Consider the following 57,090-nt stretch of genomic DNA (forward strand, 5'->3'; position numbering starts at 1 on the left):
ACGAACTGATCTCCGCACTGATCGAAAAGCGCTATGGGCGGCATATCGAGATCGTCGATCAGCAGGTCAAGGCCGTGCTGCTCGATGCCGAGCTGGCGAGCAGCCTGAATGCCGAAGTCGGTGCGCCGGGGCTGAAGATCGTCCGCCATTACCGCGACGAGCAGGGCGAACTGGTGGTGGTCTCGGAAACCGTGCACCCGGCTGACCGCTTCACACTGGTCATGCAGATGAAGCGTGAAAGGTCGCAGAGCTAGGGGCTGGCTGCACCCCTGCGGCAACGGTGCCACAATAGCCGTTCTGCCGTGACCCGAGCCCAGCCCCCCGTTCATGAAAATTCTCAGCCTGCGTCTGAAGAACCTCAACTCGCTCAAGGGCGAGTGGAAGATCGATTTCACCGCCGAGCCCTTCGCCAGCAATGGCCTGTTCGCCATCACCGGGCCGACCGGTGCGGGCAAGACCACCCTGCTCGATGCCATCTGCCTGGCGCTGTACCACCGCACGCCGCGCATGGAGCGGGTCGGCGGCGAAAACGAGCTGATGACCCGGCACACGGCCGAGTGCCTGGCCGAGGTCGAGTTCGAGGTCAAGGGGCAGGGCTATCGCGCGTTCTGGAGCCAGCGGCGCGCGCGGGACAAGTCCGACGGCGCGTTGCAGGGCGCCAAGGCCGAGCTGGCACGGCTGGATGGCGAGATCATCACCGACAAGCTCAGTGAGAAACCCCGCGAAGTGGAGCGCCTGACCGGCCTGGATTTTGGCCGTTTCACCAAATCGATGCTGCTGGCCCAGGGCGGTTTCGCCGCTTTTCTGGAGGCCTCCGCCAACCAGCGCGCCGAGTTGCTGGAAGAGCTGACCGGTACCGACATCTACGGGCTGATTTCCCAGCGGGTGTTCGAGCAGACCCGCGACGTGAAGACCCATCTCGATCAGTTGCGCGCCCGTGCCGAGGGCGTCGAGCTGCTTGGTGACGAGCAGCGCCAGGCCCTTGGTGACGAGGCGGCGCAACTGGCGGTAGAGGAAGGCGAAACGCAGAGCGCGTTCGCCGAAGCCGGCCGACAGCGGCAGTGGCTGACCGATCTGGCGCGCGCCGAGGCGCAGGTCACGGCGGCGGCCATTCAGGTCGAGGCCGCCAGCCAGGCCGAGCACGAGGCGGCCAGCGAACTCACGCGCCTGCACAAGAGCGAGCCCGCGCAGCGGCTACAGCCTGCGTATCAGGCCAGGCGCGAGGCTGCCAGGGCATTGGCGACCAGTGAAGATCAACAACGAGCGCATCGTCAGGAGCTTGCCGCAGTCGGTGAACGTCTGCAGGCGAGTCTCGAGCTGGCAGCGCGGGCCAGCGCTGCGATCGCCCTGGAAAGGCACGGGGCCTTGCAGCGCCTGGACGATGAGTGCCGCGCCCTCGATGTGCAGTTGCAGGCCTCTGCCGACCATGAACGATTGAGCACCCAGCTCAGCGGCTGGCAGCATGCCTTCGACGCACGCGATCAGGCGCAGCAGGCCATGGCCACGTTACAGGCCAGGCGGCGGGCTGGCGACGATCAGTTGCAGCAGTTTCAGCTCAGCCTCAGCGGGCTTGCCCAATCGGTGCAGGCTGCCGCCCAGACCAAGGCCAATGCCGAACAGCGTGTCGCCGAGGTGGAAGCGCGCTGGCAGAAGGCCCTGGCCGGGCGCAGCGAAACCGACTGGCGCAATCACTGGCAGCAGGTGCACGCCCGCGGCAGCGCACTGGAGCAACTGGGGCAACTGGCTGAGCGACGTAGCCAGCTCGGGCAGCAACAGCAGCGCGTTGCGGCCGGTCTTGCCCGACAGCAGCACGATCTGGCCGAGCGCGAGGGGCGGCGTTCGGCATTGCGCGAGCGCTATCGGGAGGTCAAGCAGCGGCTGACCGATCAGGACAAGCTCCTCGAGCAGGAGCAGCGCATTCAGGCGCTGGAGGCCTATCGCAGCCAACTTCAGGCGGGCGAGGCCTGCCCGTTGTGTGGTTCCACCGAGCACCCGGCCATCGCCGCCTATCAGGCACTGGACGTATCGGCGACCCAGCGTGAGCGCGATGAGGCGCGGCAGACGCTCGAGGCACTGACCGAGCAGGGGCAGGATCTCGGCAATCAGCTTGCCGCGCTGCAGGCCCAGGTGGCGCAGAGCAGGGAGCAGGAGCAGGAACTGCAGCGCCAGCTCGATGCGCTGGTCGCTGCCTGGCAGCGTCAGGGCGAGGTGCTCGACCCACTGCCCGATGACGAGCCAGCACTCGCCGCCGCGCAAACCCGGCAGATCGCCGAACGCGTCGAGGTCGACGCGACCCTCAAGCAGCTCGATGGCCTCAAGCAGGAACTCGAACGCACCCGCCAGGATGCCGGCATCAGCACCCAGAAACATCTGGCGGCCCAGCAGCAACTGAGCGCCATCGAGCGCGACCGCGATCTCGCCCAGGCGGCGGCGCAGGCGTTGAGCGAGCAGCTCGACGCACAGCGAGAGCACCACGGCCAGGTCGAGGCCGAACTGACGGCACAACTGGCCGCCTTCGGTCATTCACTACCCGCTGACGGAGCGGCCTGGCTGGCCGATCGCAAGGCCGACGCCGGGCGCTGGCAGGAGGCGCAGCAGCGGCGTCAGGTGCTGGCACAGCAGCAACCAGGCTTGCAGCACCAGGTCGCCGATGCGGATAAACAGGCACAACAGTGGCAGGCACGCTGGCAGGAGGCGGGCGGTGAACCGCTGGTCACCGGGTTGCTGGACCAGGCCGCTGCACGTCTCGAGTCGGCCGAGGCGGGGTGGCGGAGTGCGGAGCAGCGCGGCCTGGAACTGCGCGTCACGCTGGAGGGCTTCGCTCAGCGGCAGGTCGGTCTGAGCGAGGCCGAGCAGAGCGCTGCCGCTCATTGGCAGGCGGCACTGGAGGGCAGCCCGTTCGGCGATGAAGGCGAGTTCCTGGAAGCCCTGCTCGACGAGAGCCAGCGCGAGCAGTTGCTGGCGCTCAGGCAGCGCCTGGAGAAAGCCCAGACCGAAGCCCGAGCGCTGCATGCCTCGGCTCAAGCACAGTTGAGCACGCTGCATACGGACCCACAGACCGAGCACAGTGCCGAGCATCTGGACGAACAGCTGCAGGCCTTGCAGGCGGCCTTGAAGCAGCTGGGCCAGCGCCAGGGCGAAATTCGCGGGCAGTTGCAGGGCGACGCCCAGCGCCGTCTCAATCAGCAGGCGCTGTTCGAGGCCATCGAGGCACAGCGCCGCGAGTACGATAGCTGGCAACAGCTCAACAGCCTGATCGGCTCGGCCGACGGCGCCAAGTACCGGCGTTTCGCCCAGGGGCTGACCCTCGGCCATCTGGTGCACCTGGCCAATGGTCAACTGCAGCGCCTGCATGGTCGTTACCAGTTGGCGCGCAAGTCGCTGGGTGAGCTGGAACTGGAGGTGATCGATACCTGGCAGGGCGATGTGGCCAGGGACACGCGCACCTTGTCCGGCGGCGAAAGTTTTCTGGTCAGCCTGGCCCTGGCTCTGGCGCTGTCCGATCTGGTCAGCCACAAGACGCGCATCGACTCGCTGTTTCTCGATGAAGGCTTCGGTACCCTGGACGGGGAAACACTGGAGGTCGCCCTCGATGCATTGGACAACCTCAACGCCAGCGGCAAGATGATCGGTGTGATCAGCCACGTCGAGGCGCTCAAGGAGCGGGTCGCCGTGCAGCTCAAGGTCAGCAAGGGGGTTGGCATGGGTTACAGCACGTTGGAGAAACGTTATGCGGTCTAAAGTTCTTGTGCTGTGCCTACTGACCAGCCTTGCCCATGCCGAAGATGCCCAGGACGATCATGGCCTGCAGGTGATGGACGAGCGTGGTTGCGTGCTTGGCAATGCGAGCATGCAGGCACCGACCCTGACCCTGATGGCTGCCGCCTATGGTGAGTCGCCAGCGCGCAAGGACATGGCGCTGGCGCAGATGAAAGAGGCGCTGCAGGCCGGTTGCCCGGTCGACGAACCCGATCAGATGGGCCTCTCCGCCCTCAATGGCGCGATCCTCTATGACGAGCCGGAGCTGGTGAAGCTGCTGCTCGAAGGCGGCGCCGATCCGCGGCGCAAGATCGTCAGCCCGAAGACCACGCTCAATGGCCTCGATTCCTTCGCCTTTCTCGAACTGCTCGGCAAGCGCGATGGCAAGCGTGATCGCAAGGCCATCAGGGCGCTGCTGCAAGCGAAACGCTAGGCGTTTCGCCTGTCATCCTGCGGCCGCACACTGACGGTTGCAAATTCTCCGTGGAACCATGTGGCGGGTAGGGCTATCTGTTGTAGGTCTTTTTTATCGCCTTCGGGCAGATCCCAACCCATCAGGTACGCCCATGCAAAGACGTAACCTCCTGAAAGCTTCCATGTTGATGGCAGCTTGTGCCGGTCTTCCTGCCGGACTGTTCAGCCTGCGCAGCTTCGCCGAAACCGCCGACGGCAAGGCCGAACCCTTCGATTTCAAACAGCTGCAGTCGCGCGCCAAGAGCATGGCCGGCAGGGCCTACAAGAGCACCGCCGAGGTGTTGCCCAAGACCCTCGCCGAGCTGACGCCCCAGCAGTTCAATGCCATCCAGTACGACCCGGCGCACTCGCTGTGGAACGAACTGGACGGGCAGCTGGACGTGCAGTTCTTCCACGTCGGCATGGGCTTTCGTCAGCCCGTGCGCATGCATGCCGTCGATGCCAAGAGCCGGGTCGCCCGCGAAGTGCATTTCCGTCCCGAACTGTTCGAATACGGCAAGAGTGGCGTGGACGTTGCGCAGCTCAAGGGTGACCTGGGCTTCGCCGGTCTCAAGGTGTTCAAACAGCCGAACATCGCCAAGTACGACATCGTCTCCTTCCTCGGCGCCAGCTATTTCCGCGCGGTGGACAACACCGGCCAGTACGGCCTGTCGGCCCGCGGCCTGGCCGTCGATACCTTTACCGACACGCCTGAAGAATTCCCCGATTTCACCGAATTCTGGTTCGAAACGCCGGACAAGAACGCCACCCGTTTCGTCCTCTATGCGTTGCTCGATTCGCCGAGCGCCACCGGTGCCTTCCGCTTCGATATCGATTGCCTGGAAGACCGCGTGGTGATGGACATCGACGCCCACATCAATGCCCGCAAGACCATCAAGCAACTGGGCATCTCGCCGATGACCAGCATGTTTTCCTGCGGCGGGCACGAGCGGCGCATGTGTGATTTCGTCGCCACGGCGATTCACGACAGCGACCGCCTGTCCATGTGGCGCGGCAACGGCGAGTGGGTCTGCCGACCGCTGAACAATCCGGAGAAACTGCAGTTCAACGCCTTCGCCGATACCAACCCGAAAGGCTTCGGCCTGGTGCAGTTCGACCATGACTTCAAGTCGTATCAGGACACCGTGGTCTGGTACAGCCGCCGGCCGAGCCTGTGGGTCGAGCCGACCACCCCGTGGGGTGAAGGCAGCATCGATCTGCTGGAGATTCCTACCACCGGCGAAACCATGGACAACATCGTCTGCTTCTGGAACCCCAAGCAGGCCATCGAGCCCGGCACGTCGCTCAACTTCGGCTACAAACTGCACTGGGCAGCGCTGCCGCCGGTCAAGCCGACCCTGGCGCAGGTGCAGGCTACCCGCTCCGGCATGGGTGGTTTCACTCTTGGCTGGGCGCCGGGCGAGCACTGGCCAAAGCAGTGGGCACGTCGTTTCGCCATCGACTTCGGTGGCGGCCCGCTGGCCAAGATGGACGCCAAGGCCCAGGTCGAGGTGGTCGTCGAGGCTTCCCACGGTGAGGTCAAGGATTTCAGCATCCTTGCCCTGTACCCGGAAGTCGAAGGCTTCCGCGCACAGTTCGACTGGTTCCCGAGCAGCGACAGCGTCGAGCCTGTGAACATGCGTGCCTACCTGCGCCGCGTCGACAACAAGGAAGTGCTGAGCGAAACCTGGCTGTACCAGTACTTCCCGCCGGCGCCAGCAGAGCGTCGCTATCCGGACTGGAAAGCCGAGTCCTGACGAGGCAGGGCAGACGCCCCTTTGGGCGGCGCTCTGCCCACGCTTCCAGCTGGCCTGCTAGACTGGCGCACTTTTCCGAATTCCAAGAAGTGCGCCATGGCCCAGCCGTCCACGACCTACAAGATCGATCTCAACCTCACCGATATCGATCGCAGCATCTATGAGAGCCTGCGTTTCACCGTGGCCCGTCATCCCTCGGAAACCGAGGAGCGTCTGGCGGCGCGGCTGATCGCCTATGCCTTGTTCTATCAGGAGCATCTGGCCTTCGGCCGCGGCCTGTCCGATGTCGACGAGCCGGCGCTGTGGGAGAAGAGCCTTGACGGTCGTGTGCTGCACTGGATCGAAGTCGGCCAGCCGGACAGCGAGCGCATCACCTGGTGCTCGCGCCGTACCGAGAAATTCAGCCTGGTGGCCTACGGCAACCTGCGCGTGTGGCAGACCAAGTGCCTCGACCCGGTGCGCACCCTGAAGAACATCAACGTGGTCGCCCTGGGTCAGGAGGCACTGGCCGATCTGTCCCTGGATTTGCCCCGTTCCCTGAGCTGGAGCGTGATGATCAGCGATGGCGAGCTGTTCGTGACCGACGAGCGCGGCCAGCACGAAATTCCCGTGGAGTGGTTGGCTGGCGAGCGAACGCTGGGCAACTGATCCGACCCGCGCCACGCCTGCGGGCCTGGCGCGCCCCCTGTTTCACCGCACGAGTAGAATCCGACGTCCATGCGTATCGAGTCCCGCCCGCTTCCCGCTTCTCTGCCCGATCTGGGTAATCTGCCACCGTTGTTGACCCGCCTTTACGCGGCCCGTGGGGTGCTCTCGGCAGTGGAGCTGGAAAAGGGTCTGGCACGGCTGATTCCGTTCACCCAGCTCAAGGGCATCGAGGCGGCGGTGGCGCTGCTGGTCGAAGGGCTGCGTGAGCGCCAGCGCCTGCTGATCGTCGGCGATTTCGATGCCGATGGCGCCACCGCGAGCACCGTTGGCATGCTCGGTTTGCGCATGCTGGGCGCTGCCCATGTCGATTATCTGGTGCCGAACCGCTTCGAGTACGGCTATGGCCTGACGCCGGAAATCGTCGCCGTGGCGCTGACCCGCGAGCCGGAACTGCTGATCACCGTGGACAACGGCATCTCCAGCATCGAGGGCGTGGCGGCGGCCAAGGCGGCGGGGCTGAAGGTGCTGGTCACCGACCATCACCTGCCGGGCCACGAATTGCCTGACGCCGATGCCATCGTCAATCCCAATCAGCCGGGCTGCAGCTTCCCGAGCAAATCGCTGGCCGGCGTCGGGGTGATTTTCTACGTGCTGCTGGCGCTGCGTGCGCGACTGCGCGAGCTGGGCTGGTTCAGCGCCGAGCGTCCCGAGCCCAATCTGGGCGAGTTGCTCGACCTGGTGGCCCTGGGCAGTGTGGCCGACGTCGTGCCCCTGGACGCCAACAACCGCATTCTGGTCCACCAGGGCCTGGCGCGTATCCGTGCCGGGCGCGCGCGGCCGGGTTTGCGGGCGTTGCTGGAGGTCGCCGGCAAGCAGCATGGGCGCATCACCTCCACCGACCTGGGCTTCATTCTCGGCCCGCGCCTGAATGCCGCCGGGCGTCTCGACGACATGAGCCTGGGGATCGAATGCCTGCTCTGCGAGGACGAAGGCCTGGCCCGTGACATGGCCGTGCAGCTCGATCAGTTCAACCAGGACCGCAAGGCCATCGAGCAGGGCATGCAGCGCGAGGCGCTGGCTCAGCTCAAGGATCTGCCCCTGGAAAACCTGCCGTTCGGGCTGTGCCTGTTCGAGGCCGACTGGCACCAGGGAGTGATCGGCATCCTCGCCTCGCGCCTGAAGGAACGCTATCACCGTCCGACCATTGCCTTCGCCGACGCCGGGGAGGGTATGTTCAAGGGCTCCGCGCGCTCGGTGCCGGGCTTTCATATCCGCGACGCGCTGGATGCCGTGGCGTCGCGCCATCCGGGGCTGATCAGCAAGTTCGGCGGGCACGCCATGGCCGCCGGCCTGTCACTGCCGGCCGAGCACTTCGAGACCTTTGCCGCGGCGTTCGACGAAGAAGTTCGTCGTCAGCTCTGCGAGGACGACCTGACCGGGCGGCTGCTGTCCGACGGCGTGCTGAGCATCGACGAATTCAATCTGCCGCTGGCCCGCGAGCTGCGCAATGCCGGGCCCTGGGGGCAGCATTTTCCCGAGCCGCTGTTCCATGGCGCGTTCCAGCTGGTGCAGCAGCGCATCGTCGGTGAGCGCCACCTCAAGGTGGTGCTGAAGAGCGAGTGCGGCAGCCTGCAACTGGACGGCATCGCCTTTGGCGTCGACCGTGAGGTGTGGCCCAACCCGACGGTGCGCTGGGTCGAGCTGGCCTACAAGCTGGACGTCAACGAATTCCGTGGTCAGGAATCGGTGCAGTTGTTGATCTCTCACCTGGCGCCGCGTTGACGTTCAGTCACGGAGCCCCGACGCCATCTTGAACGTTGCCCACAGGCCGATTGTCTATCTGCCTGTGCGACGCGGCCGTACGCGCAATATCTTGATGCAATCTGTAACCAACGTCGGCCAGGCTTCGCAGTAGATTCGTCCGTTCCTGAACCATTGGAGATCTCCATGAATACGCGCGGCTTGCTCGACCAACTGCTGAAGTCCGGGCAGGAATTGCTGCAACAGAAAACCGCCGGCAAGTCCTCTTCGGGGCTGGGCGGAGCGCTGGGTGGATTGCTGGGCGGCGGCAGTGGTGGAGCCGGCAAGGCTGACAACGGTGGTATCGGCTCGATGCTCAAGGGCGCCGGTGGTGGTGCCGCGCTGGCCATGCTGCTGGGCAACAAGAGCGCCCGCAAGGTCGGTGGCAAGGTCATCACCTATGGTGGCCTCGCCGCGCTGGGCGTGATCGCCTACAAGGCCTATGGCAACTGGCAGGCCAAGCAGGCCGGTGCGCCACAGGGCGAGCCGCAGACCCTCGACCGTCTGCCTGCTCCCCAGGTGGAGCTGCACAGCCAGGGCATTCTCAAGGCACTGGTGGCTGCGGCCAAGGCCGACGGCCATGTCGACGAGCGCGAGCGCGAGCTGATCGAAGGCGAGTTGAGCAAACTGGCCAGCGACGCCGAAACCCAGCGCTGGCTGCAGGCCGAGCTGAACAAACCGCTGGACCCCGCGGATGTGGCACGTTCGGCCAGCACGCCGGAAATGGCTGCGGAAATGTACGTCGCCAGCGTGCTGATGGTCGATGAAGAGCACTTCATGGAACGCGCCTACCTGGAAGAGCTGGCCCGCCAGTTGAAGCTCGACCCGGCCCTCAAGGCCGAACTCGAAGCCCAGGTTCGCCAGGATCTGCAGTAACTCCGCCGCACCGGCTGCCGACGGCTCAGTGCCGCTCGGCAGCCTTATTTCTTCTTCCCCCCTGACACTCAAGCGCCTGTTGCTACAGTAAATAGGTCTGTCTCGCTTGCGCTGCAACCGCAACGCCCATAGAGTCCGGCGCATGACCTGCGGAGGCTACCCGCAGGCTTCATTTAGAGTCTCGGCAGATGGGGTTGAATGTGAAGAACTGGACTGTTCGCCAGCGTATCCAGGCAAGTTTCGCGATCATCATCGCGATCATGCTGTTGATGGCCGCGGCATCCTTCGAGCGCCTGCTCAAGGTCGAGGGTGGGGCTACCCGTCTGCTGGACGATGCCATGCCTGGCATGTTCCACATCACTCAGGTGCGCAGTGCCTGGACGGACCTGTTCCACCAGACCATCGTGCAGGTCAGTATCAAGGAGCAACACAGGCTCAGTGATGCCGACCGTCAACTGATCAAGGGCGCCAGCGACAAGCTGGTCGCGTCGCTTGCCGACTACCGGGCGACCATTCGCGATGACACTGACCGGAGTGCCCTGGAGGCCTTCGATCAGACCCGCGAGCTGTTCGCGCAGCAGCAGGCCAGCGTGCTGACGGTCTATGACGAAGGCCGCTCCGTCGAGGCGCGGGCCCAGCTGGCCGGGCAACTGACCGATACCTGGAACGTCGGGCGTACTCAGCTCACTTCGATGATCGAGCTTAATCGCGATGTGGCGTATTCCTCTGCCGGGGATATCGTTTCTGCGGTCAGCCGAGCCAAATTGAGCATGGTGGTATCTGTGCTGCTGGCAATCATCGCTGCTTTCGTATGCGGTTACTTCCTGATGCAGGCGATCACCCGCCCGGTGCAGCAGGTGGTACACACCCTGCAGGCACTGGCCAGTGGCGACCTGACCGTGCGCCTGAACCTCGGCCGTCGTGACGAGTTCGGTGCCATCGAAACCGGCTTCAACGGCATGGCCGAAGAGATCAAGACGCTGGTCGCCCAGGCGCAGCGTTCCGCCGTGCAGGTCACCACCTCGGTGACCGAGATCGCCGCCACCTCCAAGCAGCAGCAGGCCACCGCCACGGAAACCGCGGCTACCACCACCGAGATCGGTGCCACCTCCCGGGAAATCGCCGCCACGTCGCGGGATCTGGTGCGCACCATGACCGAGGTTTCCGGCGCCGCCGAGCAGACGTCGACCCTGGCCGGAGCAGGGCAGTTGGGCCTGGCGCGCATGGAAGACACCATGCATCAGGTGATGAGCGCCGCCGAGCTGGTCAACGCCAAGCTGGCGATCCTCAACGAGAAGGCCGGCAACATCAATCACGTGGTCACCACCATCGTCAAAGTCGCCGACCAGACCAACCTGCTGTCGCTCAACGCCGCCATCGAAGCGGAGAAGGCTGGCGAGTACGGCCGTGGCTTCGCGGTGGTCGCCACCGAAGTTCGCCGTCTGGCCGACCAGACCGCCGTGGCTACCTACGATATCGAACAGATGGTTCGCGAGATCCAGTCGGCGGTTTCCGCCGGCGTGATGGGCATGGACAAGTTCTCCGAGGAAGTGCGCCGCGGGATCGGCGAAGTCGGCCAGGTCGGCGAGCAGCTCGCGCAGATCATCCATCAGGTGCAGGCGCTGGCGCCCCGTGTCTTGATGGTCAATGAAGGCATGCAGGCGCAGTCCACCGGTGCCGAGCAGATCAATCAGGCGCTGGTGCAGCTCAGTGAAGCCTCGTCGCAGACCGTCGAGTCGCTACGCCAGGCCAGCGCATCGATCGACGACCTCAATCTGGTGGCGAACGGTTTGCGTACCGGCGTCAGCCGCTTCAAGGTCTGAGCCGGTGAGCGAAACAGGCAGGCCATCGCCGGGGCGGCGTAGCCCCGGTCAGCTGTTCCTGTTGTTCAGCATGGGCACGGATCGCTACGCCCTGGATGTTCGTGAAGTGGTCGAAGTGATGCCGTTGCGCAGCTTCAAGCAGATCCCGGCTGCCCCCGATTGGGTTGCTGGGCTGTTCGCCTATCGCGGCAAGCCGGTACCGGTGCTCGACCTGTCTTTCCAGGCCCTCGGTCAGCCAGCCACGGTGCGCACCAGCACGCGCCTGGTGATCGTCAACTACCAACCCCAGGCGAGCCAGCCTGCTCGCCTGCTGGGACTGATTCTGGAACAGGCCAGCGATACCCTGCGCAGCCCCGCCGAGGCATTCGTCGACGCCGGGGTGAGCGTGCCCAATGCCCGCTACCTGGGGCCGGTGCTCAAGGCCGAACAGGGGTTGGTGCAATGGGTCCGCGTGGCCGATCTGCTCGACGAAGCGGTGCGTGAGCTGCTGTTCGCGGCAACCCTGGAGGCCAGCGTATGAGCGGCCGTTTCGAGCGCCTGTTGCATGGCTTGATCGGACTCGATGCCGAGTCGGTAGGCCAGGTGGTGATCGAACGTGCGGTTCGCCAGCGCGTCGCGGCACTGGGCTGTGCCGACGAGGAGGCCTATTGGCTGCAACTGCAGGCCTCCGCCATCGAGCAGCAGGCACTGGTCGAGGCCGTGGTGGTACCGGAGACCTGGTTCTTTCGCTACCCGGAATCCTTCGTCGCGCTCGCGCAACTGGCCCGTGAGCGGGTCGCGCAGATCATGGGCGTTCGCCCGCTGCGCATACTCAGCCTGCCCTGTTCGAGTGGCGAAGAGCCGTATTCCATTGCCATGGCGCTGCTCGATGCCGGGCTGCCGGGCGAAACGTTTCGCATCGATGCCATGGACATCAGCGAGCTGATACTGGTTCGCGCACAGCGAGCGCTGTACGGGCGCAATTCGTTCCGTGGCGACAACCTGAGCTTTCGTGATCGGCACTTCGTCGAAACCCCGGAAGGCTTTCAGCTCCAGGACGAGGTGCGTCGCAAGGTCCGTCTGCTTGCCGGCAACCTGCTGGCCCCCGGTCTGCTGGCTGGCGAGGCGCCCTACGATTTCGTGTTCTGTCGCAACCTGCTGATCTACTTCGACCGACCGACCCAGCAATCCGTGGCGGCCGTGCTGCAACGGCTCATGCGTGACGACGGTGCACTGTTCATCGGGCCGGCCGAGGCCAGCCTGTTCAGCCAGGTTGGCATGCAGGCCTTGAACATCCCCCTGGCCTTCGTGTTTCGCCGAGCCAGTGACACGCCGCCGCGTCTCGCGGCCTCGCTGCGCCAGGTCGCCCCGGCCATACCCGCGCGGGCACGGGTCGCAGCACCTGTCGCTGCGCCAGACAAACCGCCGGTGCGCCGGGTGCCTGCCGCAGCGCCGCCGCCGGTGGCCGCAGGCGATGCCGCCCTGGATGAAATCGCCACGCTGGCCAACGCCGGGCGCAGCGACGAAGCCCGCATGGCTTGCGAACGCTATCTCGCCGCGCACGGCCCGACGGCTCAGGCGTTCTACTGGCTGGGCCTGCTCAGCGATGTGGCCGGGCGTAGCAGCGAGGCCCAGGATTATTACCGCAAAACCCTGTATCTGGCGCCCAGGCACGCCGAAGCGCTGGCTCACCTGTCGGCGCTGCTCGCTGCCCGTGGTGATCTGGCGGGCGCCAAGCGCCTGCAGCAACGTGCCGGGCGTGGAGTGAGCCGCGATGACCGATAGTCTTCTGCCGCTGAGCGATGTCGAACGGGCGGCCATCGACGATTGCTGGAACCGCATCGGCGTGCAGGGCGACAAGTCCTGTGAGCGCCTGGTCCAGCACATTCACTGTCGCAACTGCGAGGTTCACGCGTCCCTGGCTACCCGCCTGCTGGATCGATTCGCTTTGCAGCGCGATGAGGATGAGCCAGAGCATGAGTGGGTCGAGGAAGAGAGCGGCGAGCGTCGTTCGATTCTCATCTTCCGGGTAGGGGAGGCCTGGTTGGCGCTGGCCACCCGTGCATTGAGCGAGGTGGCGACGCGCACCTCGATCCACTCGCTGCCACACCAGCGTTCATTGGGTTTGATGGGGGTGACCAACGTGCGTGGCGCGCTGGTGGCCTGCGTTTCGTTGGCGGAGATGCTCGGGCTGGAGAGCGCCGAGGCGGTTACCGAACGTCGCGTGGTGCCACGCATGCTGATCTTCAGCCTGGCGGATGGTCCGGTGGTCATGCCGGTCGACGAGGTCGAAGGCATCGAGGCCATTGCCGTCAGCCAGGTGGTCGAGACCGGCAACGGCAGTGTGCCGATGGCGCGGCGTTTCGCCTCCGGGGTTCTCCAGTGGAAAGGTCGCAGCGTGACCCTGCTCGACGAGCAGATACTGCAGCAAACCATCGCCAGGAGCCTCGGATGACGCCCGACCAGATGCGCGACGCTTCGCTGCTGGAGTTGTTCAAGCTCGAAGCCGAGGCCCAGACCCAGGTGCTCAACAACGGCTTGCTGGTGCTCGAGCGCGATCCGCGTCATGCGGACTCCCTCGAGGCCTGCATGCGCGCAGCCCATTCCCTCAAGGGCGCGGCACGCATCGTCGGTCTCGACGCCGGGGTGAAGGTCGCTCACGTAATGGAAGACTGCCTGGTGGAGGCTCAGGAAGGCCGCCTGTTGCTGCAACCCGAATACATCGATGCGCTGTTGCAAGGCGCCGACATTCTGCTGAGCCTGGGCTCGCCCGCGGCCGATACGAATGGAACCGGCGCGGCTGTCGATGCGCTGATCGAACGCCTCGGTGCTCTCGCGCGGGGTGGTTACGTACCGGCCCAGCGCTCAGCGGTGCCGGTGCCGGTGGCGCCCGCCGTCATCGCCGAGCCTGAGCCGCTCGTACAGGAATCGCCGGAGCCGCAAAGTGCACCTGCCAGGGCGAGAGCCGAAGGCAGCGAAGTGCAGGGCGAGGGGCGTGGACGCATCCTGCGGGTCAGTGCCGAGCGACTCGACCATCTGCTGGACATCTCCAGCAAGTCGCTGGTCGAGTTCCAGCGCATCAAGCCCCTCGGCGATGGCCTGCAGCGTCTCAAACGGCTGCAAACCGTCGCGCGCCGCGCCCTCGACGTAGCCCGTGAAGCGCTACCGGAAGGCAGCATCGATGCGCAGGCCGAGGCCATGCTGGTGGAAACCCGCCAGGCGCTCACCGAGTGCCAGCAGGTGCTTGCCCAGCACATGACCGATCTGGACGATTTCGGCTGGCAGGGCGGCCAGCGCGCCCAGTCCCTCTACGACGCCGCGCTGGCGTCGCGCATGCGGCCGTTCGCCGATGTGTTGTCGGGCCATGAACGCATGCTGCGTGACCTGGCCCGGGCGCTCGGCAAGCAGGTACGGCTGGTGATCGAGGGCGAAAGCACGCAGGTCGACCGCGACGTGCTGGAACGTCTCGAGGCACCGCTGACGCATTTGCTGCGCAATGCTCTGGACCACGGCATCGAGCCGCCCGAGGTGCGCCTGGCGCGCGGCAAGACAGCCGAAGGCCAGATACTGATTCGCGCCCGTCACCACGCCGGCATGCTATTGCTGGAACTCAGTGACGATGGCGGCGGCGTCGATCTGCATAAACTGCGCAGTGCGGTGATCAGCCGTGGTTTCGCCACCGAACAGACCGGCGAGCAGCTGACCGAGGAGGAGCTGCTGGCCTTCCTGTTCCTGCCCGGCTTCAGCATGCGTGATCAGGTCACCGAGGTGTCCGGCCGCGGTGTTGGCCTGGATGCCGTTCAGCACATGGTGCGGCAACTGCGCGGCGGTGTGCGCATGCAGCAGCGCCAGGGGCAGGGTTCGACCTTCCACCTGGAGGTGCCGCTGACGTTGTCGGTGGTGCGCAGCCTGGTCGTCGAGGTCGGTGGCGAAGCCTATGCCTTGCCGCTGGCCCACATCGAACGGATGACCCGCCTGCAGGCCGAAGACATCGTTCAACTGGAAGGGCGTCAGCACTTCTGGAGCGAAGGGCAGCACGTCGGTCTGATCGCGGCCAGCCAGATTCTCCAGCGCCCGGAAGGCAAGCCCAGCGACAACGGCATTCCGGTGGTGCTGATCCGTGACCGTGACAACCTGTTCGGTCTGGTGGTGGAGCGTTTCGTCGGTGAGCGCACGCTGGTGGTGATGCCGCTGGATCCACGGCTGGGCAAGGTGCAGGATGTGTCGGCAGGGGCGTTGCTGGACGACGGCACGCCGGTGCTGATCCTCGACGTCGAGGACATGCTGATGTCGGTCGCCAAACTGCTCGGCAGCGGTCGCCTGGAGCGGGTCGACCGTAGCGTCCGCCAGCTTGCCGGTGTTCAGCGCAAGCGCGTGCTGGTGGTCGACGATTCGCTGACCGTGCGCGAGCTGGAGCGCAAGCTGCTGCTCGGGCGGGGTTATGACGTGGCCGTGGCGGTCGATGGCATGGATGGCTGGAACGCCCTGCGCGCCGAGCACTTCGACCTGCTGATTACCGATATCGACATGCCGCGCATGGACGGTATCGAACTGGTCACCCTGGTGCGCCGCGACAGCCGCCTGCAATCGCTGCCGGTGATGGTGGTGTCCTACAAGGATCGCGAAGAAGATCGCCGGCGTGGTCTGGATGCCGGAGCCGACTATTATCTTGCCAAGGCCAGTTTCCATGACGAGGCGTTGCTCGACGCCGTGGTCGATCTGGTTGGAGAGCCGCACGAATGAGGATCGGGATCGTCAACGACATGCCGCTGGCGGTGGAGGCTCTGCGCCGAGCCCTGGCTCTGGAGCCGGAGCATCGCATCGCCTGGGTGGCGGGCAACGGTGCCGAGGCGCTGCAGCGCTGCGAAGTCGATCTGCCGGATCTATTGCTGATGGATCTGCTGATGCCGGTCATGGATGGGGTCGAGGCGACGCGACGGATCATGGCGCAGAGCCCGTGCGCGATCCTCATCGTCTCGGTGGATATCGAGCAGTACGTCAACCGGGTGTTCGAGGCCATGGGCCATGGGGCTCTCGACGCGGTCAATACGCCTTCGCTGGGCGGCGACGCAGCCGCTGACGCGGCGACGTTGCTGCGCAAGATCCAGAACATTGGCTGGTTGATCGGCCAGAACACGGGCCGCAAGCATAGCGTCTCAGCCCAGGCGCCAAGAGCGTCGGCGGCACGCCGGCTGGTGGCCATCGGTGCCTCGGCGGGCGGTCCGGCGGCGCTGGCCTCGCTGCTCAAGCAATTGCCGGGAAATTTCAATGCGGCGGTCATGCTGGTGCAGCACGTCGACGAGGTGTTCGCCGCTGGTATGGCCGACTGGCTGGCCGGTGAGTCGGCCCTGCCGGTGCGCCTGGCCCGCGACGGCGAGCAACCGCAAGCGGGTGTGGTGCTGCTGGCGGGCACCAACAACCATATGCGCCTGCAGCGCAATGGCGAGCTGACCTATACAGAAGAGCCACGCAGCCACGTCTATCGCCCCTCCATCGATGTGTTCTTCGACAGCGTGGTCGAGCACTGGACGGGCGATGCCATCGGCGTGTTGCTCACCGGCATGGGCCGTGATGGCGCGCTGGGGCTCAAGAACATGCGCGCCCGCGGGTTCCTCACCATCGCTCAGAACCAGGCCAGCTGCGCGGTGTATGGCATGCCCAAGGCAGCGGCGGAACTCGATGCCGCGAAGGAGATACTCGCCCTCGAACGCATCGCTCCCCGTATCGTTGAGCTATTTGGCTGATAGACTTACTCTGCGTCCAACTTTTAAGAGACTCGCCTTCAAGCCAGGTGGGTCTGGAGACCAACATGCAAGCCCCCCCACATTCCACGGAAGAACTCGGCTCACCCAAGGAAGGCGCGGTCATGGTGTTGCTCGTCGACGATCAGGCGATGATCGGCGAGGCCGTGCGCCGCGAGCTGTTGGGCGAGGGCGGCATCGACTTTCATTACTGCTCCGACCCCACTCAGGCCGTCGCGGTGGCCGAACAGTTGCGACCGACGGTGATCCTTCAGGATCTGGTGATGCCCGGTGTCGATGGGCTGACGCTGCTGGGCGCCTACCGTGCGCGGCCTTCGCTGCGCGACGTGCCGATCATCGTGCTGTCGACCAAGGACGACGCGACCGTCAAGAGCACCGCTTTCGCCTCCGGTGCCAACGATTATCTGGTCAAGCTGCCGGACACCATCGAACTGGTGGCGCGCATTCGCTACCACTCGCGCTCCTACACCGCGCTGCAGCAGCGCGATGAAGCCTACCGTGCGTTGCGTGAAAGCCAGCAGCAGTTGCTGGAAACCAATCTGGTGCTGCAGCGCCTGATGAACTCCGATGGCCTGACCGGGCTGTCCAACCGCCGGCACTTCGACGAATACCTGGAAATGGAATGGCGCCGCGCCCTGCGTGAGCAGACGCCGATGTCACTGTTGATGATCGACGTCGATTTCTTCAAGAGCTTCAACGACAGCTTTGGGCATGTCGCCGGTGACGACGCCCTGCGCCGCGTTGCCGGAGCCTTGCGCGGCTGCTGCAGCCGCTCCACCGACATGCCTGCCCGCTATGGCGGCGAAGAGTTCGCCATGGTGCTGCCGAGCACCTCCGCGGGCGGAGCGCGGCTGCTCGCCGAAAAGGTTCGTCGGGCCGTCACCGACCTGGGCATTCCCCACGACAAGCCCGAACCTGGCTCGGTGCTGACGACCAGTCTCGGCGTCGCTACCCTGGTGCCGCGCGCCGGTCAGACCTCCCTGCAATTGGTCAATCTGGCGGACCGCGGCCTTTACATGGCCAAGCAGGCGGGTCGCGATCAGGTCGGTCTGGTGAACGACACCAGCTCCCTGGCCTGAATCAGACGGGCGAGTTGTCGATCTGCGGCTCGCCATGAAATACCGCACGACCGCGGCCGTTCTGCTTGGCGCGATACAGGGCCTGGTCCGCCAGTTCCACGACCTGTTCCAGGCTGGCGTGATCCTGCGGCCATAGCGCGCCACCGATGCTGCAGCCGATCTGCAATTCTCGGCCCTCCCACTCGATCACCGCCCCCAGCGTCTGAATAGCTCGCTCGGCCACCTGGCGGGCCTGTCCGGCCGCTTCATCGAGCGGTACCTGGAGGATCATCAGGAACTCGTCGCCCCCCAGGCGCACCACCAGATCCCCGGCACGCAGGCAGCCGCGCATACGCGAGGCCGACTCACGCAGCACCCGGTCGCCAACCGCATGGCCGTGGCGATCGTTGACCGGCTTGAAACCGTCCAGGTCCAGATACAACACCGCCAGCCCGCAGGGTGTTCCCTGGCTACGCTGCTCTGCCCGCGGCAGGTACCTGGCCAGCGCCGCGCGGTTCGGCAGGCCGGTCAGCGGGTCATGGTGGGCACGGTTGTCCAGGGCACCGAGCTCGGCGTGCTGATGGGTCAGGCTTTCCACCAGATGGCGGATGGAGTGGCTGAGCTGGGCGACTTCCCGCGGGCTGTCGACTTCAGGGATCACGATGATTTCGCCATTGGCGAGACGATCCGCTGCCTTGGCGATGCTGCGCAGTGGCCGGGTGACGTAGGTCGCCAGCAGCCAGCCACAGGCTGCGAACAGCACTGCCAGGACGCCGCCCCAGAGCACGATGCTGGTGTGGATGGCCTGTACCGGTGCATCGGCCTGCGCCAGTGACTGGCGGGCGACCACCGTCCAGCCCAGGCCCTGATAGTCGAGGTAGCCCTGGCTGAGCGCCAGGCCGGTCAGGTACTGCTTGCCGTCCGGCCATTGCTGCACGGCCCAGTGGGTAGTGTTGCCCGGCAGGTCCTGCATGGCGGGAAGGTGCAGGCGCTGGCCGATCATTTCCGTGGGGGCCAGCAGCAGGGTGCGGTCGCGACCGACCACGAAGAACTCGATCTGCCGACGCTCCTCGATGGGTTTGAGGATCGCCTGGCGTACCTCGTCGGCCCATGACCACGACAGGTGCGACGCCAGCACGCCGACCAGGCTACCGTCCGCCGCATGCACCGGCAGGCTGATATCCACGAACTTCATCGCCTCGCCCGTCGGGTTGGGCAGCAGTTTGGCCAGCAGCACGGCCTCGTGCACGTCACCAATGAACAGGCCCTTGCTACCCTCCAGGAATACCGGGCGCTGAGCAATGCTGGCGCCTTCCAGCACACGGTTGCTGGAGGCCAGCACCGTGCCCCGGGTGTCGGTGAAACCGATCCAGGCGATGCTGGGGAATTCGCCCTGCAGGTGGTCCAGCAGGCGGCGTACATCGTCGATGTCAGCCGGCTGGCGCAGTACGCGAAGGCTGCCGATGACCTGCAACATGCTGGCGCGGCTCTGCATGTCGCGGTCGAGGCGGTCGATCATCATGTGCGACACCTCGGCCAGATCCCGACCCACGTCCTCGCGAATGCGCTGGGCGGAATCCTGGCTGATCAGGCTGCCAAGCAGCCAACTCAGCAGACTCACCAGCAGGGCAATCGACAGGGCTAGACGGCTACGCAGGCTTTGGGCACGAAACATGGTGCGCGATGATCCTTCAACGGCTCGATGGGCAGCCTCTCGAGTATAGATGGCCGTCGGTCCGTCGCAGGATGATTGATAACGCCAGGCGTGCTGCCAGAGAACCGCGACTCGGGTATACTCGTCGGCTTTTCCGAAGTTTTACCTGTGAGTGCCGCCAGCCATGGAAATCAACCCGATCCTTAACAGCATCAAGGACCTGTCCGAGCGCACCCAGACCATTCGGGGGTATCTTTGACTACGATCACAAGCATGATCGTCTCGTCGAAGTAAACCGCGAACTCGAAGACCCGAACGTCTGGAACAAGCCGGAATACGCCCAGAACCTCGGCCGTGAGCGTGCCACGCTGGCGCTTATCGTCGAGACCATCGACGACCTGACCGGCAGCCTGGCCGATTCCCGCGACCTGCTCGACATGGCCGTCGAAGAAGACGACCAGAGCGCCGTCGACGACGTCGCCGCAGAAATCGAACGCCTGCGCGAAATCCTCGAGAAGCTGGAATTCCGCCGCATGTTCAGCCACGAGATGGACCCGAACAACTGCTACCTGGATATCCAGGCCGGTTCCGGCGGAACCGAGGCGCAGGACTGGGCCAACATCCTGCTGCGCATGTACCTGCGTTGGGCCGACAAGCGCGGTTTCAGCGCCGAGATCGTCGAACTGTCCGAAGGCGAAGTCGCCGGTATCAAGGGCGCCACCGTGCACATCAAGGGCGAGTACGCTTTTGGCTGGCTGCGCACCGAAATCGGTGTCCACCGCCTGGTGCGCAAGAGTCCGTTCGACTCCGGCGCCCGTCGCCACACCTCGTTCTCGGCGGTGTTCGTGTCGCCCGAGATCGACGACAAGGTCGAGATCGAGATCAACCCGGCCGACTTGCGTATCGACACCTACCGCTCCTCCGGTGCGGGTGGTCAGCACGTCAACACCACCGACTCGGCGGTACGTATCACTCACGTGCCGACCAACACCGTGGTGGCGTGTCAGAACGAACGTTCCCAGCACGCCAACAAGGACACCGCCATGAAAATGCTGCGGGCCCGGTTGTACGAGCAGGAAATGCAGAAGCGCAACGCGGCTTCCCAGGCGCTGGAAGACACCAAGTCCGATATTGGCTGGGGTCACCAGATCCGCTCCTACGTGCTCGATGACTCGCGCATCAAGGACCTGCGTACCGGCGTCGAGCGCAGCGACTGCCAGAAGGTTCTCGATGGCGACCTCGATCAGTACCTCGAAGCCAGCTTGAAACAAGGCCTGTAATACCTTTTGGTTCCGCCCCGGTGGGGGCGGCGACTACCCCGTGATGGAATCCCGACGAACATGAGCGACCAACAACCCGACCAGCAGCAACTGCAACAGGAAGAGAACAAGCTGATTGCCCAGCGCAAGGAAAAGCTTGCTGCCATCCGTGAGCAGGGCAACGCCTTCCCCAACGACTTCCGTCGTGACAACCTCTGCGCCGACCTGCAGAAACGGTACGTCGACAAGACCAAGGAAGAGCTCGAAGCCGCTGCCATTCCGGTCAAGGTTGCCGGTCGCATCATGCTCAACCGTGGCTCCTTCATGGTCATTCAGGACATGAGCGGGCGCATTCAGGTCTACGTCAACCGCAAGACCCTGCCCGAAGAAACCCTGGCAGCGGTGAAGAGCTGGGACATGGGCGACATCATCGCCGCCGTTGGCACCCTGGCCCGCAGCGGCAAGGGCGACCTGTACGTGGAAATGACCGACGTGCGCCTGCTGACCAAGTCGCTGCGTCCGCTGCCGGACAAGCACCACGGCCTGACCGATACCGAGCAGCGCTATCGCCAGCGCTACGTCGACCTGATCGTCAACGAAGACGTGCGCGAAACTTTCCGCGTGCGCTCCCAGGTGATCGCCCACATCCGTCGTTTCCTCGCCGAGCGCAACTTCCTCGAAGTGGAAACGCCGATGCTGCAGACCATTCCCGGCGGCGCTGCGGCCAAGCCTTTCGAAACCCACCACAACGCCCTCGACATGGCCATGTTCCTGCGCATCGCGCCGGAGCTGTACCTCAAGCGGCTCGTCGTTGGCGGGTTTGAGAAGGTGTTCGAGATCAACCGCAACTTCCGTAACGAAGGCGTTTCGACCCGGCACAACCCCGAGTTCACCATGCTCGAGTTCTACCAGGCCTATGCCGATTACGAAGACAACATGGACCTGACCGAGGAGCTGTTCCGCGAGCTGGCGCAGAGCGTGCTCGGCACCACCGACGTGCCATACGGCGACAAGGTGTTCCACTTCGGTGAGCCGTTCGTGCGCCTGTCGGTGTTCGACTCGATTCTCAAGTACAACCCGGATATCACCGCCGCCGACCTGCAAGACGTGGACAAGGCGCGCGCGATCGCCAAGAAAGCCGGCGCCAAGGTGCTCGGTTTCGAAGGCCTGGGCAAGCTGCAGGTGATGATTTTCGAGGAACTGGTCGAGCACAAGCTGGAGCAGCCGCACTTCATTACCCGTTATCCGTTCGAAGTCTCGCCATTGGCCCGTCGCAGCGACGATGATCCGAGTGTGACCGACCGTTTCGAGCTGTTCATCGGTGGCCGCGAGATCGCCAACGCCTACTCCGAGTTGAACGATGCGCAAGACCAGGCCGAGCGCTTCCAGCAGCAGGTGGCCGACAAGGACGCAGGCGATGACGAGGCCATGCATTTCGATGCCGACTTCGTTCGCGCCCTCGAATACGGCATGCCGCCCACTGCCGGTGAAGGCATCGGTATCGATCGCCTGGTGATGTTGTTGACCAACTCGCCGTCGATCCGCGACGTCATCCTGTTCCCGCACATGCGCCAGGAACTCTAAGGGTTTGCCAGAGCCGCCTTCGGGCGGCTTTTTATTACCTGTGATTCAGCGCCTATCCTGTTGATGGACAACTGGTTTGGACGCTTGACGCGCCGCGTCGAGGGAATGGACTATCAGCGCGTGGCGGTCCCACGATCGTTTCAAGGAGAGCATGATGAAAGCCTGGCGTGCACTGGTGGTGCTGTCGTTTCTGTTGTTGAGCGGTTGCCTGGTGACCTTCAAGGAGCCGATCCCGGCCAACGAAGCAGCGCCGATTCCCCTGCTTGGTACCTGGTCACGCACCGACGAGTGGGGCGAGCTGCGCTTTCTGGACATCAGCCGTTCGGGCTCCAATCTCTACAAGGCCGATGCCTACACCGACAGCATCGACAACATCGCCAGCCTGCAGAGCTACAGCTTTACCGTCGCCCACCACGGCCGACGCTGGTACCTGTCGGCGGGGGTGCCCAAGCGCATGGGCGCGAATTTCGCCATCGGCGGCTTCGAGTTGACCCACAACAATGAGCTGGTGCTGTTCAACCTCGACGTCGAACGTATCCTCCAGGCCATCGACAACGGTGAGCTCAAGGGCAGCACCGTGGCGATGCCGCAGGGCGATGGGGTACTGGTCTCCAGCGGCCTGGAACAGGTGTTCGCGTACCTCAACGATCCGGCCAACTCCGATGTGTTCGTCGAGGTGGCGCGCTATCAGCGAACCGGGCCGTGAGTGCTTCTCACGATCTGCTGCACGCCGGCCCTGGAGCGCTGAAAAAACGCTCGCATGAGGCTGTCCGGCAAGGTCGTGACCAGGCTCTGCGGGTCGATTCGGCACTTTCAGCAACGCAAAGAGGATTGCCATGAACAGCCACACAGGACTCGACGGTTACCAACTGGTCGTGCGCGCGCTGTCCGATCGTATCGTCGAGGCGCAGACGCCGATCCGTGTACTCGATGCGGTGAAATGGGACGACTCCATTCGCCAGACCTTTCTCAAGCACAAGGGCAGGGAGCTGCCGGCGATAGACCGTGGCTACTACGACAGCCGACCGCTGGCCTTCGATCCGGCCGCCAAGAAGCTGGAGTTCCAGAACATCGAGCGCGACATCACCCGCCAGCTCGGCCAGTTCAATCCGGTGGGGCAGATCATGCGCCGCATGTGCCGCGAGTACCGCATGGTCATCCGCATGCTGGAAGCCCGTGGTACCTCGGATTTCGGGTTGATTTCCCAGGAGCTGTACGGCGCGGCGTCCGACGCCTTCCATGCCGGTGATCCGACCCTGGCCGATCTGGGGCTGATGTTTTCCGGCTACCTGAACAACATCGACAGCCGCGGCGACCTCAAGGACGAGCCCAAGACGCTGACTGCCAAGGACGCCGTCGCGCTGCTGCAGAGCCGGCTGAATCTGGTGTTCGGCGAGAGCGACAGCACCATTCGCGTGTTCGAGTCCGACGGCATTCTCGCTGACGCCGCGGCCGGTGCCGATTACATCAAGATCCGCGCCGATGCCATGTTCAACGAGCGCGACGTCAAGGCACTGGAAGTACACGAAGGCCTGGTGCACGTGGCAACCACGCTCAATGGCCAGAACCAGCCTGTTTGCACCTTCCTGGCCAAGGGGCCACCCTCGTCGACGGTCACTCAGGAAGGCCTGGCCATCCTCATGGAAGTGATCGCCTTCGCCTCCTACCCCAGTCGCCTGCGCAAACTCACCAACCGCACCCGCGCCATTCACATGGCCGAGCAGGGCGCGGATTTCCTGCAGGTCTGCGATTTCTACCGTGAGCAGGGTTTCAGCCTGGAAGACAGCTACAGCAACGCCGGTCGCGCGTTCCGGGGCTCCGCTCCGAACGGTCTGCCCTTCACCAAGGATCTGTCCTACCTGAAGGGGTTCATCATGATCTACAACTACATTCAGCTCGCCGTGCGCAAAGGCAAGCTGGAACAGATCCCTTTATTGTTCTGTGGCAAGACCACGCTCGAAGATATGCGTACGCTACGTCAACTGGTCGATGAAGGCCTGGTGAGCCCACCCAAGTACCTGCCGCAGCAGTTTCGTGATCTCAACTCGCTGTCGGCCTGGATGTGCTTCTCCAACTTCCTCAACCACCTGAGCCTGGACCGCATCGAAGCCGACTACGCCAACATTCTCTAGGGGCAGCCGCTGCGGTTTTCCGGGGCGTACCGTACGAGCTTGTCTTCAACTGAGAGGTTTATGAGCGAGCGCAATCCCATTCCCCTGATTCTCACCGCCATTGGCAGCATCGCCGGCACTGTCATGGTGCTCGGCTACTATGGCTATCTGCACTTCGCCAAGCCTGAGGATGCCTTGCTGCTGTCCGAATTCACCATGCTCAAGACCGTTCCTGGCGAGGACTACAAGGTGTCGCTGAAGGCAGCCGACCAGGTTGCCCAATGCATCGATGGCGTGCTGGTGCTGTTCGATCTCAAGCAGAAGGGGCTCAGCGGGGTACTGGTCGATAACCGCAGGCAGGCCGTGCGTTGCATGGTCGATGACATGCCGCCGGATCGTTAGGGGCTGGGCGACGCAGGGCGCCCCTGTACGCAGATTCGCGGAGCCAGAAATGACGAACCCCGCCGTGGCGGGGTTCGCTTTCGTTCGGCCTGCGCTTAGTAGCTGCGGAAGGACGAGCGGGGGGCGACGGCTTTGTTGTCGTTGGAAATGGTCACTTCCACGCGGCGGTTCATGGCACGGCCAGAGGCGCTGGCATTGCTGGCGACCGGGTATTCCTTGCCGTAGCCCTGGGCGACGATTCGCTCCGGGCCCACGCCCATGCGTACCAGTGCGGTGCGTACGGCGTTGGCGCGGCGATCCGACAGGTCGAGATTCAGGGCTTCCGAACCGGTGCTGTCGGTGTAGCCTTCGACCAGAACCTTGCGGCCGGGATTGTCACGCAGGAACTCGGCCAGTTGGTTGATGTTGTGCAGGCCTCCGGCCTTGAGCTCGGCGCGGCCAACGTCGAACAGCACGTCACCAAAGGTGACCAGCGTGCCGCGTTCGGTTTTCTTGCCGTTCAGGCTGCTCTGCAATTGCTTGATTTGCGCTTCACGGGCTTCCAGGCGTGCCTGAGTGCGCTGTGCGGCGGTCTTTTGCAGGTCCTGCTCGGTGGTGCGCAGGGCGATGGTCTGGCGCGCCACTTCGACACGCTGGTTGGCCAGGTAAGACAGCTGATCGACGATCTTCTGGTCTTCCTTTTCACGATAGGCCTTCTCGGCTTTTTCCAGGAATTCGCCGGCGTCCTTGGTCTCCAGGGCGGCTACCTTGATCGCCTTGGGATCGCTTTGCAGGGTCGAGAAGTTGCTGCGCGCCTGTTCCAGATTGACGTTGGGCTTCGTCGAGCAGGCTGCCAGGCCGACGCTCAGGGCCAGCAGGGCGGGGATCATCAGTTGATTACGCATGTTTGGTCATCCTTTAACGATTAGCGAGGTCTGTTCGACAGACCTGTTACTGGCCTTGGGCAGGAGTGCTCTGGAAGCCGCGCAGGCCTTCCTGACGCAGTTCTTCGATGCCTTGTTGGGCATCCTTCAGTGCTTTCTCTGCCTTCGCCGCCTGGGTCTTGCGAACCGCCAGGCGTGCATCCCACTCGGCCTGCTCTGCCAGCCGTTTGGCTTCCTCGAATTTCTTTTCGTAAACCTTCTGCTCGGCCTGCTTCAGCTTGTCCTGGGCGGAGCGGGTTTCCACTGCGGCGAATTCTGTTCCGCCAGAGCTCACGGCTTCATTGACGGCAGACTTGGTCACCGCCAGTTGCTCGCTGGGCGGGGTGCCTGCACAGCCAGCGAGAATCAGGGCGCTGCCGACGGCCAGTGTCGCGGCTTTCCAGCCCGCCAGTTGAGTGCGCGCTTTTGAAGCAGTCTTGGTGCTCATGGTGTATGCAACTCCATAGGTAGTTTCCTGGCAGGTAGTCGATTTCCATGATGGTTTACCTGCCGCATCGAAATGGGCCGCGGAGGCCGATAGCTGCGAGCAGCTACCGTTCGTCCGTCGACCAGCGGGCATTATTGCATGACGAACGGTCGTTTTCACCGATTAGTGGTTGTTTGCTCCGATGAGCGGTATTTTCGGGTGCCTGGAGTCTGCTCGGCGCTGTCGAGCGAGGTTCGCGGGTCGCGCGGCGAAGGAGGCACGGAAGGCGTGAGTCGCGGGTGGTAAACGCGGGTTCGAGGGCTGGGCGATTGGTCGTGGCGGGGGCAGGGTTACGGGCGTGTGGCGAGGTTGGTCATCAGGATCCCATTTGCCGGAGCTACAAGGCGCAAAGATGTCGCCAGGGGCGCGTGCCGGCTGCCCCTGAAACGACAGAACCCCGCCGAAGCGGGGTTCTGGTGCAACAGCAGCTACTTAGTTGCTGCTTACGGACGAGCGAGGAGCAACCGGCTTGTTGTCGTTGGAAATGGTCACTTCCACACGACGGTTCTGAGCGCGGCCGGCAGAGTCGGCGTTGCTGGCAACCGGGTATTCTTTGCCATAGCCCTGAGCGACGATGCGCTCCGGACCTACGCCCTGACGTACCAGTGCGGCACGTACGGAGTTGGCGCGACGCTCGGACAGGCCCTGGTTGTAGTCAGCCGAACCGGTGCTGTCGGTGTAGCCTTCGACGATTACCTTGCGATCCGGGTTTTCCTGCAGGAACTGGGCGAGCTTGGCGATGTTGGCGAAGCCGCCTGGCTTGAGCTCGGCACGGTTCAGGTCGAACAGTACGTCGCCGAAGGTGACCAGAGTACCGCGTTCGGTCTGCTTGGCGTTGAGGCTGTTCTGCAGTTGCTTGATCTGCGCGTCACGGGCTTCCAGGCGGGCCTGGGCACGTTGGGCGCCCGTCTGCTCGAGGCTCGCTTCGGTGGTGCGCAGTGCGATGGTCTGACGCGCCACTTCGATGCGCTGGTTGGCCAGGTAGGAAAGCTGGTCGACCTTCTTCTCGTCTTCTTTCTCGCGGAAAGCGCGCTCGGCTTTTTCCAGCGCTTCACCGGCATCCTTGGTTTCCAGTGCCGCGACCTTCACAGCTTGCGGGTCGGTCTGCAGCGTGGAATAGCCGCTACGCGCCTGCTCGAGGTTCACGTTCGGTTGAGTGGAGCAGGCAGCGAGGCCAACGCTCAGAGCCAGCAGGGCTGGAATCATCACTTGTTTACGCATGATCGTTCATCCTTTATTCAATTGGCGAAGTCTGACGAAGCCGTTACTGACCTTGGGTCGGAGCCGGCTGAGCGCTGCGCAGACCTTCCTGACGAAGTTCCTCGATACCCTGCTGGGCATCCTTCAGTGCCTTGTCAGCCTTGGCTGCCTGGGTTTTACGCACGGCTACGCGTGCGTCCCACTCGGCTTGTTCGGCCAGGCGTTTGGCTTCTTCGTAGTTCTTCTCGATGACTTCCAGCTCGGCCTGCTTCAGTTTGTCCTGGGCAGACTTGGTTTCGACCGCGGCGAATTCGGTACCGCCGGAGCTCACGGCTTCGTTGACGGCCGACTTGGTCACAGCCAGTTGCTCACTGGGCGGAGTGCCTGCGCAACCGACGAGCAGCAAGCTGCTGCCGATAGCCAGTGCCGCAACTTTCCAGCCGGCTAGTTTGGTACGAGCGTTTGGGGCAGTTTTAGTGGTCATGGTGTGCAACTCCATTGGTAAATTCCTGGCAAACAGTCGGTTTCCACGATGGTCACCTGCCGTCCGGAAACTCAGGAGCGATAGCGGCTGAGTTAGTTTTTCTCCGGCGACCAGTGGTCATTACGGCATAACCCTGTGAGTTGGCTGAGTCAGGAAACGTTCAGCAAAAAAGTGCACGTTGCCAGGATCGCGTCGCCAGAAAAATGTCGAAAGCCGCGCCACTCGGCGCTTTGCGCGGCATCTGGCGACAGGGCCGCGGTTCTCGATCAGGGCTCGCTTCGCTCGGCCTCGGCATTCATTTCATGCAGGTAGTGGCGAGCCAGCTCCAGAAAACGCGGGGTAGGGCCGACGTCTTCGTAGACCGGGTTGCCTTCTTCGTCCGTGGCGACCACGTGAGTGCCCTGAACGTAGGGCAGGCTGGCTTCGAGGTCTTCCAGAGCGGCACCGAGCAGCTCGGCGATCAGCTCTTCTGGGCGCCGTTTCGGGTACATGTGGCCGAGTGCCGCCAGGCGCGCGGCCGACTCCACATCCAGATGCACCTGATAAGGCGTACTGACCAGGCGGCCGGTTGCGTTCTGTTCCCATTGCTGGACGAGTTCGCGGATCTTCATAGGTACCTCGAGGTGTGGCGGGTTCTCTGTTACAGACCTGAGCCCTCCGGCTGCGTTCCGATTGACGCCTGTGGCGGCGCGTATCGGCGCTTCGTTCTGCTGCTTTGGTCGAAGGGCTGCTTGTCAGGCAGTGCCAGGCTGGGCCAATCTGCAGGTTCACGCAGCGGCGGAGGCACACCGGTATGACGCAAATCGACGCACGTCTACGCGAGGACGTTCACCAGCTTGGCGAGTTGCTCGGCACCACCATCCGCGAGCAGCACGGCGATGCTTTCCTCGACAAGATCGAGCGCATCCGCAAGGGCGCCAAGGCTGCGCGCCAGGGTTCGGCGGACGGGGCTCGACAGCTGAGCGATACCCTTGACCAACTGCACGACGACGAATTGCTGCCGGTCGCCCGTGCCTTCAACCAGTTTCTGAACCTGGCTAACATCGCCGAGCAGTATCACCGCGTGCGCCGACGTGATGCCGGCGAGGCGCAGCCCTTCGAGAACCGCATACTGGACGAGCTGCTGCAGCGTCTGCGTGCCGGTGGGCATGATCGCGAAGCCCTGGCCCGGCAGGTCGGTCGGCTGGATATCGAATTGGTGCTCACCGCGCACCCGACCGAAGTCGCCAGGCGCACCCTGATTCAGAAATACGATGCCATCGCCGCGCAGCTGGCGGAGCAGGATCACCGCGACCTGTCCGCAGGTGAGCGCGACGCGATTTCCAGCCGCCTGCAGCGGCTGATCGCCGAGGCCTGGCACACCGAGGAAATCCGTCGCGTGCGCCCGACCCCGGTGGACGAGGCCAAATGGGGCTTCGCGGTAATCGAAAACTCGCTGTGGTACGCCCTGCCGACCGTGCTGCGCAAGGCTGATCAGGCACTGCTGCGGGAAACCGGGTTCCGTCTGCCGCTGGAGGCCGCGCCGATCCGATTCGCCTCGTGGATGGGCGGCGATCGGGATGGCAACCCCAACGTGACGGCCAAGGTGACCCGCGAGGTTCTGTTGCTGGCCCGCTGGATGGCCGCCGATCTGTATCTGCGTGACATCGACAGCCTGGCCGCCGAGCTTTCCATGCAGCAGGCCAGCGATGAATTGCGCGCGCGCAGTGGCGACAGTGCCGAGCCCTACCGGGCGCTGCTCAAGCAGCTCCGCGAGCGCTTGCGCGCCACCCGGACCTGGGCTCACGAGTCGCTCGCCGGTCCGGTCAGCCCGCCTGCCGCCGTGTTGCAGGACAATAGCGACCTCTACGACCCACTGCATCTTTGCTACCGCTCGCTGCACGAGTGCGGCATGGGCGTCATCGCCGACGGCCCGCTGCTCGACTTCCTGCGTCGGGTGAAAACCTTCGGCCTGTTCCTGGTGCGCCTGGACGTTCGCCAGGACGCCACTCGCCATGCCGCCGCGCTGGGTGAGATCACCGATTATCTGGGCCTTGGCCGTTACCAGGAATGGGATGAAGAACAGCGTCTGCACTTTCTGCAGACCGAGCTGAACAGCCGTCGTCCGCTATTGCCCGCGGACTTCCGTCCCGCAGGCGAGACCGCCGAAGTGCTGGCGACCTGTCGTGAGGTCGCGGCCGCGCCCGCGGCGTCTCTCGGTTCCTACGTCATCTCCATGGCGGGAACCGCCTCCGATGTGCTCGCGGTACAGCTGCTGCTCAAGGAAGCCGGGCTGCGCAGGCCGATGCGTGTGGTGCCGCTGTTCGAAACCCTGGCCGATCTGGATAACGCAGCGGTCGCCATCGAGCAATTGCTGGGGCTGCCGGGCTATCGAGCCAGCTTGCACGGCCCGCAGGAAGTGATGATCGGCTACTCCGACTCCGCCAAGGATGCCGGGACCACCGCTGCCGCCTGGGCGCAGTACCGTGCCCAGGAAAGTCTGGTGGAGATCTGTCGTCAGCATCAGGTCGAGCTGCTGCTGTTCCATGGCCGCGGTGGCACCGTGGGCCGCGGTGGTGGTCCCGCCCACGAGGCGATCCTGTCGCAACCACCGGGCTCGGTGAACGGGCGTTTCCGCACCACCGAGCAGGGCGAGATGATCCGCTTCAAGTTCGGCATGCCGGACATCGCCGAGCAGAACCTCAATCTCTACCTGGCCGCCGTGCTGGAGGCGACCCTGCTGCCGCCGCCCGCGCCCGAGCCAGCCTGGCGCGCGCAGATGGACAGGCTTTCTTCCGACGGCGTGGTCGCCTACCGCGGCGTGGTGCGCGAGCATCCGCAGTTCGTCGAGTACTTTCGCCAGGCGACGCCGGAGCAGGAGCTTGGCCGCCTGCCGCTGGGCAGCAGGCCGGCCAAGCGGCGCGAGGGCGGGGTGGAAAGCCTGCGGGCAATCCCCTGGATTTTCGCCTGGACGCAGACCCGCCTGATGCTGCCGGCCTGGCTGGGCTGGGAGGCCGCCCTGAGCGGAGCGCTGGAGCGCGGCGAGGGCGAGTTGCTGCGCGACATGCGCGAACACTGGCCGTTCTTCCGCACGCGCATCGACATGCTGGAAATGGTGCTCGCCAAGGCTGACGAGTCGATCGCCAGGCTGTATGACGAGCGTCTGGTCAGTGCCGAACTGCACCCATTGGGTGCGCATTTACGCGACCTATTGTCGCAGGCGGGTGGTGTCGTACTGGGTCTCACCGGGCAGTCGCAGTTGCTTGCCCACAGCCCGGAGACGCTGGAGTTCATCACCGTACGCAATACCTATCTGGATCCATTGCACTTGCTGCAAGCCGAGCTGCTGGCCCGCTCGCGGCAGCGCGAGCAGGAGGCGGGAAGCCCTCTGGAGCAGGCGTTGCTGGTCAGCGTGGCGGGTATCGCCGCCGGTTTGCGCAATACCGGTTGAGGGCATCGGGCGCAGCGGGTGATTGCTGCGCCGATAGGCGGAAATTGCCGGTAAAAGCTGGGAAGATTGTCCTCTGTGGCAGTTTTCGGGGAAATTCTGTTCGGCTTTGACCTTGGTTGTATGGTGGCGCCGCGAAAATATGATGCAAGCTGCGAGGCGTCGTCTGGAAATGAGGCCCCGGTCGCATTTGTCTGCGACTTTCGATGGCTTGTGCGGCATTGGGGCGCTGTGTATCTTGATCGACCTTCTAGCAGTTCGGCCCCTGGCCGGCCTGCCGAAACCTTCTGAGATTGGCCCCACGAGGCGAGTCCACCATCACTACCAAGAACTTGAGGAGCACATCGATGCGCGTGATTCTGTTGGGGGCGCCCGGTGCCGGCAAAGGTACTCAGGCTGGTTTCATTACCAAGAAATTCTCGATTCCACAGATCTCCACCGGTGACATGCTGCGTGCAGCGGTCAAGGCAGGCACTGAACTGGGTCTGGCCGCGAAAAGCGTGATGGATGCCGGTGGCCTGGTCTCCGATGAGCTGATCATCAACCTGGTCAAGGAGCGCATCGCTCAACCCGATTGCGCCAATGGCTTCCTGTTCGACGGCTTCCCGCGCACCATCCCTCAGGCTCAGGCCCTCAAGGACGCTGGCGTGCAGATCGATCACGTGGTCGAAATTGCCGTCGATGACGAGGAAATCGTCGGCCGCATCGCCGGTCGCCGCGTACACCCGAACTCCGGTCGCGTGTACCACACCGAGCACAACCCGCCGAAAGTCGCTGGCAAGGATGACGAAACCGGTGAAGATCTGATCCAACGCGACGACGACAAGGAAGCCACCGTGCGTCATCGCCTGTCGGTCTACCATTCGCAGACCAAGCCCCTGGTGGATTTCTACCAGAAGCTTTCGGCTGCCGAAGGCACGCCGAAATACAGCGCCATCGCCGGCGTCGGCTCCGTCGAGCAGATCACCTCCAAGGTCCTGGCAGCGCTCAGCTGAGCCCTGTTTACCGGATATCAACGGCCCGCTTGCGGGCCGTTGTCGTTTCTGGGCATGCCGATGGCTTGGCGGGTTAAGCCAGTGTCGTTCCTGGAGCGCGGATCGAGCGCCTGGCTATCTAGTATCGGTACGGTCCGCGCCTTTCGGGCGTCAGGCCGCTACCTTCGGCATGCACCATCGTTCCCGGCTGAGCAGCGCAGGAAATCCGCGCTGCTGTGCTGGTTTCATCGACCGTCACGAAACAGCTTCGAGGAAGGCGGCTTTACATCAACCACCCCATCAGAGTGCATTCCATGACCAAGAACAGAAGATTTGTCTGCTTGCCCATCGCCATCGTGGCTTCGGCATTGAGCGCATCCGTCGCATTCGCCGACGACGCCCCGGAAAAAAAGGGCGAGTGCCCGGTTGACCAGTTCACCATGGCGTTGCGTTATCAGCAGCAATCAGCGGAAGTTCGCGCCCTGCAGATGCAGGCTTACAACATCGCCACCGAGAAGCTGGATGCAGCGGTGGCTGCGGCGGAAGATCCTTCGAAGCTCGCCATCGTTTCCGATGTGGATGAAACCATCATCGACAACTCGGCGCTGCTGGCCCGTGACCTTGCCAATTGCCACACCTACGACGGCTGGGACACCTGGCTGCCTTGGGAGCGCGACGGCAATCCGGTATTGATCCCGGGTGCCAAGAAATTCCTCGAGCACGCTGACAAGCTGGGCGTCGCCATCCGCTATGTGTCGGATCGCTCGCAAGAGCAGAAGGACTACACCCTCAAGGCCCTGAAGAAGCTCGACCTGCCGCAGGTCAGCGCAGAAAGCGTGCTGCTGCTCGGACCGCCCAAGGTCGAGCGCCGAGCGCTGGTCGCCAAGGACTACCGCATCGTGATGCTGCTCGGTGACACCCTGCATGACTTCGATGCACGTTTCCGCAAGACGCCGGTGGCGGAGCAGCGCGCGACCGCCGAGGCAGAGTCCGCTAAATGGGGCACCGAGTGGATCGTGTTCCCCAATTCCGGCTATGGCACCTGGTCGAAAGAGCCCCTGAAGGGCTGGGACGCCAAGCCCGTCATCGAGAAGTGGTAAGCGAGCCAGCCCGTCCGCTCGCGGGCTGACCCGCTGCTTGACGGTGCCCATCCAGGGCATCGTCGTGGTGGTGTAGCACTCAGTTGCACCGCCTCATGGGCCGCAGGACCCGCCGTTTGCCCCGCTGTGCTGGAAAAAAACGCCTCAAACCGTTTTAATGCCCGCCCGCTCAGCCACCTCTACAGATCACCATGACCACTCTGCTGGCCCTCGATACCGCCACCGAAGCCTGTTCCGTCGCCCTGCTGCACGATGGTCGAGTGACGAGTCACTACGAGGTGATCCCGCGTATGCACGCTCAACGGCTGTTGCCGATGATCAAGGCGCTGCTGGGCGAGCAGGGCCTCGCACTGTCGGCGCTGGATGCCATCGCCTTCGGTCGTGGCCCAGGTGCCTTCACCGGTGTGCGCATCGCCATCGGCGTGGTACAGGGGCTGGCGTTCGCGCTCGATCGCCCGGTGCTGCCGGTGTCCAACCTGGCGGTGCTGGCGCAACGCGCGCTTCGTGAGCACGGGGCCAGCCAGGTCGCTGCGGCCATCGATGCGCGCATGGATGAGGTCTATTGGGGCTGTTACCGCGCCGAGCAGGGCGAGATGCGGCTGGTCGGTCACGAGGCCGTGCTGGCGCCGGAGCAGGCGCTGCTGCCGAGCGAGGCGGCAGGCGAGTGGTTCGGTGCCGGTACCGGCTGGGGCACCTTTGCGCCGCGCATTGCCGCACAGGTTGCTGCCAGGGATGATGACATGCTGCCCCACGCCGAGGACCTGCTGAGCCTGGCGCGTTTCGCCTGGGCGCGGGGTGAGGCGGTGGTTGCCGACCAGGCGCAGCCCATCTATCTGCGTGACAAGGTGGCCACTCCCAAGATGCCGCCACCGGCTGGATTCTGAATTTGCCGACGGACGAGCCGTCCTTTTGTCGTCAACTTCCCGCCATGCATTGCCAAGGCCGTGTGGTGCAGCTAAATTGCCAGCACTTCCGCACGTCTTTCTGCCGAGCCTTCACTGATGCGTATCGACGGTAACATCGCGCCCTACTCACCGGATCGTGGCCCCCGCTCGGGGACTGCGGTCACGCCCTATCGTGAGGCGAACCGGGAAGAGGAAGTAAAGCGCGAGCAACCGGCAACCACCGCCGCTACTCAGGGCTTCGAGCAGACCCCGCAAATTCGTCGCGTGCAGCAGACCAACTCCAGCACCGACAACTTCCCGGTGCGCTCGCTGGACGTGACCTACCAGCCAGCCATGAGCAATCGCGCCGCTCAGGCCATCGCCAGCTACAGCAGCACCGAGGCCTATGCCCGTGACGTGGATGCCCAGCAGGTGTTGGGTCTCGATCTGTACGCCTGATCGACTTCCGATCTGCACCTCTGGCCGTACACAGGGCACAATAGCGGCCTTTGACTCGTCAGCGATTTGCCATGCTTCCCTATTTCCTCGGTTGCCCTTCCTGGAACGAGACCGCCTGGCGCGGCAGTTTCTATCCGGCCGACCTCAATCTGGCTGACAGCCTCGAACACTACTGCCGCGTCTTCAATGCGGTGGAAGGCAATACCACGTTCTATGCCCGCCCTGATCAGGACAAGCTGGTTCGCTGGGTACAGCGCATGCCCGAGCACTTCCGCTTCTGCGCCAAGGTGCACAAGGACATCAGCCACGAGGGGGATCTGCGTGATCAGCTCGACGGCACCCAGGCGTTTCTCGAACTCCTGGCGCCGCTGGGAGATAGAGTGGCGCCGCTGTGGCTGCAGCTGCCGGCCATGTTCGGGCCTTCTCGACTGAACGAGCTGGCGGTGTGGCTGGATGCGTTCTCGCAGCGTCGGCTGGCCGTCGAAGTCCGCCACCCGGCGTTCTTCGACAAGGGTGACGAAGAGCGCGCCCTCAATCGGCTGCTGCACGAACGGGGTGTCGAGCGCATTTGCCTGGATTCCCGTGCGCTGTTCAGTTGCCGCTCCAGCGACCCGGCGGTGTTGCATGCGCAATCGAAGAAACCCCGCCTGCCGATTCGCCCGGCGGCGTTCAGCGACAGCCCCCAGGTGCGCTTCATCGGCGGTCCGGATCTGGATGCCAACCAGCCCTTTCTCGAGCCCTGGCTGGACAAGGTCGCGGCCTGGATCGAAGACGGTCTGACGCCCTATGTATTCCTGCACACCCCGGACAACCACCTCGCTGCCGCCCAGGCGCTACGCTTTCACCAGTCGTTGAGCGAACGCCTGCCGGGCTTGCCGCCGCTCCCCCCATACACCGACAAAGCCCCTCGCGCCGAACAGCTCGGCCTGCTTTGAGAAAGCGTGGAAGCAGCTTGTCGATCGTTCCTCAGGCTCTGCGTGGGAGCGCCTGTCAGGACGCCAGGCCAGGATCTTGACCGCTTGTCGGAGGATAGCTGGCGTGGGCTGGTGGGCTGAAGCCCACCCTACGACCCTGTGCGGCTGTAGGGTGGGCTTCAGCCCACCACTGTCAAAGGTCTCTGGCCCGTCAGGCCAGGCGCAGGTGGTTGTCCCAGAGCCCTGCCGGGAGTTCCAGGGGCTGCATGGCGATGCGTTCGCTGCGGCAGTCGTACAGCCGGCAGCGGCCAATGCCAGCGCTGACCACGAAGCCATTTTCCACCGCGCCGACCCCCGCGCAATCGGGTAGCGAGGCATCCAGACGTACTGCGCCGCTGTCCAGATCCCAGATGAACAGGCGGTTGCCTCTGGGGGCGGTCATCGCCAGCAGGCGCAGGTCGCTGTGCACCGCCACGCTGGCGGTGTACTGGTTCATCATCTGGCGTTGCGCATCGGCCATCGGGAAGTGCTGGAACGGCTGGCCCGGACGCTTGATCGCCACCAGCGGCACAGCGTCCATGGCGTCGCCCATGTACTGCTGGCCGCTGACGATGGTGCCGTCTCTGGCCACGGCCAGGTGGCGCACGCTGTTCATCTGCTCGGGCAACTGCTCCTTGCTCTGCAGGGTGCCGTCGCGGGCCATCAGCACCAGGCTGGCTTCCATGGCATCGAGGTTCATTTCCACCCGGCTTTCCGCCTCGGTGCGGATGCCGCCGTTGGCCACCACCAGGGTTTCGCCATCCGGCATCCACAGCACCTGATGCGGGCCCAGGCCGTGGGTCGACAGTTCGTCGCGGCGTAGCAGGCGCTCGCCTTCCAGGCGGTAGGCGCCAAGTACGCCGCGACCGGGGTCGCGGGTATCGTTCTCGGTGGCGTACAGCCATTCGCCGTCCTTGTGGAATACCGCGTGGCCGTAGAAATGCCGGTCCTGCTCGCTGTGCAGGGTCTGCAGCAAGCGTCCGTCGCGGGTGTCGACCAGATAGCTCTCGGTGCTCGGTCGGCGCCCGACGAACAGCGCCATGGGCAGGTTCGGGTGGGGCACCACGTCGTGGCAGCGCTCGCTGACCTGCGTGGCGAATGCCCGCTGGCCGTCGAGCCGATAACCGACCGCGTAGTGCTTGCCACCTTCGTCGTTGCGTGCCGAGAGCAGCAGGGGCTGGCCGCCGTTGTGGCTCAGCTTCCAGCCGCCCACGGCACCGGCAGCGAGTACCGCGGCACTCAAGCCAAGAAAGGCTCTGCGTTTGATCGCCATGAGTCAGTCTCCGTCGTGGGCATTGAAGCCCAGTTGGATGCCCAGCGCCCGTGCCAGCTCGCCTTCGTGCAAGCGGTGCAGCACATTGAGGCTGTCGTAGAAGGCATTGAGGCTCTGCCGTCCGGCCTCGTCAGCCAGCAGTTCACCCAGTGGGCGTTGCAGGCCGGCGAGCTGCTGCCGGGTATCGGCGTAGGCGGCATCGATACGCTGCTTGAGCGCATCCTGATCGCTGCCCAGCAGGGCCTGGATACCGTCGTCCTTGGCGCCGCGCCAGAGTTGCTCGGCACCGCTCAGGGCAGCGCCGAGGTTGGCCAGGCTGGCCTGACTGCGCCAGGCTTCCGCCTGGTAGGGCTGCGGTACGCCCTTGCTCTGGCGGCCCAGCGGCGCGCCGAGTTTCTTCTTCAGGCCATCGATGGCGCTGACCTGGGTGCGCAGCAGATCGGAGATGGCCTCACCGGCTTCGGCATAGCGCTCGTTGGGAAAGGTCTTGTACTGGCTGAGTGCACCGGCCTGGTCCTGCCACTGCGTCAGCACGGTGTCCGCCAGGGCCTGCTGATGCTCGCCGATGGCCACCAGCAGCGGGCAGTAGCGCGCCTTCTGTTCGGCATTCTGCAGATCGATCTCCGCATCGAAGATCAGGTACTCGTAGGCGGTAAGCCCCTGGACGACGACGCTGGCTTTCTCCAGGTCGGCGGCGTTCAACTGCGGCTTGCCGTTGACCAGCGCCTGAACCTGGCGGGCCACCAGGTTCTTCTTGTCCGGCCAGAACTGCACCTGCCAGGCGCGATTGCCTTCGGCAAGCGGCCCTACGGCCAGCGGCTGCAGGCTGGCCCAGGCACTCTGCGCGGTAAGGAACGCCTGGCGAGCGGCAGGCAGATCTTCATTGCCTGCGCAGAACGACCTGGCGCTGCTGGCCAGGCTGCTATCGGCTTCCTTCCACGTGATGTGCGCGGGCAGCAGTACGCCTTCGGCCAGCGCGGCACTGACCGTGGCCTGCGGATCGGCAGGTGAACAGGCGGCCAGAGTCACGCCCAGCAGGGCGATGGTCAGCGGAGAACGGATCATGCGCGGCTCCTTTACAGTGAGTTCAGAAAGGCCAGAAGCGCGGCGCGCTCCTCGCTGGAAAATGTCAGCACCTGGCGTTTGGCGGCTTCGGCTTCGCCACCGTGCCAGGCAATCGCTTCGAGCAGGTTGCGAGCGCGACCGTCGTGCAGGAACTGGGTGTGGCCGCTGATCGTCTCGGTCAGGCCGATGCCCCACAACGGCGCGGTGCGCCATTGCCGACCGCTGGCGCGGAATTCGCTGCGACCATCGGCAAGGCCCTCGCCCATGTCGTGGAGCAGCAGGTCGGTGTAGGGGCGAATGGTCTGGTTGGCCAGCTCCAGCTCGGCCGCATCGGCGGCAGTCACGAAGCTTGGCGTGTGGCAGCTCTGGCAGCCAGCGCGATGGAACAGGGTCTTGCCTGCCAGCACCTGGGCGTCTTCGGACTTGCGACGAGCTGGCACGGCGAGGTTGCGGGTGTAGAACAGCACCATCTTCATGATGTTGTCGCTGACCTCCGGTTCGCCACCGTGGGCCGCCTCGCGGCAGGCGGCTTGCGCATCGGTGCACTGGTCGTGCGGCACGACGTTGCTGGTCAGGCCCATGTCGTGGGCGAAGGCGTGGGCGTTCTGCTGATTCAGGCTCGGCTGCCCGGCCTTCCAGCCGAAACGGCCGAGCACGGTTTTCTTTTGCACATCGTCCCACACCCAGTTGGGCTGCCCGGCGATGCCGTCACCATCGCGATCCTCGGGGTCGGCGTTGGCCAGGATGGCCTCCTGTGCAATCGCCTCGAGCAGGCCGAGGCCGATCATCGGTGGGGCGACCCGGGCCGAAAACTGCGTGTCCGGATGCATCGGCCCGTAGCCGAGCTGGCTGATGTTCAGCTGCGGCTTGCGCAGCTCGATGCTGTAGCCGTCGTCGAACTGCACGCTGTGGGTGCTGTACTCGACGCGCACCTTGCCTTCGGGCGCTACGCCGGGATTGGCCATGTCCTGCAACTGCGCGCCGTACTTCGGTTCCGGCAGCACCCCCTGGCGCTCGATGATCCACTCGTCCGCGCTGTCGGCAGGAATCGACAGGCGCACCAGCATCGATACGGCGTTGACGCTGCCGGGCTCGGGAGGGTGACCACGGCCATCGCGGATGTGGCAGTTCTGGCACGCATTGGTGTTGAACAGTGGGCCGAGACCGTCCCGGGCGGTGGTGGTGGACGGCGCGATCACCCAGGGGTTGCGGAAGAAACTGTTGCCCACGCTGAAATCCAGACGACGTTCGGCCTTGAGGTTGGCGGAGGGCAGGGAGAACGCGTTGTGGTCGCTGCGCGATACCGTGGCCGTGCCGCCGGAAAGCGCTTCGCCAGGCTCTGCTTCGGTGAAGCGCGGGGACTGGTCACACGCCGCCAGGCTGAGGGCCAGGCCCAACAATGGCAGCAAACGACCGGATGGCGCAGGCATCGACAGAGTCCGTGACAGGAAAATCAAGGGCGGGAATCTTAGCAGCCTATGCAGCTTTAAATAAGATGGATTTGCATGTGCAGCGCTCAAAACTACCTGCGTTGTCATCGCTGCGTTAAAAACCGGCTGAAAATGCATTTACCCTCGTAAATTCCGCTCTTTCGCCTGTTCTTGCCTTGCACGGACCTCCTCGCCAACGTTTTTAGAGGTGCCCCTATCTTGATGGTATCCGGCGCAGAAACGAAAAAGGCCGATGCGAGGTGAGTCGCATCGGCCTGGTCTACGCCTGAGGTTCTGGAATCAGAACTCGTGGTCGGCGGTATCCGGGTTCAGATCGCTGATGCCCAGTTTGCCAGCCGCCTGCTCGATGGCACCGGTCTGCTTGACCAAGGCGGCAATGGCGTCGCGCACCAGTTGCTGACCTTCGGCGTTGTCGGCAGCGATCAACTGGTCGAAGTGCTGACCCTTGTTGGCACTGTCGACCAGGGCCTGCAGCTTGGCTTCGGTGGCTTCCAGGTCGGCCTTCAGGGTGGTGTCGGCGGCGGCGTCCGCCTTGGCGACCAGCGACGACAGGCTCGGGCCAGTCAGGCTGGTGCCGTCGACCTTCTTGTACTCGCCCAGGTAGACGTTGCGAATGCCCTTGCCGTTGTAGAAGTGCGAGTTGTGCGTGTTGTCGCTGAAGCAGTCGTGCTCGTCTTCGGTGGAGTTGGCTTCCAGCGCGACCTTCATGCGTTCGCCGGCCAGCTCACCGAGGGACAGGCTGCCCATGCCGAAGAGGATCTTGCGCAGACCGTTCTCGGCCGATTCGCTTTCCAGGGTGGCGCGGTAGTTGTCGGCAACGCCGGCTTTCCACTGGCCAGCCATTTCGTCGAGGTCGGCGACCAGCAGTTCGGTGGCGGCCTTCAGGTACGCACGACGACGCTCGTTGTGGCCGCCGGTGGCGCCTTCACCGACCACGTAGTCGGTAGCCGGGCGCTCGCCTGCGCCTGGGCCGGTGCCGTTCAGATCCTGGCCCCAGAGCAGGAATTCGATGGCGTGGTAGCCGGTGGCGACATTGGCTTCGGAACCGCCCAGCTCGTTCAGGCTGGCGAGCAGGTCCGGGGTGATTTCGGTGACGTCGAGCTTGTCTTCGCCGACCTGGATCTCGGTGTTGGCGATGATGTTGGCGCTGGCGCCCGGGTTGCCCAGCGCGTGCTGGTAGTCCGCGGCGACGTAGTCGATCAGGCCTTCATCCAGCGGCCATGCGTTGACCTGGCCTTCCCAGTCGTCAACGATGGTGTTGCCGAAGCGGAACACTTCGCTCTGCATGTAGGGCACGCGTGCGGCCAGCCAGGCTTCGCGTGCAGCCTTGAGGGTTTCCTCGTTGGGGGTGGCAAGCAGGGCGTCGATGGCGGTCTGCAGCGTTTTTGCGGTGCTGGCGGCGTCGTCGAACACGGCCGACGCGATGTCGGCATAGTGCTTGACCACGGCCTGCGCAGCGGCTTCGTCGAAGGCGCCGGCTGCTGCTGGTGCACTGCTGGTGCTCGCTTGCGGAGCCGGGGCGGCGGCTTGATTGGCAGGCGCTTTGTCTTCACCGCAGCCCGCGAGGGCAATGGCGATTGTCAGCAGGCTGGCAGAGGCCAGGGGCATACGAATCATGACGAAATCCTTTGCGTGTTAATGGGGAGCGCGCGTGGTCGTCCACGCGAGCTGCAACATAATGCGAAAGATTTGCATTTTACGCAAAGGCTGGATGTGCTACTGCCCGTTCCGAGCCCGGATAATCGCGCTCAGGCTCGATTCAGAGCGGCGCGTGCCTCAGAGCGTTGCCGGATTCACGCGGTGCTGCGCGCGGCTGGACTGCTTGAGGTACTGGGTCAGTTCGCGGGCCGGCAGCGGCCTGCTGTAGTAGTAGCCCTGACCTTCATGACAACCCTGAGCGATGATGTAGGCCTCCTGTTCGGCGGTCTCCACGCCCTCGGCGATGACCTGCATGCCCAGGCTCTTGCCGAGCTGGATGATGGCGCGAACGATGGTGGCGTCGTCCTCGTCCTCGAGCAGATCCTGCACGAAGCTCTTGTCGATCTTGATCTTGTCCAGCGGCAGGCTCTTCAGGTAGCTGAGCGACGAGTAGCCGGTGCCGAAGTCGTCGATGGCGATCAGCGCTCCGGAGCGACGCAGGCTGAGCAGGTGCTGGGCGGCGGTGCTGATGTCTTCCATCAGGCCGGTTTCGGTCACTTCGAGTTCCAGGCTGCGGGCGGGCAAGCGGTACATCTGCATCAGGTTGTTGACCACCCGTGGCAGCTCGGCGTGGTGCAACTGCACGGTGGACAGGTTGACCGCCATGCGCAGGTCGCCGTAGCCCTGATCATGCCACTCGCGAAGCTGACGGCAGGTCTGATCGAGCACCCACTCGCCGATCGGGATGATGCTGCCGTTCTGTTCGGCCAGCGGGATGAACAGGTCCGGCGCCACCAGCCCGTGTTGCGGATGCTGCCAGCGCAGCAGCGCCTCTACGCCCACCACGCGGTGATCGCTGAAGCTGATCTGCGGTTGGTAGACCAGATGCAGCTGATCCTGCGCGAGAGCCTCGCGCAAATCCTTCTCCAGCTCGCGGCGGCGGCGCATCTCGCTGTCGACGCTGGCGATGTAGAACTGGTAGCGGTTGCGTGAGCGGCTCTTGGCCAGGGTCATGGTCTGTTCGGCTTTCTGCAGCAGCTTCTCGGGGCTGTCGCCGTCTTCCGGAAACAGCGTGATGCCGATGGTCGCGCGCAACTGCACCAGGTGGTCGTCGAGGGCGAACGGCGCCTCCAGGTCGTCCAGCACGCTTTGCGCCAGCTCCGCAGCCTCGTAGGGCTGCTCGATATCGGCCTGCACCAGGGCGAACTGGTCGCCGCCCAGGCGGGCCAGGGCGCCCAGCCGTCCGCTGTGGCTGCGCAGGCGATCGGAGAGGGCCAGCAGCAACTGGTCGCCGGTCTGGTAACTGAACTGCTCGTTGATGCCCTTGAAGTCATCCAGCCCGACGCACAGCACGGCAACCCGACGCTGCAGACGCCCGGCATCCTCGAGGATCTGCTCGAGCTGCTGCTGCAGTTGCTGGCGGTTCGGCAGGCCGGTCAGGAAGTCGTACTGGGACATGCGCTGCAGGCTGTTCTCGGCTTCGCGGCGCAGGTGGGTATTGCGTTCGATGGAGGCGAGCAACTGGTTGGCGGTGTTGATCCACAAACCGAGCTCGTTCTTCTCGTTGCCGGCGAGCATGGGCAGCTTGTTCTCGCTGGGGCGATCCGGGTTGATGCTGCTCAGGTGTTCGATGATCTTGGCCAGCGGCTTGGTCAGCAGCCAGTAGTAGACGAGGTACAGCACCAGGCCCATGGCCAGTGCACGCAGTACCCCAGAAATGAATATGATCACCGAGTTGGTGATGAAGCTCTCACCGTACAGGGCGGTGTCGAGGGTGATGTTCAGATCGCCGTAGTATTCGTTGTAGGGTTCGCGGCCCACCAGGCGGATGGTGAAATCCTGCTCCTCACCGAGAATCGGGTCGGTCAGCCAGCGCACGGACGGCTCGGCCAGGGGCCGGCTTCTTTCCGCCAGCATTTGCTCGCCCGGGTGACCGATCGAGGCATGGCGCACCGATTCATGCTGGAACAGGCCCTCGACGACCTGCATGCCCATCTCGCGGTCGAGGCTGTAGACCGCCTGGGTCGAGGGGTCGCGGAACATGCCGAGGATGCGCTGGGCATCGCTGGTGATCGAATGGCGGGTCTTGTAGATATCGAACACGATCTGGCCGAGGCTCAGCACCACGCCAACGGCAAGCGCGGACAACAGCACGACGCGAAGCAGTTTCACGGACAGACTGTGCTTGAGTTCCAGCTTCAAATGGCAGTTCCTTGTGCGATACCGGGCGCCGGATAGGGGTTGAGTATTGGCAAAGTCGCGGTAGCAGTCAAAGGCCAGTGCTGCACGGCGTTCATCCAATAGTGCCGGTTTCCCGCAGCACCTGCATTGTTTCGGAGGCCGCCCTCAAGTCTTGAGTACCGTCCGTCGATCCCGACGCCTGTGCCGCGCACCGCAATATGCACCCTGCAGACGAAAAAATGCCCCCCTGACTCGCGTCGGGAGGGCATCCCTATCATGCAGCACGTTCGCTTGCAGGCAAGCGTGACGTCAGGGATCAGGCGGCGAAGTTCTTCGCCACGAAGTCCCAGTTGACCAGGTTCCAGAACGCCTCGACATACTTCGGACGGACGTTGCGGTAGTCGATGTAATAAGCGTGTTCCCACACATCGCAGGTCAGCAGCGGAGTATCGCCTGCGGTCAGCGGGCAACCGGCGCCGATGGTGCTGGCCAGTGCCAGGGAACCGTCAGCCTTCTTCACCAGCCAGCCCCAGCCAGCACCGAAGGTGCCGATGGTGACCTTGCTGAACTCTTCCTTGAATTTCTCGAAGGAACCGAAGGATTTTTCGATGGCCGCGGCCAGCTCACCAGTCGGTTGACCGCCGCCGTTGGGGCTCAGGCAGTTCCAGTAGAAGGTGTGGTTCCATACCTGGGCCGCGTTGTTGAAGATGCCGCCGGAGGAAGTCTTGACGATTTCTTCCAGGCTCTTGCCTTCGAACTCGGTACCGGGCACGAGGTTGTTCAGGTTCACGACATAGGTGTTGTGGTGCTTGTCGTGGTGATACTCCAGAGTTTCCTTGGAGATGTGCGGCTGCAGAGCATCATGTGCATAAGGCAGCGGCGGCAATTCGAAAGCCATGGTTATTCTCCTAATCAGGTCAGTTGCGATGAGCGCAAGGCCGATCACGGGCGGCCAAACATGCGTCGGCGGATTTATACCCTTTGCGACGCAGGGCAGGGATCATAGCACCGGGGCTACCGCATAACCACGCAGCAACTGTGCGGGAAAGCGGTGCTAGAGCCTTCGTCGGCAATCGCGCCGATCCTGCTTCGCAGCGACTCAGGCGAGCTTCATGGTCGCCACGCCGGCGAGGATGATCAGGCAGGCCAGCAGGCGAATCGGCGGCAGGCTCTCCTTCAGCCACAGGCTGCCGATGAGCAGGGCAAACACCACGCTGGTCTCGCGCAGGGCCGATATCAGCGCCACCGGGGCCTGGGTCATCGCCCAGATGACGATACTGTAGGCGAACATCGACATGGCCCCGCCGAGCAGCCCGGCCTTCCAGTGCGGGCCCAGTTCGGCAACGATGCGAGGGCCGCGTTGGCCGAGAATGATCAGCGCCATCACCAGGCCGTTCACGGCGAACAGCCACAGCGAATAGGACAGCGGGTCGCCATTGGCGCGGGCACCGCTGGCGTCGGACAGGGTGTAGCCAGCGATGAACAGGGCGGTCATCAGCGCGCTGAACAGCAGGCCGCCGTTGGCTTTGCCGCTGCCACCCCGGACCGCCATCAGCCAGATGCCGGCGACCAGCACCGCCAGGCCGAGCAGTTGCCCGGCAGGCAGGACTTCACCCAGCAGCAGTACCGAGAGGCCTGCCACCAGCAATGGAGAGCTGCCCCGGGAAATCGGATAGACCTGGCCCAGGTCGCCATATCGGTAGGCGCGGCTGAGAAAGACGTTGTAGCCGATGTGCAGGATTGCCGAGAGCACGATCCATGGCCAGGCCGCGGCATTCGGCATCGGTACGAACGGCAGGGCCAGCAGCGCGACGGTCCCGGCGCCGATCTGGATCAGCGAAGCGGTGAGAAAACGATCCAGACCTATTTTCAGCAGCGCGTTCCAGCCTGCATGCAGAGCCGCCGAAGCGATGACCATGAGAAAGACGCTGGTTTCCACGAAGGCTCCGGCAGATTTCGACAAGGGCCGCAGCATAGCACCTGGCCCGGTCCCGAAGCCCTTCCTGGGTCAGAGCGGGCTGGCGATCAGTTGCCAGGCAATCGCGAACATCATCGCGGCGACGATCAGGTCGATGATTCGCCAGGTCAGCGGCCGAGCCAGCCACGGCGCCAGCCAGGCCGCGCCGAGCGCCAGGCACATGAACCACACCAGCGAAGCACTGGCGGCACCTGCCGCGTAAGCCTCGGGGACGCTCTGCTGGGCGCCGAGGGAGCCGATCAGCAGCACGGTATCCAGGTACACATGGGGGTTGAGGAGCGTCACCGCCAGGGTCGCCAGCAACACCGCGCGCAGCGAGCGAGGCGTGTCGCCCTGTACCTGAAGGGCATTCGGCCGGCAGGCACGCCGCAGCGCCTGAGCGCCGTACCAGAGCAGAAAGGCCGCGCCGCCCCAGCGTGCGACGCTCAGCAGCAATTCGCTTTGCGCCAGCAGGGTGGCCAGGCCGAATACGCCCGCGCTGATCAGCAGGGCATCGCAGACGATGCACAGCAGCGCCACCGGCAGATGATGTTCGCGGCGCAGGCTCTGGGCGAGGACGAACGCATTCTGCGCGCCGAGGGCGATGATCAGGCCGGCTGTGATCGCCAGGCCGTTGCTGTAGCTCTGCCACATGATCAGTACGTCCTTGCTGGAGTGATGAAAACCGAATTGCCGGGATCCGACATGAGCGATGCATCCTGAATAGGGGAGGGATGGCTATCAGTCTGCGGCGATTGCTTGTATAAGAAAAAGCAATATTGCTGATCGCTCATTAGGAAAATCGATTGCTCGATTACAAGTTGCTGGCCGCCCTTGCCGCGGTCGTCGAACAGGCTGGCTTCGAGCGCGGTGCCCAGGTCCTGGGGCTATCGCAATCGGCGGTCTCCCAACGCATCAAACTGCTGGAAGCGCGCATCGGCCAGCCGGTGCTGCTACGCGCCATGCCACCGACGCCCACCGATGTCGGCCGACGCCTGCTCAACCATGTGCAGCAGGTGCGCCTGCTCGAGCGCGATCTGCAGGAGCAGGTGCCGGCCCTGGAGGCCGATGGTGAGACCCAGCGGCTGCGCATCGCCGTCAACGCCGACAGCCTGGCCACCTGGTGGGCGCGGGCGGTGGCGGACTTCTGTGCCCGCCACCGCGTGCTGCTGGAACTGGTGGTCGAGGATCAGGAAGTGGGCCTCAAACGCATGCGCGCCGGTGATGTGGCGGCCTGCGTGTGTGCGGCCGAGCGCCCGGTTTCCGGCGCTCGCAGCCTGCCGCTCGGTGCCATGCGCTATCGGGCCATGGCCAGCCCGGCCTTCGTCACTCGCCATTTTCCCAACGGCGTGACGGCCGAGCGCCTGGCCCATGTGCCAGCGATCGTGTTCGGCCCGGATGACCAGTTGCAGCACCGCTACCTCAATGAGCTGGGTATCTCGGGCAGCTTTCTGCATCACCTGTGCCCATCGTCGGAAGGCTTCCTGCGGCTGACTGCCGAGGGCCTGGGCTGGGGCATGGTCCCCGAGCCGCAGATGCAGGAGGCGCTGGCCAGCGGTGAGCTGGTCGAACTGCTCGCCGACCGGCCCATCGACGTGCCGCTGTACTGGCATCACTGGCGCAATGGCGGCGAGCTGCTCGACCGCCTGACCGGGCATTTGCATCGCCATGCAGGTGATTATCTGGTGCCAATCACGTGAGCGGTCTGCAGCGACACCGCGCCAGGCTTTATAGTGCGCCGACGAGCGAGCGGAGGACGTGATGAAGATTCTGGTCACCGGAGCAAGCGGTTTCATTGGCGGGCGCTTTGCCCGTTATGCCCTGGAGCAGGGCCTGGACGTGCGCGTGACCGGGCGCCGAGAAGACGCCCTGGAGCATCTGCTGCGCCGTGGCGCGCACTTCATGCCCGGCGACCTCAACGACCCGGAGCTGGCCCTGTCGCTGTGCAGCGACGTCGAGGCCGTGGTGCATTGCGCGGGTGCCGTGGGTGTCTGGGGGCGCTACGAGTATTTTCATCGCGGCAACGTCCTGCTCACCGAAAACGTCATCGAAGCGTGCCTCAAACGCCGGGTTCGGCGACTCGTACACCTGTCGTCACCGTCTATCTATTTCGATGGGCGCGATCATGTCGGTCTGCGTGAAGAGCAGGTGCCGAAGCGTTTTTCCAGCCACTATGCGCGTACCAAGTTTCTCGCCGAACAGCGCGTGTTCGGTGCTCAGGAGTTTGGCCTGGAAGTGGTTGCCCTGCGTCCGCGCTTCGTCACCGGGGCAGGCGATGTGAGCATTTTCCCGCGGCTGATCGCCATGCAACGCAAGAAGCGCCTGGCGATCATCGGCAATGGCCTGAACAAGGTCGACTTCACCAGCGTGCACAACCTCAACGAGGCCCTGCTCAGCGCCTTGCTGGCCGCCGGTCCGGCCCTGGGCAAGGCCTACAACATCAGCAATGGCGCAGCGGTGCCGCTCTGGGATGTGGTCAATTACGTGCTGCGCCAGCTGGAGATGCCGGTGGTCACCCGGCATGTCCCGGTCGGCCTGGCACGCAGCGTGGCGACCCTCAACGAGGGGCTCTGCAGCCTGTTGCCGGGGCGCCCCGAGCCGTCGCTGTCACGGCTGAGCGTGGATGTGATGAGTCGCAACTTCTCGCTGGACATCAGCCAGGCGCAGCAGCACCTGGATTACGAAGCCAGGGCCGGCTTGTGGCCAGCGCTCGACGAGTTCTGTCGCTGGTGGCGGGCTCAGGGGTAGCTCCAGGTTTCTGCACGGCAGGGCGCTGCGGAACCTGATGGGTATCCGGTGGGTCTTTTTGCGCAATACGCCCGCCGCGGTGCCGCCATTTCCTGACGGCACGACACCCAAGCGCCACGTGCGAATCGGTATACTGCGCGGCAATTTGCCTCCACCGTGGTTTTCTCAAGGTCTCCCTACATGCGTAACGATGCCCACGACGAATTCGATGACGTGCCCAGCCTGACGCCGGATCGCCGCGATCAGGACGATTTCGACCCCGAGCCGCAGCCCTATGCCCGTGCCGCTGCTCCTGGCAAGGCCGCTGTCGCACCCCGTGCAGCCAGCACCGGCCCGCTGTGGGCACTGGTGGGTGCGCTGAGCATCGCGCTGGGCGCCGTGGGCTGGTGGAGCTTCCAGCAGATCAACCTGATGGAGCAGCAACTGGTCGCCACGCAGGAAAGCTTCGCGCGTATCAGTGAAGAAGCGGCTGGCCGCATTCAGGACATCTCCGGCAAGGTGGTTGCAGCCGAATCCAACGTCACCACCGGCAGTGAGGCCCTGCGCCTGCAAGTGCGTCAGCTGGAAGGCAAGGTTGCCGAACTGACCAAGCAACAGCAGGCCGCTGGTGGCCAGCAGAGCGGGCAGGACAAGCGCATCGAGCAATTGATCGCCGACCTCAAGGCCCAGCAGGGTGACACGGGCAAGTACGACGAGAGCCTCAAGACCCTCGGTAGCGAGCAAGGCTCGCTGAAAAGCGAATTGGCTGCCGTGAAAAGCGAATTGGCCACCCTGAAGAGCGCCCAGGCGGATGCCGGCAAACTGGCGACTCAGGTAAGGAGTCTGGCGGGTGACATCGAGGCACTGAAGAAGGCTGGCAACTCCAACGCCGCTGTTGATCGCCTGGAGCAGGATCTGCTGGTGCTCAAGAGCCAGATGGACAATCGCCCGGCGGCCAGCAGTGGCAGCAGTACCGCCGAGTTCGACGCGTTCCGCGCGCAGACCACGCGCAGCGTCAACACGCTGCAGGCGCAAATCCAGAACTTGCAGCAGCAGATCGACGCGCGCTAAGGGCGATCTGCTGCGCGTCGGCCCTGCGGCGTTGAAAACAGGCTTGGACAGCCGCTCGCGGCTGACGCGCTTTAGCGCGGCCCGAAGGGTGAGCGAAGCGAGTCATGCTCATGTACACCAGTACACTGCGCTTGCTCGCCTGGTTTTGTGGGGCGCCTGGCCCTTGCAGGTTTCTAGCTCGCTAGACCGTAAGTGCAACTGCGATTTGCCATTTTAGAGAATTGCCAGCCAACAAAAAGCCCGCGTGAGAACGCGGGCTTTTTGTTGCGCGGCGTAAGTTACAGGCGCGGGTAGTCGATATAGCCGACCGGGCCCGAGCCGTAGAAGGTCTCGCTGTGCGCTTCGTTCAGTGCGGCGCCCTGGCGCAGGCGTTCCGGCAGGTCCGGGTTGGCGATGAAGGGCACGCCGAAGGCCACCGCATCGGCCTTGCCGCTGGCCAGCCAGGCATTGGCCTGATCCTTCGAGAAGCGCTCGTTGGCGATGAATACGCCGCCAAAGGCTTCTTTCAGGCTCGGCGACAGGCTGTCATCGGCTTCCCGCTCGCGAGCACAGAGAAAGGCGATGTTGCGCTTGCCGAGTTCGCGAGCCACGTAGGTGAAGGTTTCCGCGCGGTTGGAATCGCCCATGTCATGGCTGTCCGCGCGGGGCGCCAGGTGCACGCCGACACGGCCCGGTTCCCAGACGCTCAGCACGGCATCGGTGACTTCCAGCAGCAGGCGCGCACGGTTTTCCAGGGAGCCGCCGTAGTTGTCGGTGCGCTGGTTGGTGCTGTCCTGCAGGAACTGGTCGAGCAGGTAGCCATTGGCGCCGTGGATTTCCACGCCGTCGAAGCCGGCAGCCTTGGCGTTTTCCGCGCCCAGCCGGTAGGCCTCGACGATATCGGCGATCTCTTCGGTTTCCAGGGCACGTGGGGTCACGTAGTCCTTCATCGGGCGAATCAGGCTGACATGCCCGGCGGGCTGGATGGCGCTGGGGGCCACCGGCAGTTCGCCGTCCAGGTACGACGGGTCGGAAATCCGCCCCACGTGCCAGAGTTGCAGAACGATCTTGCCGCCATTGGCATGTACCGCCTTGGTCACGCCGCTCCAGCCGCGCACCTGGTCGTCGGACCAGATGCCGGGGGTATTCGGGTAGCCCACGCCCATCGGTGTGACCGACGTGGCTTCGCTGATGATCAGCCCGGCCGATGCGCGCTGTACGTAATACTCGGCCATCAGCGCATTGGGCACACGACCTTCGTCGGCGCGGCAGCGGGTCAGCGGGGCCATGATGATGCGGTTGGCGAGTTCCAGATCGCCGATCTTGATGGGGTCGAACAGTGTGGTCATGGTCAGGATCCTTGGGTCATTCGCTCGGAACGGGTTGATGTACGGGTGTGCGGTTGGAAAAGATCGGCAAGGTGGCGATCCGCGCCGGAGAATCAGAGTGCCTGGCCGATCTGGCGCAGGAAGGCATCGATGGTTGCGTCGTTGCGTTTGAAGAAATTCCACTGGCCGACCTTGCGGCTGGTCACCAGACCGGCACGCTGCAAGGTGGCCAGATGTGCCGATACCGTGGATTGCGACAGGCCCGTGCGCTCATCGAACTTGCCGGCACACACGCCGATGTCGAAGGTGTGATCCGGCTGGGCGAAATACGCCTCGGGCTCCTTGAGCCAGCGCAGGATGTCCCGGCGCACCGGGTGGGCCAGGGCCTTGATGACGTCATCCAATTCGATGTCGTCGCTGCTCATCGGTTCTCCTGATATCGGTGCAACGCAATATCGCGATACAGCGAACTCTATATCGGGACTTGGCGATATACAGATCGTTCAGGCAGATAATGCATATCGACCGGTGTGATGGGCGGCATCTCGCCAGTGGCAGGCCCAGGCCTTAAGCTGCCGGACATGAACTACCTCGCACATCTGCATCTGGGCGGAAACGCGCCCGCCGAACTGCTCGGCAGCCTGTACGGCGATTTCGTCAAAGGGCCGCTGACCGGACAGTGGCCGGCTACCATCGAAGCGGGCATCGCGTTGCACCGGCGAATCGACGCCTTTACCGACAGCCATCCGCTGCAGGCCCAGGCCCGGGCGCGCTTTCCCGCAGAGCGCCGCCGGGTCGCCGGGATCTTCCTCGATCTGTTCTTCGACCATTGCCTGGCGCGGGACTGGCAGCGTTACAGCGAGCAGCCGCTGGATCGCTTTACCACCCGCGTTTACCAGATACTGGCCGCCGAGGCGCAGTTGCCTGGCCACTTGCAGTACATGGCGCCGCGTATGGCCGCTCAGGATTGGTTGGGCAGTTATCGGGATTTCGAGGTGCTTGGCCAGGTGATCGCCGGCATGTCGCGTCGCCTGTCGCGGCCTGGCTTGCTGGATGGCGGGCTGGACGACTTGCGCCGTCTGTACGAGCCCTTGAGCGAGGACTTCCGCGCGTTCTACCCGCAGCTCATGGCCTTCGCCCGCGAGCAGCGGGGCTAGGGTCTGTTGACGTTTCAGCGCGAGCCGAAGGGCCGTGGGCGAAACCTCAACACACCCTAGTCTTCGTTCTGCAGGCCGAGTCGTTCGAGCAGGGCCGGGTTGAGCTTGTTGCGTCTGGCACCTTCCAGGTGCGCACGCAGGCGGTCAGCGGCACCGAGGCGGTCGCCGCGTTCGATCAGGTCGAGAATTTCCAGATGCTCCAGTACCTGCTTGCGCCGCGTCGGCCTGGGCAGGTCCACGCTGTATTCGACCAGGCGGCGCAAGCCATTGAGGCGTTTCAGCGATTGCAGCAGAAAGCGGTTGCCGGAAAAGCCGGCGAGTATCTCGTGGAATTTCGAATTGGCTTCGAACAGTTCCTGGGTGGTCATGCTCAGGTAGCCGGTCGTGGCGATGTATTCCTGTTGCTGGCGACACAGCGCCAGTACCTTCTGGTCGACCTGAAAGGTCGGTGAGAGCAGACCGGCCGGCTCGATGGTGACCCTGAAACTGAAGCTTTCCTCGTAGGCCTCTATCGAATCGATCACCGGCAGCATGCGCCAGCCCTGGCCCGTGCGCTGTTCGGCCCAGCCTTCCTGCTGCATGCGCAGCAGCGCCGAGCGCAGTTCGGTGCGCGATACACCGAACTGGCGCATCAGGTCGATTTCGCTGACGTGCTCCGGGAGCTGCCGTGACAAACGCAGCTCGACGAATTTCATGTACACCGAATTCTCTTCGGCTTCGGCAATCTCCAACACCAGATCGTTGAGGTCGTCGGCTGCCCGGGCCAGGAAGAAGCCTCGGTTGCGGTCGTGCTTGAGCATGCCGCGCTCGGTGAGATGGTTCAGGACGAACTTCACCGGCGTGCGTGAGGTGTTCAGGGTCTGCGCCAGATGGGACTCCGCCAGGTGATGGCCAACGGGCAGGCGCTCGTGGCGGACGTAGGCGATGACCTCGCGGGCAACGCGTTTCTGCAAGGCGGTGAGAACCATCGGGGTGTTGTTTTCCTGAGCCATTACGGTGGGCGTCGAGTCTCGTCCGGGACACTGTCGAACTGGCCGATTTCAGCAGCCAGGCGCTGCATTCTGCTACGTAATCCGCTGCGCGCAAAGATGCTGCAGCGCTTCGTTACGATAAACGAATATTGTTTTTTGTTTGAATTAAGATCAATATTGCATTCCCTGAGTAACCGATGAGTATCGCTTTGGCGGGCTTTCATCTGGTTTTTTCGGTGATCGGATGAGCTGCGTGACGACAAAGAGCATACGCGTTGTGTCGCCTCCGATTCTCTCCAGCGCCCATCGACGCTCGATCAGCCACGTCGGCTGATCCGATCGCTCCGCATGAGCTGGCTTTTTTCGCGGTGCGCCACTCGACGTGGCGTTATCGCGGTACTGCAGTCGTATCCATCCAAGGGAAAACAATGTTCAAAGGCCACTGGCTGAATTACCTGGGAACGCCCCTGGTTGGCGCGATCGGAGCCGTGATCGCCAGCGCCATCGGCTGGCCGCTGCCCTGGATGATCGGCTCGCTGGTCGCCGTCATCCTGGTGCGCTGTGCCACGGCCTGGCAGCTGCGACCATTTCCCGGAGGCCGCAAATTTGGTCAGTGGATCATCGGTATCGGTATCGGTTTGCACTTCACCCCGGCACTGGTCGGGCAGATCGCCGGGCACCTGATACCTATCGTCATCGGTGCGTTGATCACCGTGCTGAGCAGCATCATCGGCGTGTGGTTCATGCGCCGAACCGGGGAAACCATGGCGACCGCGTACTTCTCGAGCATGCCTGGCGGCTCCGGAGAAATGGTCAACCTGGGCGCGCGCAATGGTGCCGAGCTGACCCGCGTCGCGGCGGCGCAGAGTCTGCGGGTTGTTGCGGTGGTATTGCTGGTACCGGCGCTGTTCAAGTTTCTGATGGGCGAGGGTGAGGTTCACCTGCACGCGTCCAACCCCGACTGGCCCTGGCTGGCGATGATTCTGCCACTGGCGGGGGGCGCCGGTTGGCTGCTGCAGCGGCTCAAGCAGCCCAACCCCTGGCTGTTCGGGCCACTGCTGATCAGCGCGCTGTTCAGCATTGGTTTTGACCTGAGCAGCACCCTGCCTGCTGGCGCCAGTCAGGTCGGACAATTGATGATCGGCAGCGCATTGGGCTGTTTCTTCAACCGTGCTTTCTTCCGCTACGCGCCGTCCTTCCTGGCCCGCACGCTGGTCACCACCCTGGCGATGATGCTGGTGGCGTTCCTCGCTGCCGTGCTGATCGGCTGGGTGAGCGGCTTGGACTTCCAGTCCCTGACCCTGGGCATGATGCCGGGCGGCATCGCCGAAATGAGCCTGACCGCGGAAACGCTGCAACTGGCGGTACCGCTGGTGACCGCCATGCAAGTGATCCGCCTGTTCCTGGTGTTGTTCCTTGCCGAACCGATTTTCAGGCGCTGGCTGCGCACGGAAAATCAGGCGCTGGCAAAGTCGTGAGCCTCATGCCGCCTGCGCGGCATCCTGGCTTTGGTCCGCGCCGTACAGCGCGGCATTGACGGCTGCCTGGGCGCGACGGGCCAGTTCGTTTCGGTTGCCCGAAGTGCTGTCGATCGGCTCCAGCAACTGGATCTGCACCTCGGCGACATCGCTGCTCATCAGGCGCAGCAGGTGCGAGAGCATATCGTCGTCACCGATGAAGGGCGCCACGGGGCAGCGCTTACCGTCGCGCAGGTAGCGGATGGCCACAGGCTGCAGCGCAATGCCGCTTTCGATGGCGCTGCTCAGCAAACGGCCGTGGAACGTGCGCAGTGCCGTGCCATCGCAGGTGGTGCCTTCCGGGAAGATCAGCAGGTGCCTGCCGCCGTTCAGGTGGCGGCCCAGCTGCTGATTCAGCAATCCGCCATCTCCCGCACCCCGGCGGATGAACAGCGTACCGGCCTTGTGTGCCAGCCAGCCGGCTATCGGCCAGGTGCGTACTTCGGCCTTGGACAGGAACGACAGCGGCGCCAGCATGCCGATCAGCGGAATGTCGGTCCAGGAAATGTGATTGCTCAGCCACAGCATGGGTTTTTGCGGCAACTGCCCGCTAACGCTGACCCGAAAGGGCAATGCGTTGCTCAGGCGCGCCATGAACCAGCGGGTCATGCGCTGGCGCAGGCCCGTCAGGTCACGGCGGGTCAGCCGTTCGATGGGAACCAGCGAGGCGGCGAGCAGGGTACCTGCAGCGATCACCACCAGCAGGCGGATCAGACGCACATACAAACGCAGTTTATTCATAGGCGGTTTCTGACCTGCAGGGCGGTGGGTGGACGCGTACGCTGGTCGCAGCCGTGAGCCATTGGCGGCAACCTGCGGCGCATTATCTACCGCGCTCGGCTGCCGCCAGCAAGTTTTCACTCAGACCGCCGCCTTGAAATGCCGCGCATAACGCGGGCACAGCTCGTCACGCTTGAGCAGGATGAACACGTCAGCGACCTGAAAATCCTTGTCCCAGCACGGCTCGCCACACACCTTCGCGCCCAGACGCATGTAAGCCTTGAGCAGTGGCGGCATCTCGGCGATGACGTTGCCGGAAAGCTCCAGGGCAGGCAGCGGCGTTTTCGGCTCCGCACGCAGGTTTTCGGTGCACAGGTGGCGCTCGCGCAGGCGCTGCATGATCGCTTGCGCCTGGATGCCGCCGTCCTGCATGGGGATGCTGGCGCAGCCCATCAGGTAGCGATAGCCGCCCTCGTTGAGCACTTCGGCCAGCTCGGCCCACAGCACGGCGATGGTGCCGCCGTTGCGGTACGCGCTGTCCACGCAGGTGCGGCCGATCTCCAGCACCGGACCTTGCAGGTGGCGCAGGCCATGCAGGGCGAATTCTTCTTCGCTGTAGAAACGGCCGAGGCCGGCTGCGGCCTGATGGTCGAGCAGGCGCGTGGTGGCCACCAGCTCGCCGCTGTTCAGGTCGCGCACGCCGATGTGCTGGCAGTGCAGGTCGTAGTCGTCCATGTCCAGGCCCAACTCGGCGCCTTTCAGTTTGGCGTCGAACTCGGCGCTGAACACACGAAAGCGCAGGGCCTGTGCTTCGCGCAGGGCGCGCGAGGTGGTCAGGCGTTCTGCCTGCAGGCGACGGGGAGTGGTGCTGCGCGCGGGTGCCATGGCGTTCTGGGTCATGCCTTACCTCCGTTGCGGTCGGGGCAGCGTTGCTGCGCACTCGAACCGGATTGGCCTGCTGACCTGAGCAAACTCAGGAAACAATTGCAGGCTAGGCAGGGCGGGTGTCACCACTGTGAAGCTTCGATGATGCTTGTGTGACAGGGGCGACCAACGATCAGGTTCAGTCTTTGCGCAACCTTGCTTACCATAGGCGCCCGATAGTTCTTGAGCGTGTGCGCGGATGTTCTTCGTCAGAAACCTGGCTGTGCCCTTCATCCTCATCATCGGCGGCGCGATCCTGATGATGGCTCTGGTGCTGTTGTCGCAGCAGGGGGCTGCGCTGGCATCCTGGGCGCCGACCGTGCGGGCGCTTTTTCCCTGGATGACCCTGCTACCGGCGGGCGGGGCCTTGTGGGCTGTGCAGCGCCTCCTGCAGATCTGGCGTTGGCGCCGCGGCACCCTGAACGGCGACTGCCAGCGCTGCACGGGAGTGATGGTGGGAGGCCGCTGTCGGATGTGCGGCCAGCGGCAGTGATGCACGAGCCCCATGGCAGCCTTTGGGTGGCGCTTTGCAAGGCGCTCGCGGGCGGCTATCGTGGCGCATCCCTAGCCCTCGGCCGAAATGCCATGCGCCCGTCGTCCTACCTTTTGCCCGCTGAGAACGATTGATGTCCGGTCAGGTATTTCCCTGGCGGGAAGGTAATCGCTTCACCCTGCTCAACGATGGCCCTGCCTTTTTCCCGCGGATGATCGCGTGCATCGACGCGGCCCGGGAAACGGTCGAGCTCGAGCAGTATCTGGTGGTCAGCAGTGCCTGTACCGACGCGCTCTTGCGTGCCCTGTGCGAAGCCGCACGGCGGGGCGTGGTGGTGCGCTGTCTGTTCGACGCCTTCGGCTGCCAGGGGCTTGGCCAGCAGGACCGGCAATCGATGCTCGATGCCGGTATACAGCTGCGCTGGTACAACCCGATACGCTGGCGCCGCGGGGCGCGCAATCTGTACCGTGATCACCGCAAGCTGCTGGTGGTCGACGACCGGGTCGCCTTCGTCGGTGGAACCGGTTCTACCGATGAGTTCTGGACGCCCAGCGAACCGGTAAGCGCCTGGCACGAAGTGATGGTGGAGATCGACGGGCCGCTGGTGGCCGACTGGTTGCAGCTGTTCGACCGTCAGTGGCAGGCCAACAATGCGCGTTTCGCCTGGCGCCCTTACCTCACGCCGCACCGCAAGCCGCTACCCCACCTGCCGTCCGCCGGAGCGGGCTGGGGCAGGGTGGCCTACGCCGATGCCCGCCAGCACCGCGATATTCTGCAGTCGTTGATCCGCGCCCTGAATGGCGCGCAGCAGCGCGTATGGCTGGCCACACCCTATTTTCTGCC

General features: G+C 64.1%; 51 protein-coding genes (2 of these 51 only partly in view). 32 read left to right on the plus strand and 19 right to left on the minus strand.

Going from position 1 to position 57,090, the window contains the following annotated elements; genetic code table 11:
- From ACT9T4_RS00275 to ACT9T4_RS00340, 14 genes are all read left to right on the plus strand, one after another.
- Positions 1-254 carry the final stretch of a GntR family transcriptional regulator gene (locus ACT9T4_RS00275; RefSeq protein ID WP_179538915.1) on the plus strand. Its footprint begins 484 nt before the window's first position, so the window shows 254 of its 738 coding nt (coding positions 485-738); its start codon lies off the left edge, out of view; it ends in the stop codon at positions 252-254.
- A gap of 73 nt (positions 255-327) precedes the next feature.
- Positions 328-3,741, plus strand: coding sequence for an AAA family ATPase (locus ACT9T4_RS00280; protein WP_499115007.1), 3,414 nt, complete (start codon positions 328-330; stop codon positions 3,739-3,741).
- A complete protein-coding gene (locus tag ACT9T4_RS00285) occupies positions 3,731-4,192 on the plus strand; it encodes a hypothetical protein (protein ID WP_499115008.1) in 462 nt (153 codons plus the stop codon). The genes ACT9T4_RS00280 and ACT9T4_RS00285 overlap by 11 nt, the downstream gene beginning before the upstream one ends.
- Before the next feature lie 133 nt (positions 4,193-4,325).
- Entirely contained in the window at positions 4,326-5,969 is a 1,644-nt protein-coding gene (locus ACT9T4_RS00290; protein ID WP_042551834.1) for a glucan biosynthesis protein D, read from the plus strand.
- Between the two features lie 96 nt (positions 5,970-6,065).
- On the plus strand, positions 6,066-6,617 hold the full coding sequence (locus ACT9T4_RS00295) for a YaeQ family protein (RefSeq protein ID WP_042551833.1): 552 nt from the start codon (positions 6,066-6,068) through the stop codon (positions 6,615-6,617).
- Positions 6,618-6,686: 69 nt separating this feature from the next.
- Positions 6,687-8,399, plus strand: coding sequence for a single-stranded-DNA-specific exonuclease RecJ (recJ, locus tag ACT9T4_RS00300; RefSeq protein ID WP_179538911.1), 1,713 nt, complete (start codon positions 6,687-6,689; stop codon positions 8,397-8,399).
- Positions 8,400-8,564: 165 nt separating this feature from the next.
- Positions 8,565-9,293 carry a tellurite resistance TerB family protein gene (locus tag ACT9T4_RS00305; protein ID WP_499115009.1) on the plus strand — a complete coding sequence of 243 codons (729 nt, stop codon included), beginning with the start codon at positions 8,565-8,567 and terminating at the stop codon, positions 9,291-9,293.
- A gap of 200 nt (positions 9,294-9,493) precedes the next feature.
- On the plus strand, positions 9,494-11,116 hold the full coding sequence (locus ACT9T4_RS00310; protein WP_499115010.1) for a methyl-accepting chemotaxis protein: 1,623 nt from the start codon (positions 9,494-9,496) through the stop codon (positions 11,114-11,116).
- Positions 11,117-11,120: 4 nt separating this feature from the next.
- On the plus strand, positions 11,121-11,636 hold the full coding sequence (locus ACT9T4_RS00315; RefSeq protein ID WP_042551830.1) for a chemotaxis protein CheW: 516 nt from the start codon (positions 11,121-11,123) through the stop codon (positions 11,634-11,636).
- Positions 11,633-12,880: a CheR family methyltransferase gene (locus tag ACT9T4_RS00320; RefSeq protein ID WP_179538909.1), complete on the plus strand. Its 1,248-nt coding sequence runs from the start codon at positions 11,633-11,635 to the stop codon at positions 12,878-12,880. Before ACT9T4_RS00315 ends, ACT9T4_RS00320 begins: the two co-directional genes overlap by 4 nt.
- A complete protein-coding gene (locus tag ACT9T4_RS00325; RefSeq protein ID WP_042551828.1) occupies positions 12,870-13,550 on the plus strand; it encodes a chemotaxis protein CheW in 681 nt (226 codons plus the stop codon). The genes ACT9T4_RS00320 and ACT9T4_RS00325 overlap by 11 nt, the downstream gene beginning before the upstream one ends.
- Positions 13,547-15,838 (plus strand): hybrid sensor histidine kinase/response regulator, encoded by a 2,292-nt coding sequence (locus ACT9T4_RS00330; protein WP_499115011.1) that lies wholly within the window; start codon positions 13,547-13,549, stop codon positions 15,836-15,838. Before ACT9T4_RS00325 ends, ACT9T4_RS00330 begins: the two co-directional genes overlap by 4 nt.
- On the plus strand, positions 15,835-16,839 hold the full coding sequence (locus ACT9T4_RS00335; protein ID WP_499115012.1) for a chemotaxis response regulator protein-glutamate methylesterase: 1,005 nt from the start codon (positions 15,835-15,837) through the stop codon (positions 16,837-16,839). Before ACT9T4_RS00330 ends, ACT9T4_RS00335 begins: the two co-directional genes overlap by 4 nt.
- A 65-nt stretch (positions 16,840-16,904) precedes the next feature.
- The gene (locus ACT9T4_RS00340) at positions 16,905-17,936 is read left to right on the plus strand and encodes a diguanylate cyclase domain-containing protein (RefSeq protein WP_042551825.1); all 1,032 of its coding nucleotides are present in this window, start codon (positions 16,905-16,907) and stop codon (positions 17,934-17,936) included.
- Between the two features lies 1 nt (position 17,937).
- Here the strand turns inward: ACT9T4_RS00340 and ACT9T4_RS00345 are convergent, their stop codons facing one another.
- On the minus strand, positions 17,938-19,590 hold the full coding sequence (locus ACT9T4_RS00345) for a sensor domain-containing diguanylate cyclase (protein ID WP_499115013.1): 1,653 nt from the start codon (positions 19,588-19,590) through the stop codon (positions 17,938-17,940).
- A 163-nt stretch (positions 19,591-19,753) separates the two neighbouring features.
- Between ACT9T4_RS00345 and prfB the strand changes: the two genes are divergently transcribed.
- The 5 genes from prfB to ACT9T4_RS00370 all read left to right on the plus strand — a co-directional run bounded on the left by prfB (position 19,754) and on the right by ACT9T4_RS00370 (position 24,925).
- Positions 19,754-20,849 (plus strand): peptide chain release factor 2 gene (gene prfB / locus ACT9T4_RS00350; RefSeq protein ID WP_156152626.1). Its coding sequence is split into 2 segments (ribosomal slippage): positions 19,754-19,825 and positions 19,827-20,849, totalling 1,095 coding nucleotides; the frame shifts between segments, so codons are not numbered across the junction.
- A 60-nt stretch (positions 20,850-20,909) separates the two neighbouring features.
- Positions 20,910-22,412, plus strand: coding sequence for a lysine--tRNA ligase (gene lysS / locus ACT9T4_RS00355; RefSeq protein WP_042551821.1), 1,503 nt, complete (start codon positions 20,910-20,912; stop codon positions 22,410-22,412).
- A gap of 154 nt (positions 22,413-22,566) precedes the next feature.
- Positions 22,567-23,118: a hypothetical protein gene (locus ACT9T4_RS00360; RefSeq protein ID WP_499115014.1), complete on the plus strand. Its 552-nt coding sequence runs from the start codon at positions 22,567-22,569 to the stop codon at positions 23,116-23,118.
- Positions 23,119-23,248: 130 nt separating this feature from the next.
- The gene (locus ACT9T4_RS00365) at positions 23,249-24,544 is read left to right on the plus strand and encodes a flavohemoglobin expression-modulating QEGLA motif protein (RefSeq protein ID WP_042551819.1); all 1,296 of its coding nucleotides are present in this window, start codon (positions 23,249-23,251) and stop codon (positions 24,542-24,544) included.
- Between the two features lie 60 nt (positions 24,545-24,604).
- Positions 24,605-24,925 carry a PA3694 family proteiin gene (locus ACT9T4_RS00370; RefSeq protein WP_042551818.1) on the plus strand — a complete coding sequence of 107 codons (321 nt, stop codon included), beginning with the start codon at positions 24,605-24,607 and terminating at the stop codon, positions 24,923-24,925.
- Between the two features lie 95 nt (positions 24,926-25,020).
- Here the strand turns inward: ACT9T4_RS00370 and lptF (ACT9T4_RS00375) are convergent, their stop codons facing one another.
- The 5 genes from lptF (ACT9T4_RS00375) to ACT9T4_RS00395 form a co-directional block, all read right to left on the minus strand.
- A complete protein-coding gene (gene lptF / locus ACT9T4_RS00375) occupies positions 25,021-25,809 on the minus strand; it encodes a lipotoxin F family OmpA-related lipoprotein LptF (protein WP_042551817.1) in 789 nt (262 codons plus the stop codon).
- A 46-nt stretch (positions 25,810-25,855) separates the two neighbouring features.
- Positions 25,856-26,275, minus strand: a complete 420-nt coding sequence (locus ACT9T4_RS00380; protein WP_042551816.1) for a DUF4398 domain-containing protein — start codon at positions 26,273-26,275, stop codon at positions 25,856-25,858.
- Positions 26,276-26,746: 471 nt separating this feature from the next.
- Positions 26,747-27,535 (minus strand): lipotoxin F family OmpA-related lipoprotein LptF, encoded by a 789-nt coding sequence (gene lptF, locus ACT9T4_RS00385; protein ID WP_042551815.1) that lies wholly within the window; start codon positions 27,533-27,535, stop codon positions 26,747-26,749.
- A 43-nt stretch (positions 27,536-27,578) separates the two neighbouring features.
- On the minus strand, positions 27,579-28,013 hold the full coding sequence (locus ACT9T4_RS00390; protein WP_042551814.1) for a DUF4398 domain-containing protein: 435 nt from the start codon (positions 28,011-28,013) through the stop codon (positions 27,579-27,581).
- A 251-nt stretch (positions 28,014-28,264) separates the two neighbouring features.
- Positions 28,265-28,609 (minus strand): hypothetical protein, encoded by a 345-nt coding sequence (locus ACT9T4_RS00395; protein ID WP_042551813.1) that lies wholly within the window; start codon positions 28,607-28,609, stop codon positions 28,265-28,267.
- A 182-nt stretch (positions 28,610-28,791) separates the two neighbouring features.
- Between ACT9T4_RS00395 and ppc the strand changes: the two genes are divergently transcribed.
- The 6 genes from ppc to ACT9T4_RS00425 all read left to right on the plus strand — a co-directional run bounded on the left by ppc (position 28,792) and on the right by ACT9T4_RS00425 (position 35,777).
- A complete protein-coding gene (gene ppc / locus ACT9T4_RS00400; RefSeq protein WP_042551812.1) occupies positions 28,792-31,428 on the plus strand; it encodes a phosphoenolpyruvate carboxylase in 2,637 nt (878 codons plus the stop codon).
- 344 nt (positions 31,429-31,772) lie between these two features.
- A complete protein-coding gene (gene adk / locus ACT9T4_RS00405; RefSeq protein WP_042551811.1) occupies positions 31,773-32,420 on the plus strand; it encodes an adenylate kinase in 648 nt (215 codons plus the stop codon).
- Positions 32,421-32,713: 293 nt separating this feature from the next.
- Entirely contained in the window at positions 32,714-33,499 is a 786-nt protein-coding gene (locus tag ACT9T4_RS00410; RefSeq protein WP_179538904.1) for an HAD family acid phosphatase, read from the plus strand.
- Positions 33,500-33,690: 191 nt separating this feature from the next.
- A complete protein-coding gene (tsaB, locus tag ACT9T4_RS00415) occupies positions 33,691-34,383 on the plus strand; it encodes a tRNA (adenosine(37)-N6)-threonylcarbamoyltransferase complex dimerization subunit type 1 TsaB (RefSeq protein ID WP_499115015.1) in 693 nt (230 codons plus the stop codon).
- A 117-nt stretch (positions 34,384-34,500) separates the two neighbouring features.
- A complete protein-coding gene (locus ACT9T4_RS00420; RefSeq protein WP_042551808.1) occupies positions 34,501-34,842 on the plus strand; it encodes a hypothetical protein in 342 nt (113 codons plus the stop codon).
- Positions 34,843-34,913: 71 nt separating this feature from the next.
- Positions 34,914-35,777 (plus strand): DUF72 domain-containing protein, encoded by an 864-nt coding sequence (locus ACT9T4_RS00425; protein ID WP_179538903.1) that lies wholly within the window; start codon positions 34,914-34,916, stop codon positions 35,775-35,777.
- A gap of 190 nt (positions 35,778-35,967) precedes the next feature.
- Here the strand turns inward: ACT9T4_RS00425 and ACT9T4_RS00430 are convergent, their stop codons facing one another.
- The 8 genes from ACT9T4_RS00430 to ACT9T4_RS00465 all read right to left on the minus strand — a co-directional run bounded on the left by ACT9T4_RS00430 (position 35,968) and on the right by ACT9T4_RS00465 (position 46,014).
- Positions 35,968-37,062 carry a DUF1513 domain-containing protein gene (locus ACT9T4_RS00430; protein WP_499115254.1) on the minus strand — a complete coding sequence of 365 codons (1,095 nt, stop codon included), beginning with the start codon at positions 37,060-37,062 and terminating at the stop codon, positions 35,968-35,970.
- A gap of 9 nt (positions 37,063-37,071) precedes the next feature.
- Positions 37,072-38,133, minus strand: coding sequence for an imelysin family protein (locus tag ACT9T4_RS00435; RefSeq protein ID WP_179538902.1), 1,062 nt, complete (start codon positions 38,131-38,133; stop codon positions 37,072-37,074).
- An 11-nt stretch (positions 38,134-38,144) separates the two neighbouring features.
- Positions 38,145-39,563, minus strand: a complete 1,419-nt coding sequence (locus tag ACT9T4_RS00440; protein ID WP_179538901.1) for a di-heme oxidoreductase family protein — start codon at positions 39,561-39,563, stop codon at positions 38,145-38,147.
- 300 nt (positions 39,564-39,863) lie between these two features.
- Positions 39,864-41,201 (minus strand): imelysin family protein, encoded by a 1,338-nt coding sequence (locus tag ACT9T4_RS00445; protein WP_179538900.1) that lies wholly within the window; start codon positions 41,199-41,201, stop codon positions 39,864-39,866.
- Between the two features lie 159 nt (positions 41,202-41,360).
- The gene (locus tag ACT9T4_RS00450; protein WP_042551803.1) at positions 41,361-43,424 is read right to left on the minus strand and encodes a putative bifunctional diguanylate cyclase/phosphodiesterase; all 2,064 of its coding nucleotides are present in this window, start codon (positions 43,422-43,424) and stop codon (positions 41,361-41,363) included.
- Positions 43,425-43,719: 295 nt separating this feature from the next.
- Positions 43,720-44,301 carry a superoxide dismutase [Fe] gene (sodB, locus tag ACT9T4_RS00455; protein WP_042551802.1) on the minus strand — a complete coding sequence of 194 codons (582 nt, stop codon included), beginning with the start codon at positions 44,299-44,301 and terminating at the stop codon, positions 43,720-43,722.
- A gap of 201 nt (positions 44,302-44,502) precedes the next feature.
- The gene (locus ACT9T4_RS00460) at positions 44,503-45,342 is read right to left on the minus strand and encodes an EamA family transporter (RefSeq protein ID WP_042551863.1); all 840 of its coding nucleotides are present in this window, start codon (positions 45,340-45,342) and stop codon (positions 44,503-44,505) included.
- Between the two features lie 69 nt (positions 45,343-45,411).
- On the minus strand, positions 45,412-46,014 hold the full coding sequence (locus ACT9T4_RS00465) for a LysE/ArgO family amino acid transporter (protein ID WP_042551801.1): 603 nt from the start codon (positions 46,012-46,014) through the stop codon (positions 45,412-45,414).
- Positions 46,015-46,166: 152 nt separating this feature from the next.
- Here ACT9T4_RS00465 and ACT9T4_RS00470 point away from each other — a divergent pair, with 152 nt between their 5' ends.
- The 3 genes from ACT9T4_RS00470 (at position 46,167) to ACT9T4_RS00480 (ending at position 49,158) form a co-directional block, all read left to right on the plus strand.
- On the plus strand, positions 46,167-47,060 hold the full coding sequence (locus tag ACT9T4_RS00470; RefSeq protein ID WP_179538899.1) for a LysR family transcriptional regulator ArgP: 894 nt from the start codon (positions 46,167-46,169) through the stop codon (positions 47,058-47,060).
- 61 nt (positions 47,061-47,121) lie between these two features.
- The gene (locus ACT9T4_RS00475; RefSeq protein WP_179538898.1) at positions 47,122-48,108 is read left to right on the plus strand and encodes an NAD-dependent epimerase/dehydratase family protein; all 987 of its coding nucleotides are present in this window, start codon (positions 47,122-47,124) and stop codon (positions 48,106-48,108) included.
- Between the two features lie 180 nt (positions 48,109-48,288).
- Complete coding sequence (locus tag ACT9T4_RS00480) at positions 48,289-49,158, plus strand: hypothetical protein (protein WP_042551798.1); 870 nt, start codon at positions 48,289-48,291, stop codon at positions 49,156-49,158.
- A 278-nt stretch (positions 49,159-49,436) separates the two neighbouring features.
- Here ACT9T4_RS00480 and ACT9T4_RS00485 read toward each other — a convergent pair whose 3' ends face one another.
- Both ACT9T4_RS00485 and ACT9T4_RS00490 read right to left on the minus strand, forming a co-directional pair.
- Positions 49,437-50,486: an alkene reductase gene (locus ACT9T4_RS00485; protein WP_042551797.1), complete on the minus strand. Its 1,050-nt coding sequence runs from the start codon at positions 50,484-50,486 to the stop codon at positions 49,437-49,439.
- 92 nt (positions 50,487-50,578) lie between these two features.
- Complete coding sequence (locus tag ACT9T4_RS00490; RefSeq protein ID WP_042551796.1) at positions 50,579-50,890, minus strand: ArsR/SmtB family transcription factor; 312 nt, start codon at positions 50,888-50,890, stop codon at positions 50,579-50,581.
- 156 nt (positions 50,891-51,046) lie between these two features.
- Here ACT9T4_RS00490 and ACT9T4_RS00495 point away from each other — a divergent pair, with 156 nt between their 5' ends.
- Positions 51,047-51,622 carry an acyl carrier protein phosphodiesterase gene (locus tag ACT9T4_RS00495; protein WP_042551862.1) on the plus strand — a complete coding sequence of 192 codons (576 nt, stop codon included), beginning with the start codon at positions 51,047-51,049 and terminating at the stop codon, positions 51,620-51,622.
- Between the two features lie 56 nt (positions 51,623-51,678).
- On the opposite strand, the gene ACT9T4_RS00500 is transcribed toward ACT9T4_RS00495, so the two are convergent.
- The gene (locus ACT9T4_RS00500; RefSeq protein ID WP_499115016.1) at positions 51,679-52,590 is read right to left on the minus strand and encodes a GntR family transcriptional regulator; all 912 of its coding nucleotides are present in this window, start codon (positions 52,588-52,590) and stop codon (positions 51,679-51,681) included.
- A 431-nt stretch (positions 52,591-53,021) separates the two neighbouring features.
- On the opposite strand from ACT9T4_RS00500, the gene ACT9T4_RS00505 reads away from it, so the two are divergent.
- On the plus strand, positions 53,022-54,071 hold the full coding sequence (locus ACT9T4_RS00505) for an AbrB family transcriptional regulator (RefSeq protein ID WP_179538895.1): 1,050 nt from the start codon (positions 53,022-53,024) through the stop codon (positions 54,069-54,071).
- A 3-nt stretch (positions 54,072-54,074) separates the two neighbouring features.
- On the opposite strand, the gene ACT9T4_RS00510 is transcribed toward ACT9T4_RS00505, so the two are convergent.
- A complete protein-coding gene (locus ACT9T4_RS00510) occupies positions 54,075-54,851 on the minus strand; it encodes a lysophospholipid acyltransferase family protein (protein WP_499115017.1) in 777 nt (258 codons plus the stop codon).
- A gap of 120 nt (positions 54,852-54,971) precedes the next feature.
- Positions 54,972-55,730: an L-ornithine N(alpha)-acyltransferase gene (olsB, locus tag ACT9T4_RS00515; RefSeq protein WP_042551792.1), complete on the minus strand. Its 759-nt coding sequence runs from the start codon at positions 55,728-55,730 to the stop codon at positions 54,972-54,974.
- 223 nt (positions 55,731-55,953) lie between these two features.
- Between olsB and ACT9T4_RS00520 the strand changes: the two genes are divergently transcribed.
- Both ACT9T4_RS00520 and ACT9T4_RS00525 read left to right on the plus strand, forming a co-directional pair.
- Positions 55,954-56,247 (plus strand): hypothetical protein, encoded by a 294-nt coding sequence (locus ACT9T4_RS00520; RefSeq protein ID WP_499115018.1) that lies wholly within the window; start codon positions 55,954-55,956, stop codon positions 56,245-56,247.
- A 133-nt stretch (positions 56,248-56,380) separates the two neighbouring features.
- On the plus strand, positions 56,381-57,090 hold the 5' portion of the coding sequence (locus ACT9T4_RS00525; RefSeq protein WP_042551790.1) for a phospholipase D-like domain-containing protein. 448 nt of this gene lie beyond the right edge of the window; only the first 710 of its 1,158 coding nucleotides appear in the window; its start codon is at positions 56,381-56,383; its stop codon lies off the right edge, out of view.

Source organism: Pseudomonas sp. SZ40 (assembly GCF_052958135.1).

Coding starts and splice junctions, on each gene's coding strand:
- ACT9T4_RS00280 (WP_499115007.1), top strand. CDS start 328: ATGAAAATTCTCAGCCTGCGTCTGAAGAACCTCAACTCGCTCAAGGGC.
- ACT9T4_RS00285 (WP_499115008.1), top strand. CDS start 3,731: ATGCGGTCTAAAGTTCTTGTGCTGTGCCTACTGACCAGCCTTGCCCAT.
- ACT9T4_RS00290 (WP_042551834.1), top strand. CDS start 4,326: ATGCAAAGACGTAACCTCCTGAAAGCTTCCATGTTGATGGCAGCTTGT.
- ACT9T4_RS00295 (WP_042551833.1), top strand. CDS start 6,066: ATGGCCCAGCCGTCCACGACCTACAAGATCGATCTCAACCTCACCGAT.
- recJ (WP_179538911.1), top strand. CDS start 6,687: ATGCGTATCGAGTCCCGCCCGCTTCCCGCTTCTCTGCCCGATCTGGGT.
- ACT9T4_RS00305 (WP_499115009.1), top strand. CDS start 8,565: ATGAATACGCGCGGCTTGCTCGACCAACTGCTGAAGTCCGGGCAGGAA.
- ACT9T4_RS00320 (WP_179538909.1), top strand. CDS start 11,633: ATGAGCGGCCGTTTCGAGCGCCTGTTGCATGGCTTGATCGGACTCGAT.
- ACT9T4_RS00325 (WP_042551828.1), top strand. CDS start 12,870: ATGACCGATAGTCTTCTGCCGCTGAGCGATGTCGAACGGGCGGCCATC.
- ACT9T4_RS00330 (WP_499115011.1), top strand. CDS start 13,547: ATGACGCCCGACCAGATGCGCGACGCTTCGCTGCTGGAGTTGTTCAAG.
- ACT9T4_RS00335 (WP_499115012.1), top strand. CDS start 15,835: ATGAGGATCGGGATCGTCAACGACATGCCGCTGGCGGTGGAGGCTCTG.
- ACT9T4_RS00340 (WP_042551825.1), top strand. CDS start 16,905: ATGCAAGCCCCCCCACATTCCACGGAAGAACTCGGCTCACCCAAGGAA.
- ACT9T4_RS00345 (WP_499115013.1), bottom strand. CDS start 19,590: ATGTTTCGTGCCCAAAGCCTGCGTAGCCGTCTAGCCCTGTCGATTGCC.
- lysS (WP_042551821.1), top strand. CDS start 20,910: ATGAGCGACCAACAACCCGACCAGCAGCAACTGCAACAGGAAGAGAAC.
- ACT9T4_RS00360 (WP_499115014.1), top strand. CDS start 22,567: ATGAAAGCCTGGCGTGCACTGGTGGTGCTGTCGTTTCTGTTGTTGAGC.
- ACT9T4_RS00365 (WP_042551819.1), top strand. CDS start 23,249: ATGAACAGCCACACAGGACTCGACGGTTACCAACTGGTCGTGCGCGCG.
- ACT9T4_RS00370 (WP_042551818.1), top strand. CDS start 24,605: ATGAGCGAGCGCAATCCCATTCCCCTGATTCTCACCGCCATTGGCAGC.
- lptF (WP_042551817.1), bottom strand. CDS start 25,809: ATGCGTAATCAACTGATGATCCCCGCCCTGCTGGCCCTGAGCGTCGGC.
- ACT9T4_RS00380 (WP_042551816.1), bottom strand. CDS start 26,275: ATGAGCACCAAGACTGCTTCAAAAGCGCGCACTCAACTGGCGGGCTGG.
- lptF (WP_042551815.1), bottom strand. CDS start 27,535: ATGCGTAAACAAGTGATGATTCCAGCCCTGCTGGCTCTGAGCGTTGGC.
- ACT9T4_RS00390 (WP_042551814.1), bottom strand. CDS start 28,013: ATGGAGTTGCACACCATGACCACTAAAACTGCCCCAAACGCTCGTACC.
- ACT9T4_RS00395 (WP_042551813.1), bottom strand. CDS start 28,609: ATGAAGATCCGCGAACTCGTCCAGCAATGGGAACAGAACGCAACCGGC.
- ppc (WP_042551812.1), top strand. CDS start 28,792: ATGACGCAAATCGACGCACGTCTACGCGAGGACGTTCACCAGCTTGGC.
- adk (WP_042551811.1), top strand. CDS start 31,773: ATGCGCGTGATTCTGTTGGGGGCGCCCGGTGCCGGCAAAGGTACTCAG.
- ACT9T4_RS00410 (WP_179538904.1), top strand. CDS start 32,714: ATGACCAAGAACAGAAGATTTGTCTGCTTGCCCATCGCCATCGTGGCT.
- tsaB (WP_499115015.1), top strand. CDS start 33,691: ATGACCACTCTGCTGGCCCTCGATACCGCCACCGAAGCCTGTTCCGTC.
- ACT9T4_RS00420 (WP_042551808.1), top strand. CDS start 34,501: ATGCGTATCGACGGTAACATCGCGCCCTACTCACCGGATCGTGGCCCC.
- ACT9T4_RS00425 (WP_179538903.1), top strand. CDS start 34,914: ATGCTTCCCTATTTCCTCGGTTGCCCTTCCTGGAACGAGACCGCCTGG.
- ACT9T4_RS00435 (WP_179538902.1), bottom strand. CDS start 38,133: ATGATCCGTTCTCCGCTGACCATCGCCCTGCTGGGCGTGACTCTGGCC.
- ACT9T4_RS00440 (WP_179538901.1), bottom strand. CDS start 39,563: ATGCCTGCGCCATCCGGTCGTTTGCTGCCATTGTTGGGCCTGGCCCTC.
- ACT9T4_RS00445 (WP_179538900.1), bottom strand. CDS start 41,201: ATGATTCGTATGCCCCTGGCCTCTGCCAGCCTGCTGACAATCGCCATT.
- sodB (WP_042551802.1), bottom strand. CDS start 44,301: ATGGCTTTCGAATTGCCGCCGCTGCCTTATGCACATGATGCTCTGCAG.
- ACT9T4_RS00465 (WP_042551801.1), bottom strand. CDS start 46,014: ATGTGGCAGAGCTACAGCAACGGCCTGGCGATCACAGCCGGCCTGATC.
- ACT9T4_RS00475 (WP_179538898.1), top strand. CDS start 47,122: ATGAAGATTCTGGTCACCGGAGCAAGCGGTTTCATTGGCGGGCGCTTT.
- ACT9T4_RS00480 (WP_042551798.1), top strand. CDS start 48,289: ATGCGTAACGATGCCCACGACGAATTCGATGACGTGCCCAGCCTGACG.
- ACT9T4_RS00485 (WP_042551797.1), bottom strand. CDS start 50,486: ATGACCACACTGTTCGACCCCATCAAGATCGGCGATCTGGAACTCGCC.
- ACT9T4_RS00490 (WP_042551796.1), bottom strand. CDS start 50,890: ATGAGCAGCGACGACATCGAATTGGATGACGTCATCAAGGCCCTGGCC.
- ACT9T4_RS00495 (WP_042551862.1), top strand. CDS start 51,047: ATGAACTACCTCGCACATCTGCATCTGGGCGGAAACGCGCCCGCCGAA.
- ACT9T4_RS00500 (WP_499115016.1), bottom strand. CDS start 52,590: ATGGTTCTCACCGCCTTGCAGAAACGCGTTGCCCGCGAGGTCATCGCC.
- ACT9T4_RS00505 (WP_179538895.1), top strand. CDS start 53,022: ATGTTCAAAGGCCACTGGCTGAATTACCTGGGAACGCCCCTGGTTGGC.
- ACT9T4_RS00510 (WP_499115017.1), bottom strand. CDS start 54,851: ATGAATAAACTGCGTTTGTATGTGCGTCTGATCCGCCTGCTGGTGGTG.
- olsB (WP_042551792.1), bottom strand. CDS start 55,730: ATGACCCAGAACGCCATGGCACCCGCGCGCAGCACCACTCCCCGTCGC.
- ACT9T4_RS00520 (WP_499115018.1), top strand. CDS start 55,954: ATGTTCTTCGTCAGAAACCTGGCTGTGCCCTTCATCCTCATCATCGGC.